Annotated in this window: 54 protein-coding genes (1 of these 54 cut by a window edge); 26 read left to right on the forward strand and 28 right to left on the reverse strand. The window is 72.2% G+C overall.

Annotated features, from left to right (window positions below; genetic code table 11):
- A partial coding sequence (locus KME79_RS37110) for a helicase-associated domain-containing protein (RefSeq protein ID WP_219550097.1) occupies positions 1-1,829 on the reverse strand: 1,829 nt, incomplete at its 3' end.
- Between the two features lie 45 nt (positions 1,830-1,874).
- Here KME79_RS37110 and KME79_RS37115 point away from each other — a divergent pair.
- Positions 1,875-2,687 (forward strand): hypothetical protein, encoded by an 813-nt coding sequence (locus KME79_RS37115; protein WP_219550099.1) that lies wholly within the window; start codon positions 1,875-1,877, stop codon positions 2,685-2,687.
- Here KME79_RS37115 and KME79_RS37120 read toward each other — a convergent pair.
- Positions 2,678-3,349 carry a TetR/AcrR family transcriptional regulator gene (locus KME79_RS37120; RefSeq protein WP_148035118.1) on the reverse strand — a complete coding sequence of 224 codons (672 nt, stop codon included), beginning with the start codon at positions 3,347-3,349 and terminating at the stop codon, positions 2,678-2,680. The genes KME79_RS37115 and KME79_RS37120 overlap by 10 nt on opposite strands.
- Positions 3,350-3,490: 141 nt before the next feature.
- On the opposite strand from KME79_RS37120, the gene KME79_RS37125 reads away from it, so the two are divergent.
- Together KME79_RS37125 and KME79_RS37130 are read left to right on the forward strand one after the other, a co-directional pair.
- A complete protein-coding gene (locus KME79_RS37125) occupies positions 3,491-4,111 on the forward strand; it encodes an HAD family hydrolase (protein WP_219550101.1) in 621 nt (206 codons plus the stop codon).
- A 91-nt stretch (positions 4,112-4,202) separates the two neighbouring features.
- A complete protein-coding gene (locus KME79_RS37130) occupies positions 4,203-4,598 on the forward strand; it encodes a cold-shock protein (protein WP_148035117.1) in 396 nt (131 codons plus the stop codon).
- A 2-nt stretch (positions 4,599-4,600) separates the two neighbouring features.
- On the opposite strand, the gene KME79_RS37135 is transcribed toward KME79_RS37130, so the two are convergent.
- Entirely contained in the window at positions 4,601-6,121 is a 1,521-nt protein-coding gene (locus KME79_RS37135) for an MFS transporter (RefSeq protein ID WP_246641065.1), read from the reverse strand.
- Positions 6,122-6,333: 212 nt separating this feature from the next.
- Between KME79_RS37135 and KME79_RS37140 the strand changes: the two genes are divergently transcribed.
- Together KME79_RS37140 and KME79_RS37145 are read left to right on the forward strand one after the other, a co-directional pair.
- Positions 6,334-7,134, forward strand: coding sequence for a DUF3027 domain-containing protein (locus KME79_RS37140; RefSeq protein WP_219550103.1), 801 nt, complete (start codon positions 6,334-6,336; stop codon positions 7,132-7,134).
- 58 nt (positions 7,135-7,192) lie between these two features.
- Positions 7,193-10,222, forward strand: a complete 3,030-nt coding sequence (locus KME79_RS37145) for a sacsin N-terminal ATP-binding-like domain-containing protein (protein WP_219550105.1) — start codon at positions 7,193-7,195, stop codon at positions 10,220-10,222.
- Between the two features lie 253 nt (positions 10,223-10,475).
- Here the strand turns inward: KME79_RS37145 and KME79_RS37150 are convergent, their stop codons facing one another.
- Positions 10,476-11,942 carry an alpha/beta hydrolase gene (locus tag KME79_RS37150; protein ID WP_219550107.1) on the reverse strand — a complete coding sequence of 489 codons (1,467 nt, stop codon included), beginning with the start codon at positions 11,940-11,942 and terminating at the stop codon, positions 10,476-10,478.
- A 93-nt stretch (positions 11,943-12,035) separates the two neighbouring features.
- Positions 12,036-12,245 (reverse strand): DUF2530 domain-containing protein, encoded by a 210-nt coding sequence (locus KME79_RS45755; RefSeq protein WP_308249189.1) that lies wholly within the window; start codon positions 12,243-12,245, stop codon positions 12,036-12,038.
- Between the two features lie 82 nt (positions 12,246-12,327).
- Here KME79_RS45755 and KME79_RS37160 point away from each other — a divergent pair, with 82 nt between their 5' ends.
- The 4 genes from KME79_RS37160 to thpR all read left to right on the forward strand — a co-directional run bounded on the left by KME79_RS37160 (position 12,328) and on the right by thpR (position 16,168).
- On the forward strand, positions 12,328-13,770 hold the full coding sequence (locus KME79_RS37160) for an NCS2 family permease (protein ID WP_261808916.1): 1,443 nt from the start codon (positions 12,328-12,330) through the stop codon (positions 13,768-13,770).
- A 142-nt stretch (positions 13,771-13,912) separates the two neighbouring features.
- A complete protein-coding gene (locus tag KME79_RS37165) occupies positions 13,913-14,341 on the forward strand; it encodes a MarR family winged helix-turn-helix transcriptional regulator (RefSeq protein WP_246641068.1) in 429 nt (142 codons plus the stop codon).
- A 23-nt stretch (positions 14,342-14,364) separates the two neighbouring features.
- Positions 14,365-15,594: an MFS transporter gene (locus KME79_RS37170; RefSeq protein WP_148035110.1), complete on the forward strand. Its 1,230-nt coding sequence runs from the start codon at positions 14,365-14,367 to the stop codon at positions 15,592-15,594.
- A 19-nt stretch (positions 15,595-15,613) separates the two neighbouring features.
- Positions 15,614-16,168, forward strand: coding sequence for an RNA 2',3'-cyclic phosphodiesterase (gene thpR / locus KME79_RS37175; RefSeq protein WP_219550113.1), 555 nt, complete (start codon positions 15,614-15,616; stop codon positions 16,166-16,168).
- A 98-nt stretch (positions 16,169-16,266) separates the two neighbouring features.
- Here the strand turns inward: thpR and KME79_RS37180 are convergent, their stop codons facing one another.
- Positions 16,267-17,235: an aldo/keto reductase gene (locus KME79_RS37180; RefSeq protein WP_148035108.1), complete on the reverse strand. Its 969-nt coding sequence runs from the start codon at positions 17,233-17,235 to the stop codon at positions 16,267-16,269.
- A gap of 51 nt (positions 17,236-17,286) precedes the next feature.
- Between KME79_RS37180 and KME79_RS47265 the strand changes: the two genes are divergently transcribed.
- Both KME79_RS47265 and KME79_RS37190 read left to right on the forward strand, forming a co-directional pair.
- Positions 17,287-18,597 carry an MATE family efflux transporter gene (locus KME79_RS47265; RefSeq protein ID WP_219550115.1) on the forward strand — a complete coding sequence of 437 codons (1,311 nt, stop codon included), beginning with the start codon at positions 17,287-17,289 and terminating at the stop codon, positions 18,595-18,597.
- Between the two features lie 66 nt (positions 18,598-18,663).
- A complete protein-coding gene (locus KME79_RS37190; RefSeq protein ID WP_219550117.1) occupies positions 18,664-19,659 on the forward strand; it encodes a hypothetical protein in 996 nt (331 codons plus the stop codon).
- A 40-nt stretch (positions 19,660-19,699) separates the two neighbouring features.
- On the opposite strand, the gene KME79_RS37195 is transcribed toward KME79_RS37190, so the two are convergent.
- A complete protein-coding gene (locus KME79_RS37195; RefSeq protein WP_148035103.1) occupies positions 19,700-20,068 on the reverse strand; it encodes a hypothetical protein in 369 nt (122 codons plus the stop codon).
- Positions 20,069-20,141: 73 nt separating this feature from the next.
- Between KME79_RS37195 and lhgD the strand changes: the two genes are divergently transcribed.
- The 7 genes from lhgD to KME79_RS37230 all read left to right on the forward strand — a co-directional run bounded on the left by lhgD (position 20,142) and on the right by KME79_RS37230 (position 29,013).
- Entirely contained in the window at positions 20,142-21,332 is a 1,191-nt protein-coding gene (gene lhgD / locus KME79_RS37200; protein WP_308249190.1) for an L-2-hydroxyglutarate dehydrogenase, read from the forward strand.
- An 11-nt stretch (positions 21,333-21,343) separates the two neighbouring features.
- On the forward strand, positions 21,344-22,042 hold the full coding sequence (locus KME79_RS37205; RefSeq protein ID WP_246641076.1) for a response regulator transcription factor: 699 nt from the start codon (positions 21,344-21,346) through the stop codon (positions 22,040-22,042).
- Entirely contained in the window at positions 22,042-23,472 is a 1,431-nt protein-coding gene (locus tag KME79_RS37210) for a sensor histidine kinase (RefSeq protein WP_219550123.1), read from the forward strand. The genes KME79_RS37205 and KME79_RS37210 overlap by 1 nt, the downstream gene beginning before the upstream one ends.
- 65 nt (positions 23,473-23,537) lie before the next feature.
- Entirely contained in the window at positions 23,538-24,194 is a 657-nt protein-coding gene (locus tag KME79_RS37215; RefSeq protein ID WP_148037095.1) for a response regulator transcription factor, read from the forward strand.
- Between the two features lie 9 nt (positions 24,195-24,203).
- Positions 24,204-26,141 carry a GTPase family protein gene (locus tag KME79_RS46680; RefSeq protein ID WP_281429611.1) on the forward strand — a complete coding sequence of 646 codons (1,938 nt, stop codon included), beginning with the start codon at positions 24,204-24,206 and terminating at the stop codon, positions 26,139-26,141.
- The gene (locus KME79_RS45770) at positions 26,138-27,967 is read left to right on the forward strand and encodes a GTPase (protein WP_308249191.1); all 1,830 of its coding nucleotides are present in this window, start codon (positions 26,138-26,140) and stop codon (positions 27,965-27,967) included. Before KME79_RS46680 ends, KME79_RS45770 begins: the two co-directional genes overlap by 4 nt.
- Before the next feature lie 56 nt (positions 27,968-28,023).
- On the forward strand, positions 28,024-29,013 hold the full coding sequence (locus KME79_RS37230) for an NAD(P)-binding protein (RefSeq protein WP_219550125.1): 990 nt from the start codon (positions 28,024-28,026) through the stop codon (positions 29,011-29,013).
- On the opposite strand, the gene KME79_RS37235 is transcribed toward KME79_RS37230, so the two are convergent.
- The 3 genes from KME79_RS37235 to tdh are packed head-to-tail and all read right to left on the reverse strand — an operon-like array spanning position 29,002 to position 32,163.
- Complete coding sequence (locus KME79_RS37235; protein WP_219550127.1) at positions 29,002-29,916, reverse strand: LysR family transcriptional regulator; 915 nt, start codon at positions 29,914-29,916, stop codon at positions 29,002-29,004. The genes KME79_RS37230 and KME79_RS37235 overlap by 12 nt on opposite strands.
- A gap of 49 nt (positions 29,917-29,965) precedes the next feature.
- Positions 29,966-31,135 (reverse strand): glycine C-acetyltransferase, encoded by a 1,170-nt coding sequence (locus tag KME79_RS37240; protein ID WP_219550129.1) that lies wholly within the window; start codon positions 31,133-31,135, stop codon positions 29,966-29,968.
- On the reverse strand, positions 31,135-32,163 hold the full coding sequence (gene tdh, locus KME79_RS37245; protein ID WP_148035094.1) for an L-threonine 3-dehydrogenase: 1,029 nt from the start codon (positions 32,161-32,163) through the stop codon (positions 31,135-31,137). The genes KME79_RS37240 and tdh overlap by 1 nt, the downstream gene beginning before the upstream one ends.
- A gap of 186 nt (positions 32,164-32,349) precedes the next feature.
- On the opposite strand from tdh, the gene KME79_RS37250 reads away from it, so the two are divergent.
- Both KME79_RS37250 and KME79_RS37255 read left to right on the forward strand, forming a co-directional pair.
- Positions 32,350-33,483: an ROK family protein gene (locus KME79_RS37250; RefSeq protein ID WP_219550131.1), complete on the forward strand. Its 1,134-nt coding sequence runs from the start codon at positions 32,350-32,352 to the stop codon at positions 33,481-33,483.
- Between the two features lie 53 nt (positions 33,484-33,536).
- Entirely contained in the window at positions 33,537-34,706 is a 1,170-nt protein-coding gene (locus KME79_RS37255; protein WP_219550133.1) for a Gfo/Idh/MocA family protein, read from the forward strand.
- A gap of 39 nt (positions 34,707-34,745) precedes the next feature.
- On the opposite strand, the gene KME79_RS37260 is transcribed toward KME79_RS37255, so the two are convergent.
- From KME79_RS37260 to KME79_RS37290, 7 genes are all read right to left on the reverse strand, one after another.
- Positions 34,746-35,819: an SPFH domain-containing protein gene (locus KME79_RS37260; RefSeq protein WP_148035091.1), complete on the reverse strand. Its 1,074-nt coding sequence runs from the start codon at positions 35,817-35,819 to the stop codon at positions 34,746-34,748.
- Between the two features lie 3 nt (positions 35,820-35,822).
- Complete coding sequence (locus KME79_RS37265) at positions 35,823-36,257, reverse strand: NfeD family protein (RefSeq protein ID WP_148035090.1); 435 nt, start codon at positions 36,255-36,257, stop codon at positions 35,823-35,825.
- Between the two features lie 77 nt (positions 36,258-36,334).
- The gene (locus tag KME79_RS37270) at positions 36,335-37,480 is read right to left on the reverse strand and encodes a L,D-transpeptidase (RefSeq protein WP_246641069.1); all 1,146 of its coding nucleotides are present in this window, start codon (positions 37,478-37,480) and stop codon (positions 36,335-36,337) included.
- Between the two features lie 72 nt (positions 37,481-37,552).
- Entirely contained in the window at positions 37,553-38,656 is a 1,104-nt protein-coding gene (gene fahA / locus KME79_RS37275; RefSeq protein WP_148035089.1) for a fumarylacetoacetase, read from the reverse strand.
- Positions 38,653-39,426, reverse strand: a complete 774-nt coding sequence (locus KME79_RS37280; protein WP_219550135.1) for a hypothetical protein — start codon at positions 39,424-39,426, stop codon at positions 38,653-38,655. Before KME79_RS37280 ends, fahA begins: the two co-directional genes overlap by 4 nt.
- Positions 39,423-40,592: a homogentisate 1,2-dioxygenase gene (locus tag KME79_RS37285; protein ID WP_219550137.1), complete on the reverse strand. Its 1,170-nt coding sequence runs from the start codon at positions 40,590-40,592 to the stop codon at positions 39,423-39,425. The genes KME79_RS37280 and KME79_RS37285 overlap by 4 nt, the downstream gene beginning before the upstream one ends.
- 86 nt (positions 40,593-40,678) lie before the next feature.
- The gene (locus KME79_RS37290) at positions 40,679-41,308 is read right to left on the reverse strand and encodes a helix-turn-helix domain-containing protein (protein ID WP_219550139.1); all 630 of its coding nucleotides are present in this window, start codon (positions 41,306-41,308) and stop codon (positions 40,679-40,681) included.
- A gap of 158 nt (positions 41,309-41,466) precedes the next feature.
- Between KME79_RS37290 and KME79_RS37295 the strand changes: the two genes are divergently transcribed.
- Together KME79_RS37295 and KME79_RS37300 are read left to right on the forward strand one after the other, a co-directional pair.
- Positions 41,467-42,027, forward strand: a complete 561-nt coding sequence (locus tag KME79_RS37295) for a hypothetical protein (protein ID WP_148035085.1) — start codon at positions 41,467-41,469, stop codon at positions 42,025-42,027.
- 40 nt (positions 42,028-42,067) lie between these two features.
- Positions 42,068-43,180, forward strand: a complete 1,113-nt coding sequence (locus tag KME79_RS37300) for an NAD(P)/FAD-dependent oxidoreductase (RefSeq protein ID WP_219550141.1) — start codon at positions 42,068-42,070, stop codon at positions 43,178-43,180.
- On the opposite strand, the gene KME79_RS37305 is transcribed toward KME79_RS37300, so the two are convergent.
- On the reverse strand, positions 43,172-44,419 hold the full coding sequence (locus KME79_RS37305; protein ID WP_219550165.1) for an MFS transporter: 1,248 nt from the start codon (positions 44,417-44,419) through the stop codon (positions 43,172-43,174). The two genes, KME79_RS37300 and KME79_RS37305, sit on opposite strands and share 9 nt — an antisense overlap.
- A gap of 134 nt (positions 44,420-44,553) precedes the next feature.
- Between KME79_RS37305 and KME79_RS37310 the strand changes: the two genes are divergently transcribed.
- Positions 44,554-45,831, forward strand: a complete 1,278-nt coding sequence (locus KME79_RS37310; RefSeq protein WP_219550143.1) for a hypothetical protein — start codon at positions 44,554-44,556, stop codon at positions 45,829-45,831.
- Between the two features lie 535 nt (positions 45,832-46,366).
- Here KME79_RS37310 and KME79_RS37315 read toward each other — a convergent pair.
- The gene (locus KME79_RS37315; protein ID WP_308249192.1) at positions 46,367-46,567 is read right to left on the reverse strand and encodes an EF-hand domain-containing protein; all 201 of its coding nucleotides are present in this window, start codon (positions 46,565-46,567) and stop codon (positions 46,367-46,369) included.
- A gap of 185 nt (positions 46,568-46,752) precedes the next feature.
- Between KME79_RS37315 and KME79_RS37320 the strand changes: the two genes are divergently transcribed.
- Positions 46,753-48,411: an alpha-amylase family protein gene (locus KME79_RS37320; protein ID WP_219550145.1), complete on the forward strand. Its 1,659-nt coding sequence runs from the start codon at positions 46,753-46,755 to the stop codon at positions 48,409-48,411.
- A 23-nt stretch (positions 48,412-48,434) separates the two neighbouring features.
- Here KME79_RS37320 and KME79_RS37325 read toward each other — a convergent pair whose 3' ends face one another.
- On the reverse strand, positions 48,435-49,037 hold the full coding sequence (locus tag KME79_RS37325) for a TetR/AcrR family transcriptional regulator (RefSeq protein ID WP_219550147.1): 603 nt from the start codon (positions 49,035-49,037) through the stop codon (positions 48,435-48,437).
- 69 nt (positions 49,038-49,106) lie between these two features.
- Between KME79_RS37325 and KME79_RS37330 the strand changes: the two genes are divergently transcribed.
- Positions 49,107-49,838, forward strand: a complete 732-nt coding sequence (locus KME79_RS37330) for an SDR family NAD(P)-dependent oxidoreductase (RefSeq protein WP_219550149.1) — start codon at positions 49,107-49,109, stop codon at positions 49,836-49,838.
- Position 49,839: 1 nt separating this feature from the next.
- On the opposite strand, the gene KME79_RS37335 is transcribed toward KME79_RS37330, so the two are convergent.
- The 4 genes from KME79_RS37335 to KME79_RS37350 all read right to left on the reverse strand — a co-directional run bounded on the left by KME79_RS37335 (position 49,840) and on the right by KME79_RS37350 (position 53,727).
- Positions 49,840-50,580 (reverse strand): cytochrome d ubiquinol oxidase subunit II, encoded by a 741-nt coding sequence (locus KME79_RS37335; RefSeq protein ID WP_219550151.1) that lies wholly within the window; start codon positions 50,578-50,580, stop codon positions 49,840-49,842.
- Between the two features lie 9 nt (positions 50,581-50,589).
- A complete protein-coding gene (locus KME79_RS37340) occupies positions 50,590-51,840 on the reverse strand; it encodes a cytochrome ubiquinol oxidase subunit I (RefSeq protein ID WP_219550153.1) in 1,251 nt (416 codons plus the stop codon).
- A gap of 97 nt (positions 51,841-51,937) precedes the next feature.
- Positions 51,938-52,606: a response regulator gene (locus tag KME79_RS37345; protein ID WP_148035073.1), complete on the reverse strand. Its 669-nt coding sequence runs from the start codon at positions 52,604-52,606 to the stop codon at positions 51,938-51,940.
- Positions 52,603-53,727 (reverse strand): sensor histidine kinase, encoded by a 1,125-nt coding sequence (locus KME79_RS37350; protein ID WP_246641071.1) that lies wholly within the window; start codon positions 53,725-53,727, stop codon positions 52,603-52,605. The genes KME79_RS37345 and KME79_RS37350 overlap by 4 nt, the downstream gene beginning before the upstream one ends.
- A gap of 82 nt (positions 53,728-53,809) precedes the next feature.
- Here KME79_RS37350 and KME79_RS37355 point away from each other — a divergent pair, with 82 nt between their 5' ends.
- Complete coding sequence (locus tag KME79_RS37355) at positions 53,810-54,016, forward strand: hypothetical protein (RefSeq protein ID WP_148035071.1); 207 nt, start codon at positions 53,810-53,812, stop codon at positions 54,014-54,016.
- 21 nt (positions 54,017-54,037) lie between these two features.
- Here KME79_RS37355 and KME79_RS37360 read toward each other — a convergent pair whose 3' ends face one another.
- The 4 genes from KME79_RS37360 to KME79_RS37375 form a co-directional block, all read right to left on the reverse strand.
- Positions 54,038-55,051, reverse strand: coding sequence for a fatty acid desaturase family protein (locus tag KME79_RS37360; protein ID WP_308249193.1), 1,014 nt, complete (start codon positions 55,049-55,051; stop codon positions 54,038-54,040).
- Between the two features lie 118 nt (positions 55,052-55,169).
- The gene (locus KME79_RS37365; RefSeq protein WP_219550157.1) at positions 55,170-55,898 is read right to left on the reverse strand and encodes a hypothetical protein; all 729 of its coding nucleotides are present in this window, start codon (positions 55,896-55,898) and stop codon (positions 55,170-55,172) included.
- Positions 55,899-55,978: 80 nt separating this feature from the next.
- On the reverse strand, positions 55,979-56,191 hold the full coding sequence (locus tag KME79_RS37370; protein ID WP_219550159.1) for a hypothetical protein: 213 nt from the start codon (positions 56,189-56,191) through the stop codon (positions 55,979-55,981).
- A gap of 96 nt (positions 56,192-56,287) precedes the next feature.
- Positions 56,288-56,572: the 3' portion of a response regulator gene (locus KME79_RS37375; protein WP_372452518.1), read on the reverse strand. The gene runs 351 nt beyond the window's last position; the window shows 285 of its 636 coding nt (coding positions 352-636); its start codon lies off the right edge, out of view; the stop codon is at positions 56,288-56,290.

Raw genomic sequence — 56,572 nt, forward strand, 5'->3', positions numbered from 1 at the left:
CGCAGGCGCAGCGCCGCCGACCGCCGGTCGGCGGTGATCTGGTCGAGCAGCGCCGGGTCGTCGCAGCGGACGTAGGCGCTGGCGGTGCCGACGCGGATCCGGCCGTGCCGCCGCGCCACGTCGGAGACGAGGTACGACAGCGCCTGCGGGACCGGCGTGGCGGAGTGGCGCTCCAGCATGACCAGCAGCTCCTCGGCGGCCTGGCCCGCGTCGAGCGCGCGTCGCACCGAGCTCTCGCTGAACCGGTAGACGGTCGCGCCCCCTTTGGACTCCACGTCGGCGGCGAGCGTCATCCAGCGGTTGAGCTCGCTGGTCAGCGGGCCGGGCGCGACCGCCGTCAGGTCGGCCTGCAGCAGCACGTGGTCGACCGGCTCGGGCAGCAGCGGGGCCAGCACCGGCGCGGCCTCCGCACCGGTGATCAGGGCCCGCCCGTGGCCCGACAGCACGCCGAGCCCGGTCAGGCCGAGCTGCTCGGCCTCGCGCAGCGCGAACTCGGTCAACTGCTCGCGCAGCGGCCCCCGGCGGCGCGGCTGCTCCCAGGCGAGCCGTTCCAGCACCGAGTCGTGCGCCGGGGCGAGCCCCGGCGCGGAGGCCAGCACGCCCATCGTGGCCTTGCGCACCCCGGCGGCCGACGAGCGGCGCAGATCGGGGTGGAGAGCGTTGAGCGGCTTGTCGCGATCGTCACGCTCGCCGACCAGTCCGGGCACCCGGTCCATCGCCAGCCAGGCCGCGGCCAGCGCCACCCACCGGTCGGCGGTCGACCTGACCCGCCACAGGTCGTAGCCGCTGGTCGGCAGCCACTCGCCGTCGACGCTGCCGCCCGCCGCGATCAGCCCCGACGCGTACGCGACCTCCACCACCAGCGCGGCCACCCAGTCGGGCAGGTCGAGCTCGCCCGCCGTGCGCTTCATGTCGCGCACGCCCAGGCCCCCGGTGCGCAGCACGCCCGGCGGCTCGATGCTCCAGCGCTCGCACAGCTCCTCGACGGCCCGTACGAACGCGAACGCCTGCCCGGCGGCCGTGCGGTCGGCCAGATCCTGGCCCCGGGCCGTGCCTTCGAGCGAGGGCGGCAGCGCCAGCAGGTCGCGGTGCACCCGCCCGCCCCGCAGATACAGGCCCACCTCGCGGGGCAGCGTCACGCTCTCCTCACCCGCCGCCGCCAGCAGGCCGCGGGCCAGCAGCTGCTCGATCGGCGAGCGGGCGGAGGCGACGCGCACCTCGCGCCTGGCGTTCGGCACCCGGCCGGTGGGCGGGCCCCACGCGAGCTGCTCCAGCGCGGCCCGCGACTCCGGCGGCACCTCCTCGATCAGCTTGCCCGGCTCGGCCAGCGCCGCCGCCAGGCGCTCCCGGCCGGACCCGGTGGTGCCCGGCGCGACGTCGTCGGCCATCTCGTCGAGCTGCTCCGGCGCATGGTGGCGGAACGCCACGTCGGCGGGCGGGCCCAGGCCGGCCGGGTCGTCCAGCACCTTGCGCACGCCCGGGGCCAGGTCGAGCGCGCTGTCGGGCCCGTACACGAGCCCCAGGTCGCGCAGCCGGTCGAGCGCGGACGTCAGCGCCGGCTCCGGCTTGCCCGCCGCCAGCGCCGCCGCGACCGTCTCGCGCAGCGCGGTCTTCCTGACCGGGCCGTCCCGGACGGCGAGCGTCTCGACCACGGCGAGCGTGAAGCGGTCGAGCCGGTCGAGCACCCGGGCGATCGCCGACGGGCTGCTCGCCCGGGCGGCCAGGCCCTCCAGATGCGCCGGCACCGGAGTGATCAGCTCGGGGCGCGCGGTCACCAGCGCCCGCAGCTGCTCGTCGGTGCGCCCCCTGATCCACTCCGTGAACTCCATCGTTGCCATGGTATGTCCCTGCTGATTGGGGCAGCATTGCTAGGCGTGATAGAGCGAGCCGACCAGCTGATTCTCAACTACGTCAGCAAGGCCGCCGACGCGGCCCACGGCGTGCTGAGACCCGAGCAGCGGCTCGACTTCACCAGGCGGCTGCGTACCAGGATCGAGGCCGAGCGGCGCGGCAGCCAGAGCGCCAAGGACGTGACCAGGCTGCTCGCCCGCTTCGGCGACCCGGTGCTGCTGGTGGAGCGCGAGGCCCGCCGCCTCGCGGAGACCGCTCCCCTCGAAGCCGCCGCGGTCGCTCCCGTGGGGGAGGAGGCCACCGCCGCGTTCCCGAAGATCCGCGACGACGTGCCGCCGGGCGTGGCGCGGAGCAGGCGGGAGGCCGAGCGGCGGCTGGCCAGGGAGGCGCGCGGGCTGCCGTTCGCGGGGTTCCGCAGGGCCGCGATGTCGGTGGCGAACCCCATGGTCACCGAGGGCAGGGACGCCAGGACCGTGGTCAAGGAGCACCCCCGGGAGGTCGCCGCGCTGCTGGTGCTCGTGGTGGCCGCGCTCCTGGTGCCGTTCGACCTGGCGCCCGTGGCGATCTTCCAGGTGCCGGTGATCGCGTGGGCGGCCGGCTCGGCGATGGTGATGTTCAGCGACACGTGGGCGCTGCGCGACCGGCTGATCGGCATCGGCTCCCCGTTGCTCGGCTACACCGCGGGCGGGCTGATCGTGGGGGGTCTGCGGGTCGGCGGCGAGCCGGGGCTGGAGGCGTTCGTGGTCGAGTTCTTCAACGCCAGCGGCGTCATGTTCATGGTCGGCACCGGCGTGAGCGTGGTCTGGCTGGCCTACCGGCTGGTCGATCAGGAGTGAACGGCCGCGGGCGACGGCAGCAGCCCGACGGCCAGCCGGACCCACGCCGCCACGAACTGGTCCTTCTCCGTGTGCCCGGGCGTCTCGCCCACCGTCTCCTGGAACAGCCGGTACTGCACGACGGCGCCGCCGAGCACGGCCGAGATGCCCTGCCAGTCGACGTCGGCCGACCGGTATTCGGGCTGGGCGTGGAACCAGGTCACGATGGCGTCGAACATCGGCTGCAGCAGCCCTTGCCGCACCACCGCCACCAGCTCGGGGAACTGGCTCAGGTCGCGGAAGAAGATGCGGGTCAGCTCCGACTCCTCGCGCACCTTGGCCAGCCCGGCCCTGCACAGGTGCGACAGCCGCTCCTCCAGGTCCTTCGAGGTCTCCATGGCGCTCAGCTCGGCGAGGCTGCCGGCGACCTGGCCACGGGTCCTGGCGGCGTGCTCGTTGATCGCCGCCGACAGGACCTCGTACTTGGACTTGAAGTGCCGGTAGAGCCCGCCGGCGCCCGGTGAGAGGCCAGAGGCGGCCTCGATCTCGGCCACGGACGTGGCGGCGTAGCCGCGTTCGGCGAAGAGCCGCAGAGCCTCGTCGATGATCCGCTCGCGCGTGCTGGTGGCGGCGGCCTTCGCGGGCGTGCTCCCGGTGGCTCCCGTGCTCGGCGATCTGCTCATGTCGTTTCTGATACCTCCGCAGTGGAGGGTAGTCGCCGGCCCGCGGGGACCTTGACAGCCGGGCAGGAACCCTTCCGATGACTACGGTCCCACGACCCGAGCCGTTACGCGTATCGGGAGGTTCTTTGGCATCCTTCAGGTGTGGCGACTTCGGTGGGATTCGACCTGGACATGACACTTGCCGACACTCGGAACGGTATTGCTGCCGTCTATGACGAGTTGTCGGCCCGGCTCGGCGTGCCCATCGACAGCCGGAAGATCGTGACCAGGCTCGGCCCGCCGCTGGAGACGGAGCTGGCCAACTGGCTGCCCGCCGGGGAGATCGCGGCGGCGGCCGACCTCTACAGGGAGATCTATCCCGAGGTGGGGGTGCCCGTGCACGTCGCGATGGAAGGCGCGCACGAGGCCGTCGCGTGCGTCAAGTCGCGCGGCGGGCGGGTCATCGTGGTGACGGGCAAGAACCTGCGCGACGCGAGAAGCACGGTGCGGCGGCTCGGGCTCGACGTGGACGACGTGGTGGGCTCCGTTTTCGGCGCGGACAAAGGAACCGCGCTCACCGCTTTCGGCGCCGCCGCATATGTCGGCGACCATGTCGCGGACATCGAAGCGGCGCGGGCCGGAGGCGCGGTCAGCGTCACGGTCGCCACCGGGCCCTACACCACGGCCGAGCTGCGCGACCACGGGGCCGACGTGGCACTGGGCGATCTGACGGAATTTGCCGATTGGTTCGCCGGTTGGCAACGGAGTCGTGAACTCGTGTAATTCACCGGCATTTACCCGGTCGCTCTGCCGCGCTACGGGGCATAACCTACATCCATTCACCTAATCCACGACGTTCGAACGAGGTCCTCCTGTGCCGAGTGGCAAGGTCAAGTGGTACGACGCCGACAAGGGGTTCGGTTTCCTCACCCGCGACGACGGCGGTGAGGTCTTCGTGCATTCCTCCGCCTTGCCGGCCAACGCCGGGCCTCTCAAGCCCGGGCAGAAGGTCGAGTTCGGCGTGGCCGAGGGCAGGCGCGGCCAGCAGGCGCTCTCCGTGCGGATCCTGGAGCAGCCGCCGACGCTGGCCAAGACCAAGCCCAAGGCCAAGCGGAAGAAGCCGGACGAGATGGTGGTGATCGTCGAGGACCTGATCAAGCTGCTCGACGGGTTGTCCACGTCCTACCAGCGGGGCAAGCACCCTGAGGCCGCGCACGCGAAGAAGGTCGCGGTGGTGCTCAGGGCCGTCGCCGACGACCTCGACGTCTAGCTTCAGGGCGGGTTCGTCAGCGGTTTGGTCCGGTCGAGAGGCTCCGGCGGGGCGTACGGGGCCGTCTCGGCCTCCGCGGCGGCCTCCCGCGTCCGCTCCTTGGCCGCCCTGACGCGGGCGCGGCGTCGTACGACGAGCCAGCCCAGCGTGACGGTGAGCACGCACGCGAGCGTGACCAGCCCGGCCGCGCTGCTCTCGGTGAGCGACAGCCCGAGCCCGATCAGGCCGCCGAACACCCAGGCGAGCTGGAGGAACGCCTCGACCACGCCGAACGTCGACGAGCGCACCTCCTCGCCGATCTCGCGCTGCACGATCGCGTCCAGCGCGAGCTTGCCCAGCTCCTGGGCGAACGCGGTGACCAGCGAGATGGCCACCGCGGCCCAGAGTCCGAAGAGGATCGCGGTCACGGTGGCGGTCACCGCCGTCGTGGCGAGCGTCAGCAGGACGAGCAGGCCGGGCGCGTGGTTGCGGGTCCAGTTGGCGATCACCGCGCCGGCCAGGCCGCCCAGCCCGGCCGCGAGCGTCAGGACCGCGAGGGTCTTGGTCATGTCGAAGAACGGGTCGGGCGCGGGCGGCGCCAGCCACGGCACGACCTTGTCCTGCACCAGGAAGAGCAGGAAGAACAGCAGGAATCCGGAGAACAGCCGGATGGCGACGTTGGCCCAGACCGCCTCGGCCACCGCCGGGCCCACCTGGAGCAGCGTCCGCCAGCGCGGCGCCCTGCCCTCCTCGGAGGTCTCCTCCTCCAGGTCGGGCGAGTCGACGTGGCGCGGCAGCCGCACCGCGAACACCCCGGCGGCCAGGAACACCACCATGGCGACGCGCAGCATCGTGGCGCTGCCCAGCCAGAGCGTCAGCCCCGCCCCGACCGGCACCATCACGCCCGCCGTCACCAGAGAGAACAGCGCGACCCGCGCGTTCGCCGAGACCAGCGTGATGTCGGCGGGCAGCACGCTCGGCATGATCGCGGCACGCGACACGTTGTAGGCCTTCGACAGCACCAGCACGCCCAGCGCGCCCCCGAACAGCGTCAGCAGGTCCTGCGGGCCGACGGCCGCCGCCATCGCGAAACAGAGCAGGCCGCGGCCGAACAGCGTGCCGGCCATCACATAGCGCCGGCCCGACCTGAACCGGTCGAGGATCGGCCCCACGAACGGCGCGAGCAGCGCGAACGGCAGCATCGTGATGACCAGATAGAGCGCCACCGGGCCGCGGGCCTCGCCGACGGGCACCCCGAAGAAGACGGTGCTGGCCAGCGCGACCGTGACGAGCGTGTCGCCGGCGCTGTGGCCGGCGGTCAGCTCGATCAGCCGGCCGAGGCCGGTGCGGTCGGCGCCGTTGGCGTGGGTGAGGCGGCGGGTGGCCCGGCCGACAGACCGCGCCGCGCCCGCGGTGGCCTTCCCGGCCCGCGCGGTGCCGCCGGCGGTCGCCTTGCCGGCACGCGCGGTAGCCCGGCCCGCGTCGGCGACGCCGCGCCCCACGCGCCGGGAGAGGTCGCGCGCTCGCTCCCAGCCTCCCTCCACGCTTACCAGTCTTACCCGATCGCCCCTCCAACCCTCACCCCCGCTTTCGCACCACTTGCGGTCATCTGTCGCGTCAGGACGCAAATCTTGTGGCGGAATCCGGTGTTTCGGGGAAGCGGCAGGCGGGAATGCGGGCTAGTCGGCCCCGGCACGGTCAGCCATGGGAGAGAATGAAGTGTGAGCGAACAGCACCTTTCGGCGGAGGCAGGCCGATGAGCCGTGCCAGGACCCGCTCCGCCGCGCCCGACCAGGCCTGTGTCGCCGCCGTTGACCTGGCACGCGACGCGGCCCAGGAGCTGGCGCGGCCGGGTGAGCCCGGCGAGCACCTGGGCTACGAGAGCGAGGGAGACCGGGTCGTCACCCACTACTTCGCCTGCCAGGACCGCGCCTATCGCGGCTGGCGGTGGGCCGTCACCGTCACCCGGGCGTCGCGGGCGAAGAAGGTGACGGTCAGCGAGGCCGTCCTGCTGCCGGGTTCCGGCGCGCTGCGCGCTCCCGAGTGGCTGCCGTGGAGCGAGCGCCTGCGCCCCGGCGACCTGGGCGTCGGCGACCTGCTGCCCACGCCGGAGGACGACGACCGGCTGGTGCCGGGTTTCGCCGAACTCGACGACGAGGCGGAGCAGCAGACGATTTTCGAGTACGGCCTGGGCCGGGCCCGTGTGCTCTCGGCCATCGGCAGAGACCGGACCGCCAGGCGCTGGCATTCCGGCGAGCACGGGCCGCACACACCGATCGCACACGCCGCTCCCGCGCAGTGCTCCACCTGCGGCTTCTACTGGCTGCTCGCGGGTGGGCTCCGGCAGCTGTTCGGGGTCTGCACTAACGAGTACGCGCCCGACGACGGCAAGGTGGTCGCCGCCGACCACGGCTGCGGCGCCCACTCGGAGGCGGCGGTGCTGCCGCCGCCCGTCGAGCAGGCCGTGCCCATCCTCGACGACCTGGGCTTCGACCTGATGGAGGAGGAGGCGGGCTCGGTCGGCGAATCCGACTCCGAAGAGCTCGGCCACTCCTGACGGTGCGGGCCGCTAGCCTACGGTGGCCCCGTACCGTTCGACCCCAGGATCGTGACCGATGACCGACACCTTTGGCACCGACCGGATGCGAGCCGCCGTGCTCGCCGCGTGGACGGCCTCGCCCGCCCGGTTCCGCGAGGACGCCAACGCCGAGGAGGACTTCGCGCTCGGCGGCTACCGCGACCGCCTGATCGTCGAGCTGGCGCAGAACGCCGCGGACGCGGCGCTGCGCGCGGGCGTGCCGGGGGTGCTCAGGCTGACGCTGCGCGGCGGTGTGCTGACGGCCGCCAACACCGGCGCGCCGCTCGACGCGACCGGCGTGGAGAGCCTGGCCACGCTCCGCGTGTCCGGCAAGCGTGACGAGGCGGGCGCCGCCGGGCGGTTCGGCGTCGGGTTCGCGGCCGTGGTGACGGTCTGCGACGAGCCGGTGATCGGCTCCCGCGGCTCCGGCTCGGTGCGCTGGTCGCGCGCGGAGACGGCCGAGCTGGTCGCCTCGGTGCCGGAGCTCGCGGGCGAGCTGGCCGCCCGTTCCGGCCACGTGCCGCTGCTGCGCCTGCCGTTCGAGGACGGCCCGCTCGACGTGCCCGACGGGTTCGACACCCTGGTACGCCTCCCGCTGAAGGACGACGCGTCGGCCCTGGCCGTCCGGCGCATGCTGGAGGAGGCGAGCCCGGCGCTCCCGCTGGGCATGCCCGCGCTGTCCGTGATCGAGATCGACCTCGACGGCGAGGTCCGCAGGGTCACCGCCGACGGCTGGCACGTCGTCTCCGAGTCCGGCGAGTTCGCGCCTGAGCAGGTGGCGGAGCTGTTCGCCGACCGGCCCACCGAGGAGCGGGCGCGCCCGTTCTGGTCGGTCCGCTGGGCGGTCCCGCTGACCGGCATCGGCGAGCCGGGGCCGCTGCCCGCCGCGGTGCCGCCGGTCGTGCACGCGCCGACGCCCAGCGACGAGCCGATCGACCTGCCCGCGCTGCTCATCGCGTCGTTCCCGATGGCCACCGACCGCCGCCACGTGGCCAAGGGGCCGCTGGCCGACTTCCTGGTCGAGAAGGCCGCCGACGCCTACGTCCGGCTGCTGGAGGAGCTGCCGCGCACTCCCAAGCTGCTCGACCTGGTGCCCTCGTACATGGGCAAGGGCGAGCTCGACGCGCGCGTCCGCCGCGCCGTGCTCCAGCGCCTGCCCGACACCCCGCTGCTGCCCGCGCTGTCGGCACCCGCGCCCGCCGTGCGGACGCCCTCGTTCGCCGACGCGGAGGTCTACGAGCCCGACGCCGAATGGCTGGTCGAGCACCCGTCGCGGGAGCCGGGGGAGGACGGCTGGGTCGTCTCGGGCCGCGAGGCCGCCGTGGTGGCCGGGTCGGGCGAGCTGCTCGACGCCGTCGCCGCGTTCGTCCCCGGGCTGCTGCCCGCCGGCTGGCCCGCCCGGCATCCCGCGATGACCTCGCTGGGCGTGCGCAGGGTCGAGCTGTCCGACGTGGTCGACCTGCTTTCCGGCGAGGCGGTGGAGGGACGCGAGCCCTCGTGGTGGCGCTCGCTCTACGAGGTGCTGCCGGCCGACGACCCCGAGTCGCTCGGCGCGCTGCCGGTGCCGCTGGCCGACGGGCGGCTGGTGCGCGGCCCGCGCGGCACGCTGATCCTGACCGACGGCGGGTCCGCGCTCGACCTGACGCCGCTGGGGCTGCGCATCGTGCATCCGGAGGCCGCTCACCCCGCGCTGCTGCGGCTGGGCGCCGCCGAGGCCACCCCGCGCACCATCCTGGACGACCCGATCACCAAGGCCGCCGTCGCCCAGTCGCTCGACAACCCCGACGCGGGGCCGGTCGCGCACGCCGTGCTGTCCCTGGTCCAGGCGGCGGGGCTGGCGCCGGGCGAGGCGCCGTGGCTGGCCGAGCTGGCGCTGCCCGGCGCCGACGGCGAGCTCTACCCGGCGGGTGAGCTGATGCTGGCCGAAGGGGCGCTCGCCGGGCTGCTGGAGCCCGACACGCACCTCGGCGTGGCCGCCCGCGAGCTGGAGGAGACCTACGGGCCGCGGGTGCTGGAGGCGGCGGGCGTGCTCGACGGGTTCGCCGTGGTGCACGACTCCGACGTGCTGCTCGACCGCGACGAGTGCGACCACGACCTCGACGGCGAGGACGAGTGGCTCGACCACGTGCTCGACCTGCTGCCGGAGCTGGACGTGCCGCCGGTGGTGCCGGAGTTCGCCGCCGTGCGCGATCTGGAACTGGTCGCCGACTGGCCGGCGGCGCTGCGGCTGCTGACCCGCCCGCCGCTGCGCGCCGCCCTCCACCCGCTGCGGATCGAGGGCGTCGAGGTGCCCTCCTACACCGCCTGGTGGCTGGCCGGCCATCCGGTGCTGGGCGGGCGCAGGCCGCGCGAGCTGCGGCTGCCCGGCGCCGACCCACTGCTGCAGGGCCTGTACGCGGACGCGCCGGAAGGGCTGGACGAGGGGGCGCTGGCCATGCTCGGCGTGCGCGGCACGCTCGCCGACCTGCTCGACTCCCACGGCGGCCCCGAGGAGCTGCTCGACCTCATGGCCGACGAGTCGATCGAGGTCGACCGGGCGCAGCTGCGTTCCCTGTGGGTGGCGCTGGCGGCGGTCGAGCCCGATCGGGTGGCGCCGCCGTCCCGGGTGCGGGCCGTGCTCGGCGGCGACATCGTGGTGGCCGCCGCCGAGGACGTCGTCGTGGTGGAGGCGCCCGACCTGCTGCAGCTGGTCACCGACCGGCCGCTGGTGCTCGCTCCCTACGACCTGGCGGAGTCCCTGTCGGAGCTGCTCGACCTGCCGCTCGCCGGCGAGGTGGCGGCCGGCGAGGTCACCACCGCCGGCGAGACCCGGCAGGTGCCGCCCCAGGTGCGCTCCCTGCTCCCGACGGCCCCCGAGACCTACGTCGAGCACGAGAAGTTGCTGGTGGACGGCGTGCCGTGCGCGTGGCGGTTCTTCGAGGGCGCCGTCCACTGCACCGGCCTCGACGGCCTGGCCCGCGGCCTGGCCTGGGCCACCGGCCAGTGGAACGACCGCCTAGCGGTGGCCGCCATGCTCCGCGACCCGTCCGCGGTCCCCCTGCTCCTGGCGGAGGCGGACCTGTCCTGAGCTCCTGGAGGAAGCGGAACCGGTCCTGAACTCCTGACGGAGGCGACCTGTCCTGGCGTCCTGGAAAGAGGCGGGCGTGTGGCGATCCGACCCACGCCCGCTCCGGCCCGCTCTCCGGACCTACGGTGGGCCGGGCAGGCCGAAGGCTTGCTGACGGCGCCCAGCCCGAGGGGGTTCCCGAGAAGCTTTTGACTTTGGCAGGAAGCTCCGGCGTTTCTGGCCGGAAGCTCCGCACCGACCTCCGCGATTCGGATCATGCGGCGGGACAGGCGGCACCGGACTCGGGCATCGTGCCCTTCAACAGGTACGCGTCCACCGTGCGGACGACGCACGTGCTGCCGCTCAGGTAGGCGCCGTGCCCCTCGCCCTCGTAGGTGACCAGGACGCCGGTCTTGAGCCGGTCCGTCAGCGACACCGCCCATTCGTACGGTGTGGCGGGGTCGCCCTTGCCGCCGATGACGACGATCGGGGCCGAGCCGGTGGCGTCGATGTGCTTGGCCTCGTCGCTGCCCTCGGTGGGCCAGTGGGCGCAGGCGCCTGAGGTGCTCTCGACCGACATGATGGGGAAGATCTTCTCGACCTGCTCGTTGAGCGCGGCCATGTCGGCGGCTGTCGGCCGCTGGGAGGTGTCGGCGCAGCTGATGGCCTGGAGGCTGGTCATCATGGTCGAGTAGGTGCCGTCGGGCCTGCGGCCGGTGTAGCTGTCGGCCAGCGCCAGCAGGGTGGTGCCGTCGCCCTTGAGCGCCGCGGCGACGCTCTGCTCCAGCATCGGCCAGGTGGCCTTGGCGTACAGCGGGGTGATGACGGCGAACTGGGCCAGGCCGTAGGTGAGCTGCCGGTCGCCGACCTTGAGCGGCTTCTCCTTCAGGTCGTCCATCAGCGCTTCGACGGTCTGGCGCGCTTCGGCGGGGGACTTGCCGAGGTCGCAGCCCTGTGCGACGCAGTCCTTCGCGAACGCCTCGAAGGCCTGGGCGAAGCCCTTCATCTGGGTGAGCGCCCGCTGCTCGAAGGTGACGTTCGGGTCGTAGGCGGCGTCGAGCACAAACCGGCCGACCTTCTCGGGGAACTTGGTCGCGTACACCGAGCCGAGGTGGGTGCCGTACGAGAGGCCGAAGTAGTTGAGCTTGTCGTCGCCGAGCGCGTCGCGGATGCGGTCGAGGTCCTGGGCGGCGTTGACGGTGCCGACGTGCGGGAGCACCTTGCCCGAGTCGGCCTCGCAGGCAGCGGCGAACTCGCGGGCGGCCTTGTCGGGGTTCTTCCCGGCGGCCGGCGACATCAGCTCCTCCACCTTGCCGCCGCACTTGACGCCCGCGCTCCTGTCGACGCCGCGCGGGTCGAAGCTGACCAGGTCGTAGGCGCTGCCGGGGCCGGCGAAGGCCTGCCTGGCGAGCGCCAGCGTGTCGACGCCGGAGCCGCCGGGGCCGCCGAAGTTGAAGACGAGCGAACCGAGGCGGTCACCGGTGGCCTTGATCCGGATGAGGGCGAGGTCGATGGTGTCGCCGTCGGGCCGGCTGTAGTCGAGCGGCACGGCGAGTGTGCCGCATTCGAGGGCCGGTTCTGGGGTCATGGTCTTGCCGTCGGGCCCCATGAGGTCGGTGCACGCCTGCCACGCCACCGCCCCGGTGTCGCGCGCGGCCGGCTCGGCGGCGGGCTTCTCGGCGGCGGCGCAGCCGGTCGCCGCCAGGGCGAGCACGAGGGAGGTGAACAAGGTCCTTTTCATGCCATCAAGCATGGAAGGGGAGGCGTTTGCTCAGGTAGTGCAAGGAAACAGCAGTTCGGGGTGACTCCCGTAAGCGGCGCGGGATGACAGATGTCAGCGGCGGAGCCGGTGGACGAACCACATGCCGAAGAAGCCGAAGCCCACGCCGGTGACACACGTCCAGATCCACCAGGAGTTCTCCGGGGCGGGCGGGAAGATCAGTAAGGCGACCAGGGCGATCGCCCAGAGGCCGGTGCCCACGGCGATGGTGGCGGTGTCGTTGGTCTCGATCGGCTCGGGGTCGGGGTGCCACTGCTGCGTCACAGCATCCAGCCTAGCTTCCAATCGCATCTCGATACGGTTACCAGCACTTTTGGCGAATCGTCCCAAGTGTCACAGTTCGCCCGTGAGTGACTCCCGTACCGCTATAGACCGGTATTTCTCCATCACCGAACGCGGCTCCACCGTCTCCCGTGAGGTGCGCGGTGGCCTGGCCACGTTCTTCACCATGGCGTACATCGTGGTGCTGAACCCGATCATCATCGCCAACGGCAAGGACATCCAGGGTGAGGTGATCGGCGACGGCACCACGCCCAACGTGGCGCTGGTGGCCGCGGGCACCGCCTTCGTGGCCGGTGTCCTGACCATCCTGATGGGTGTGATCGCCCGGGTGCCGTTCGCCCTGGCCGCCGGGCTCGGCCTGAACGCCTTCGTGACGTTCAACATCGCCCCGCTGATGACCTGGGAAGAGGCCATGGGCCTGATCTTCCTGGAAGGCATCGTGATCGGCATCCTGGTGCTGACCGGGCTCAGGGTCGCGGTGTTCCGTGCCATCCCGTCCCAGCTCAAGACCGCGATCAGCGTCGGCATCGGCCTGTTCATCGCGCTGATCGGGTTCGTCGACGCGGGCTTCGTGCGCCGGGTGGCCGCCGGGCCGCCGCTGGAGATGGGCATCGGCGGCAACCTGTCTTCCTGGCCGATCCTCGTCTTCGTCATCGGCCTGCTCGCCACCGCGGCGATGGTGGCGCGCAAGGTCAAGGGCGCGATCCTGCTCGGCATCGCCGGCACCACCCTCATCGCGATCGTCGTCGAGGCGCTGACCGGCTCGGGCGCGTCCTCGCCGGAGAACCCGGACGGCTGGCAGCTGAACGTCCCCGCCTGGCCCAGCGAGGTCTTCGGCTTCAACAACCCGCTCGTGCTGTTCGCCGAGTTCGACCCGTTCGGCGCGTTCAGCTCGGCCGGGCTGCTGCTCGCCGTGCTGTTCGTGTTCACCCTGCTCATCACCGACTTCTTCGACACCATGGGCACGATCGTGGGCGTCGGCCGCCAGGCGGACCTGGTCAAGGAGGACGGGACGCTGCCGCGTACCCGTGAGATCCTGCTCGTCGACTCGCTCGGCGCCGTCGTCGGCGGCGCCGGCTCGGTGTCGTCCAACACCACCTACGTCGAGTCGGCAGCGGGCGTCGGGGAGGGCGCGCGGACCGGCCTGGCGAGCGTGGTGACCGGCGCGCTGTTCCTGGTGGCGATCTTCTTCGCGCCGCTCGTCCAGATCGTGCCGTACGAGGCCGCGGCGCCCGCCCTGGTGGTGGTCGGCTTCCTGATGATGACCGCGATCCGCGACATCGACTGGACCGACTACGAGATCGCCATCCCGGCGTTCCTCACCATCGTGCTCATGCCGTTCACGTACTCGATCTCCAACGGCATCGGCGCCGGCTTCGTCTCGTACGTCCTCATCAAGGTCGTCCGCGGCAAGGCGCGCGAGATCCACCCGCTGATGTGGGCCGTCGCGGCGTTGTTCGTGCTGTACTTCGCGCTCGGCCCGATCAGGGTCATGCTCGGGCTCTGACCAGGAAGTACGGGCCGCCGTCCGCGAGGACGGCGGCCCGTTGGGTATCAATGGGTGAGACGGAATGTGGCTTGGGAAATTTCTTGACCGCGGCTATAGTTAGCAAAGGTAATGACGCATGCTAACAAGACCTCAGTCCCGGATGGACCTGCGAAGCGACGCCGGTCTGGCTTCCGCGTTGCGCGTTTCCCTGGCCAGGCTCAACAGGCGGCTGCGCAGGCAGGCCGCGGCGCACCCGCTGACTCCCACCCAGTTCGCGACTCTGGCCGCCGTCGAGCGGCACGACGGGATAACCCCTGGCGAGCTGGCCGAGCTCGAAAAGGTGCAACCGCCCTCGATGACCCGCGTGATCGCCGGGCTGGAGGAGCGCGGCCTGGTGTCGCGCAGCCCGCACCCGAGCGACCGGCGCCAAGTGACCGTGACCGTGACCGACACCGCCAGGAAGCTCCTGAAGGAGGAGCGGGCGCGCAAGGAAGCATGGCTGACACGGCAACTGAAGGAGCTGTCGCCGGAGGAGCGGGCGATTCTCCGTCAGGCGGCTCCGATCCTGGAGAAACTCAGCAGGATCTAGAGCCTGAAGAACCCAGGACCGGGATGTTCCGGTCGCTCAGGATTCGCAACTACCGCATGTTCGCCATCGGCGGCGCGGTCTCCAACGTCGGCACCTGGTTGCAGCGCACCGCCCAGGACTGGTTGATCCTCGACCTGACCAACGGCAGCGCCGCGGCCCTCGGCACCGCCACGGCTCTGCAGTTCCTGCCCATGCTGCTGTTCGGCATGTTCGGCGGCGTGCTGGCCGACCGCTACCCGAAGCGGCCCCTGCTCATCACCGCGCAGACGCTGATGGCCACGCTGGCCCTGGCGATCGGCGTGCTCACGATGACCGGCGCCGCCCAGGAGTGGCACGTCTACGTGATGGCCTTCACGCTCGGCATGATCTCCTGCGTCGAGGTGCCGACCCGGCAGGCGTTCGTGGTCGAGATGGTCGGCAGGGACGACCTGCCCAACGCCATCGCGCTCAACAGCTCCAGCTTCAACCTGGCCCGCGTCGTCGGCCCGGCCGTCGCCGGCATGCTCATCTACATGCTGGGCGGCACCGGCCCGCTGTTCCTGATGAACGCGCTCACGTTCGCCGCGGTCATCTCCAGCCTGGTCTTCATGCGGAAGGCCGAGCTGCGCCCGTCGGACCCGGTGCCCAGGGCCAAGGGGCAGCTGCGCGAGGGGCTCAGGTACGTGCTGCGCCACGAGAAGCTGCTGATGCCGATCCTGCTGATCGCCTTCGTGTCGATGTTCTCGCAGGCGTTCTCGATGTCGATCGCGCTCATGGCCCGCGAGGAGTTCAAGGCGGGGGCCAACTCGTTCGGCCTGGCCTCCAGCATGTTCGCCGTCGGCGCGCTCGCCGGGGCGCTGCTGGCCGCCCGCAGGGTCACGATCTCGCGCAGGATGCTGTTCGGTGGGGCGATCGGCTTCGGCGTGTTCCAGATCGCTGCCGGGCTGGCTCCGTCCTACCTGTTCTACCTGGTCCTGCTGGTGCCCGCCGGCGTCGCGCTGATCACGGTCAACACCGCCGCGAACGCCGCCGTCCAGCTCGCCACCTCGGCCGAGATGCGCGGCCGCGTCATGGGCATCTACATGCTGGTCTTCGTCGGCGGCTCGCCCATCGGGGCGTCCCTGGTCGGCTGGCTGTCGGAGCTCGGCGGACCGAGGGCCGGCGCCGTCCTGGCCGGCGGGTTCGTGCTGGCCGGCACCGCGATGGCCGTCCTGGTCACCAGGATGATCACCGGGCGGGTGGCGCGGCGGCGGGCGGTGCCTGCCACCACCTGAGGCGGGACACACTGGGGGTATGAGGCTCTTCGCGGCCGTGCTGCCGCCCGACGAGGTGCTGGACGAGCTCGAACGCGCGATCGCGCCGCACGTCGGGCAGGTGCCGGAGCTGCGCTGGCCGGACCGCGCCACCTGGCACGTCACGCTGGCCTTCTTCGGCGAGGTGCCCGAGCGGGCGCTGCCCGACCTGCGTGCCCGCCTGGCCCGCGCCGCCGGCCGCCACCCCGTGCCGGCCCTGGCCTTCACCGGGTTCGGCGCGTTCTCGTCCGTACGGCGCGCGCGGGTGTTCTGGGCGGGCCTGTCGGGCGACTCGATGGTCCGGCTGGTCGACTCCGTCAGGGCCGCCGGCCGCCGGGCCGGCGCCGCGAACGACGAAAAGCGCTTCCACCCGCACCTGACGCTGGCCAGGGCCAAGGCCGAGACCGACCTCCGCCCGCTCGTCGACTCGCTGGCCGGATTCACCGGCTCGACGTGGCGGGCGGAGACGATCCGGCTGTTCATGAGCGAGCCGGGGCCGCGGGTGAGGTACGAGTCACTGGACGAGTGGGCGCTCGCACCCGCGTCGCCCGGCTAGGCTCCTGGGCGTGGACCGTCCTCGTTCCTGGCTGCTGCCCCTGGTGCTCGGCCTCCTCATGCTCATCGTGATCGTCGGCGCGCTGGTGACCTGACGCCCTACCAGGCGTAGTCCTCCGGCGCGGTGCGGTGGCCAGGGAAGATCTCGTCCAGCTTGGCCAGCGCCTCGTCGTCGAGCTCGATCTCGAGCGTGCGCATGGTGCCGTCGAGCTGCTCCAGGGTGCGCGGGCCGATGATCGGCGCGGTCACCGCGGGCTGCTTCAGCAGCCAGGCCAGCCCGACGTGCGCGGGGTCCTCGCCCAGCTCGTCGCAGAGCTTCTCGTACCGCTCGATCTTGTCGCGGTGCTTCTCCAGCTCCGTGAGCATGCGGTCGGCGGCCGAGCGGCCCTTGTCGATCTTGCGCAGGACGCCGCCGAGCAGGCCGCCGGCCAGCGGGCTCCACGGGATGACGCCCAGGCCGTAGTCCTCGCACGCGGGCAGCACCTCCAGCTCGACCGCCCTGGTCAGCAGGTTGTAGTGGCTCTGCTCGCTGACCAGGCCGAAGAAGCCGCGCCGGGCCGCCGTCTCCTGCGCCTTGGCGATGTGCCAGCCGGCGAAGTTGGACGAGCCGACGTACAGGATCTTGCCCTGCTGGCGCAGCACCTCCATCGCCTCCCAGAACTCGTCGAACGGCGTGCGCCGGTCGACGTGGTGGGCCTGGTAGATGTCGATGTAGTCGGTCTGCATGCGCTTGAGCGAGGCGTCGCAGGCCCGGCGGATGTTGAGCGCCGACAGCCTGCTCTCGTTGGGCCAGTCGCCCATGTCGCCATAGAGCTTGGTGGCGATCACCGTTCTCTCACGGCGGCCGTCTCCCTGGGCGAACCACCGGCCCAGGATGTTCTCGGTGATGCCCTCGCCCTTCTTCCAGCCGTAGACGTTGGCCGTGTCGAAGAAGTTGAGGCCCAGCTCGTGAGCCCTGTCCATGATCGCGAACGAGTCTTCTTCGGAGGTGTGCGGGCCGAAGTTCATGGTGCCGAGGCAGAGCGGGCTGACCCGGAGGCCGCTGCGCCCGAGGTTCACGTAGTCCATGCTTTCCACACTAGGTACCTGGAGTGCGCTCCAGGCCATAGGGTTGGGGCCGTGTTCTCGGGGCTGGTGCGCGCTTCGGTGCCGCTGTTCCTCTCGATGGTCACCAACCTGCTCGGCGCGGTCGTGGTCACCGCCGTGCTCGGCCGCCACGCCACCGTCACGCTCGCCGCCTTCGCCGTCATGACCGCCGTGCTCACTCCCGCGTCCACGGCCGTCGCGGGCGCGTTACGCGGGCTCGCGCCGTTCGTCGCCCCGCACCGCGACGACCCCGACGCGGTGCTGCCGGTGCTGCGCGACGCCCGGTGGCTGAGCCTGTTCGTGGGGATGGCGGGAGCGCTGGCGGTGCTGGGCGTGCCCGCGCTGGCCGGGGCCGCCGGGGTGCCCGCCGAGGTGGTGGCCGAGCTGGGGGTGCTGCCCTGGCTGCTCGCCCTCTACCTGGTGATCTACGCCGCGGGCGGCGGCGCCACCGCCGTGCTGGTGGCCATCGGGCGCAGCCGGGGCGTGCTGTGGGCGAGCCTGGCGAGCACGGCGGTGATGATCGCGCTGGCCGTCGCGCTGGTGCCGCCGCTCGGGCTGACCGGTGTCGGGGTGGCCTGGACGCTGTCGGGGCTGACCCTGGTCGGCGTCGGCGACCTGGCGCTGCGCCGGGCCCTGGGCCGTCCGGTCGGCCGGGGCAGGCCGCGACCGCGGGAGATCGCCCGGCTGGCCGCGGTGAGCCTGCCGCTGGCGGCGACGGTGCTGATCAAGTTCGGCGCGCTGGGCGTGATCACGTTCGCGGCCGGCATCACCGGCGCCCGCGACGCCGCCGCGCACGCGGTGCTGGCCACGCTCACCGGGTTCGTCGTGCTCGCCGCCATGGCGGTCGGGCAGGCGTCGGTGCCCGAGGTGTCGCGGGCCGCCACCGTCGCCTCGGCGCGCCGCGCCAACCGCGCCGCGGCCCTGCTCGCCGTCGGCGGCACCACGCTCGCCGCGCTGACGCTGCTGGTGCTGGGCGGCCCGGTGCTGGGGCTGTTCACCGGCGATCCCGCCGTGCGCGGCGTGGCGCTGGGGCTCCTGCCGCTCATGCTGCTGTCCTCGATGGCCGACTCGGTCCAGGCTGTGCAGGGCTTCGGCCTGACGGGGCTCAAGCGGACGGGGGCCAGCCTGGCGTACTTCGCCGCCGGGTACGGGCTGCTCGCTCTGGCCGCCGTGCCCGTGGCCGCGACCTGGGGGGTCACCGGGCTGTGGGTCGCCATGCTCGTGGGCAACCTGCTGCTGGCCGTCCTCCAGGCCACCGGGTTCCACCGGCACAGCGCGCGGGTGGGCGGTGCCGGCCGCGCCGATGCAGGGCGGTTGGGCGGTCGCTGCCGGACGAATGGCTGATGTACGTGCGGCGGGTTCCTGGGCTCGGCGGCCGGGGACGCGTGGCGGTTGGGGCATGATGGCGGCGTGGGGGGACTGCTGATCAGGATGCTCGGGGTGGCGCTGGCCGCCCTGGCCGTGCTGCCTCCGGCGGCGGCCGCGGCCGACGACGGGGAGCGGTTGTTCACCTTCCGCGACCCGCGCATCACCGAGTCCAGCGGGCTGGCCGTCTCGCCCACCCACGACGACGTCTACTACACCCACAACGACAGCTCGGCGCAGCCGGAGTTCTACGCGGTCGGGGCCGACGGCAGGACCAAGGCCACCTTCCGGCTGCGGGGGGCCGAGGCGCGCGACTGGGAGGCCATGGCGGCGGTCAAGGACCCCGCGACCGGGCGCGGGGTGCTGTGGTTCGCCGACATCGGCGACAACCTCGACGGGGCGTGGCCCGACGTCTCCATCTACAAGGTGATGGAGCCGCGCACGCTCGCCGACGCCACCCTGCCCGCCGTCCGCTACCGGTTCCGCTACGCCGACGGGGCCAGGAACGCCGAGGGCATCATGGTGAACCCCAGGACCGGGCGGCTCCACGTCGTGACCAAGGAGTTCGCCGGCGGGGTCTACGTCGCCCCCAAGAAGCTGCGTACTGACAGGACCAACACGCTGCGCAGGATCGGGAGCGCGCCGATCATGGCCACCGACGCCGCGTACGCGCCCGACGGCTCGTCGTACGTGATCCGCACGTACTTCTCCGCGACCCAGTACGAGCCGTCCGGCAAGATGATCGCCAAGGTGCCGATGCCGGAGCTCAGGCAGGCCGAGTCCATCGCGTACACCCGGGACGGCACGGCCCTGCTGACCGGGTCGGAGGGGGTGCGCAGCCCCGTCCACAGGGTGCCGTTGCCGGCCGCCGCGACGCCCACGCCCTCGCCCACGCCGTCCGAGCGGCCCCGCGCGCAGGGCACCACCGCGGCGGCGGAGCAGGCGGGCGGCGGGCTGACGGGGCTGAACGTGCTGATCTGGCTGGGGGCGGCGGCGCTGGCGATCGGCGCCATCACGTTCCTGGCGCGCATCACGCGCTGAGGCGTCGCCGGGGAGAGCCCGCGCCGCGCGGTGAGGGCCGCTACGGACGCATGCCGGCGGTGAACATGTCGCCGCGCAGGGCCCGCTCGACGGCCTCGATCGAGCGGGCCAGGCGCACCAGGCGGGGGCCCTCCTGGCGGTAGGTGTCGAGGACCGCCTCGATGGCGTGCGGCGGCAGGTGGCCCTTGAGGTCGACCGCCGCCCCCCGGTAGCCCGCGCGGGCCGCCTCGACCGCGGAGCCGACGTGGTGGCGGGCCATCCGGGCGAGCGCGACCGGATGCCGCCTCAGCACCTCGTAGGCCCGGTAGTCGGGCGGCACGGCGTCGAGGAGCCAGGCGACGGCCGACCGCTCCCAGTCGGGCACGCTGGGCGGTCGCACCTCGGCGGGCCATTCGGGCGGGACATACATGCCTTCATCGTACTCACGTTCGATTCGCCTCCCTAGGGCGAGGTGGACGCCCCGTTTTGGATACATTCACCACGTGACGGAGAAGATCGGAGTCGTGGGGGCCGGGATCGTCGGCCTGGCGGTCGCTCGCGAACTGGCCGCCACCAGGGGCGCCGAGGTGACCGTGCTGGAGAAGGAGGGCCGCGTCGGGGCCCACCAGACCGGCCACAACAGCGGGGTCGTGCACGCGGGCATCTACTACCCGCCCGGCTCGCTGAAGGCCAGGCTCTGCCGCGAGGGCGTGGCGCTGCTGAAGGAGTACTGCGCGCGGCACGCGCTCCCGTACGAGGAGGTCGGCAAGCTCGTGGTGGCCGCCACCCGGGCGGAGCGGCCGCGGCTGGCCGCGCTGGCGGAGCGGGCCAGGGCCAACGGCGTGCCCGGCATCACCGAGCTGGACGCGCTCGGGCTGCGCGAGGTGGAGCCGCACGCGGTCGGCGTGGCGGCGATCCACTCGCCGCACACCGCGATCGCCGACTTCCCCGCGGTCGCGCGCCGGCTCGCGCTCGACGTGGCGGAGCTGGGCGGCTCGGTACGGCTGCGGCATCCGGTCAGGGGCATCAGGGAGACCTCCAGGGGCGTGGAGGTGGTGGCGGGGACGGGCAGGTTCGTCTTCGACCGGCTGGTGGTCTGCGCCGGGCTCGGCACGGACGCGGTGGCCGCGATGGCGGGCCGGCCGGGCTCGGTGCGCATCGTGCCGTTCCGCGGCGAGTACTACGCGCTCCGGGGGGCGGCGAGGGACCTGGTGCGCGGGCTCATCTACCCGGTGCCCGACCCGCGCTACCCGTTCCTCGGGGTGCACCTCACCCGGCACGTCGGCGGGGAGGTGCTGGTGGGGCCGAACGCGGTGCTGGCGGGCGCGTACGAAGGGTACACATGGCGAAATTTTCGTAATTTTCCTCAGATTCTCGCCTGGCCCGGCACGCTCCGCATGGCCCGCCGCCACTGGCGCACCGGCGTCAAGGAGGTCTACGGCTCACTGGTCAAGAGCGCCTTCGCCGAGGCCGCGCGCCGCTACGTCCCCGAGCTCACCGCCGATGACCTGCGGCGCGCCGCGGGCGGCGTGCGCGCGCAGGCGGTGGCGCGCGACGGCTCGCTGGTGGACGACTTCGCGGTGGACGTGCACGGGAACGTCGTCCTCGTACGGAACGCGCCTTCCCCCGCCGCCACGTCGAGCCTGGCCATCGCCCAGCACATCGCCGGAATTGTTCCGGCACCCTCCCGATGAGTGCATCCTTGATGGTGATGGAAGCGCGCCTGTTGATCGTCGAAGACGACCCGAACATCCTCGAACTCCTCGCCGCGAGCCTGCGGTTCGCGGGCTTCGACGTGTCCACCGCCAAGAGCGGCGCCGACACGGTCGCCGCGGTCCAACGGCAACGCCCGGACCTCGTGGTGCTCGACGTCATGCTGCCCGACCTGGACGGCTTCGAGATCGTGCGGCGGCTGCGGAGCGGCGGCATGTACACGCCCGTGGTGTTCCTGACGGCCAAGGACGAGACCGAGGACAAGATCCGCGGGCTGACGATCGGCGGCGACGACTACGTGACCAAGCCGTTCAGCCTGGAAGAGGTCGTGGCCAGGATCCACGCCGTGCTCCGCCGTACCAGCGGCGACGCGCAGCCGCCACCGCCCAGGCTGACGTTCGCCGACATAGAGCTGGACGAGGAGAGCCACGAGGTGTGGCGCGGCGGCCACGCCGTCGCGCTGTCGCCGACCGAGTTCAAGCTGCTGCGCTACTTCATGACGAACGCCGGACGGGTGCTGTCCAAGCCGCAGATCCTCGACCACGTGTGGGACTACGACTTCCGCGGCGAGGTCGGCATCGTCGAGTCCTACGTCTCGGTGCTCCGCCGTAAGATCGACAATCGCAGTCCGCGGCTCATCCACACCCTGCGCGGCGTCGGATACGTCCTGCGGTTGCCGCCGAGCGGCTGATGGCCAGGTCGGGCCGGCTGCCGCTCCGGATCAAGCTCATGGCCTCGATGCTGGCGCTGCTCGGCATCGGCATGTCGTTCATCGGCGTGGTGAGCGTCTCGGTCCTGCACGGCTACCTGATGGACCGCGTCGACGGCCAGGTCAACCTGATCTCGGTACGGGTCCAGAAACGGCTGATCATCGACGCCGAGCGGCGCGAGCAGGGCAGGCAGACGTCCGAGAAGCCGCTGCTCATCGAGTCGGACACGATCGTGCTGCTGCGCGACCCGTACGGCGGGCTGACCCCCGCCCAGGGCGACAGGGACGTCGACCAGAAGCCCAAGCCGCAGCTGGAGGAGTCGCCGGGACCCGGCGTCTACACCGCGCCCGCCGTGAGCGGCCCCGGCGAGTGGCGGGTGCGCGAGACCGCCACCCCGTACGGCACGTTCGTGGTCGCCACCGACCTGACCGAGGTCAACGAGATCACCCGGCGGCTCGTCTTCATCGAGCTGCTGGGCGGCGGCGGCATCGTGCTCATCCTGGCCGTGGTGGGCGTCACCATCGTGCGGCGCAGCATGCGGCCGCTGGTCGAGATCGAGCGCACCGCCGGCACCATCGCCGCGGGTGAGCTGGGCCGCCGGGTGCCCGACGGCGACTCGCGCACCGAGGTCGGGCGGCTGGCCACGGCGCTCAACGGGATGCTCGCGCAGATCGAGAGCGCGTTCGCGGCGCGCTCGGCCTCGGAGGAGGCCGCGAGGCGTTCCGAGGACCGGATGCGGCAGTTCGTCACCGACGCCTCGCACGAGCTGCGCACCCCGCTCACCTCGATCCGCGGCTTCGCCGAGTACGCCCGCCAGAACCCCGGCGCCGACCCGGCCGAGCTGATGCAGCGGGTGGAGAACGCGGCCGGCCGGATGACCCTGCTCGTGGACGACCTGCTGCTGCTCGCCCAGGTGGACCAGCACCGCCCGCTCAAGATGCGCCCGGTGGACATGCTGGCGCTGGCCGCCGACGCGGTGCAGGAGGCGCGCATCCTCGCCCCCGACCGGCAGATCGACCTGGACGTCGTCGGCGGCGCCGCGCTCATCGTCTCCGGCGACGAGGTGCGGCTGCGCCAGGTGGTCGGCAACCTGACCTCCAACGCGCTCATCCACACCGAGGAGGGCACCCCGATCACCGTGCGGGTCGGCGCCGGCGACGGGACGGTCTTCCTGGAAGTGGCCGACAAGGGGCCCGGACTCAGCCCCGACCAGGTGGACCGGGTCTTCGAGCGCTTCTACCGGGCCGACTCGGCCAGGTCCAGGCGGCGTTCCGGCGAGGACCGGGGCAGTGGGCTCGGCCTGGCCATCGTGCAGGCGCTCGTGCAGGCGCACGGCGGCACGGTCGTGGCGCGGAGCGCGCCCGGCGAGGGCGCCACCTTCCGGGTCGAACTCCCACTCGCCTTGGAGTGAGCCTTCAGCGTTTCCTCAGGTCACTGGGCCACCCTGAGAGGGTGAGCAAACCCGAGGCGCTGATCATGGTGGTGGACGACGAGCCCAGCATCAGGGACCTGCTCTCGGCGAGCCTGCGTTTCTCCGGGTTCGAGGTGGTCACCGCCGCCGACGGCAACGAGGCCGTCGAGGTCGCCAAGCGGACCGGCCCCGACCTGGTGGTGCTCGACGTCATGCTGCCGGACCTCGACGGGTTCGAGGTGGCCAGGCGGATCGACGCGCCGGTGCTGTTCCTGACCGCCCGCGACGCCACCGAAGACAAGATCGCCGGGCTGCGGGTGGGCGACGACTACGTGACCAAGCCGTTCAGCCTGGAGGAGGTCCAGGCGCGCATCCGCGCGGTGCTGCGCCGCACCCGGGGCGAGGGCGCGCCCGCGAGCCGGCTCAAGGTGGCCGACCTGGAGCTGGACGAGGAGGCGCGCGAGGTGTGGCGGGCCGGCCGCCAGGTGCGGCTGTCGCCGACCGAGTTCAAGCTGCTGCACTACTTCATGGCCAACGCCGGGCGGGTGGTGTCGAAGGCGCAGATCCTCGACCACGTGTGGAACTACGACTTCGGCGGCGACGCCGGGGTGGTCGAATCGTACGTGTCCTATCTCCGGCGCAAGGTCGACGACGTGGAGCCGCGGCTCATCCACACGCTGCGCAGCGTCGGATACGTGTTAAGGGAGCCGCCCTCGGGCTAGCTTGACGGTATGGACCTGTTGAGCGCGCTCCAGCGACTGCGCGGGACGCTGGACCGGGAGCTGTTCCCGCTGGCGATCGGCGAGGCGGCGGGCGACCGGCGCGCGCTCAAGGAGCTGACCGGCCAGCTCGACGACTACCTGCTGCCGCGGCTGCGGGCGATCGACGCCCCGCTGCTCGCCGTGGTCGGCGGCTCCACCGGGGCGGGCAAGTCCACGCTGGTCAACTCGCTGGTCGGGGCCGACGTGGCCGAGCCGGGGGTGCTGCGGCCGACCACGCTGGTGCCGACCCTGGTCGCCAACCCGGCCGACCGCGACTGGTTCATGGGCCAGAACGTGCTGCCCGGCATGTCCCGCGCCACCGGCTCCGGCCCCGGCGCGCTCCGGGTGGTGACGTCCGACGCGCTCGGCGCCGGGCTGGCGCTGCTGGACGCGCCCGACATCGACTCCGTGGTGACCGCCAACCGCGAGCTGGCCGCGCAGCTCCTGGCCGCCGCGGACCTGTGGCTGTTCGTCACCACCGCCGCCCGCTACGCCGACGAGGTGCCGTGGAGCTTCCTGCGCACCGCCCGCGAGCGCAGCACCGCGCTCGCCGTCGTGCTCGACCGGGTGCCTGCCGAGGCCGCGGGGCCGGTCGCCCGCGACCTGGAGCGCCTGCTGACCGAGAACGGGCTCGACGGCACCCGCCTGTTCACCGTGCCCGAGGCGCCGCTGCCCTCGGAGAAGGCCCGCCTGCCCGCCGACGCCGTCGCCCCGATCGCCGCCTGGCTCTCCGGGCTCGCCGCCGACGCCGCCGAACGCGCCCGCGTCGTACGGCAGACGCTGTCGGGCGCGCTCGACAGCCTCGCCGTCCGCGTCCCCGCGCTGGCCGGCGCGGTCGAGCGGCAGGAGGCCGGCTTCGGCACGCTGCGTGACGTGGTCGAGGGCGCCTACGCGGGCGGGATGGCGGACTTCGACGAGGGCATGCGCGACGGGTCGCTGCTCCGCGGCGAGGTGCTGGCCCGCTGGCAGGACTTCATCGGCACCGGCGACTTCATGCGCTCCCTGGAGAGCCGGGTGGGGTGGCTGCGCGACCGGATCGTCGGCTTCTTCACCGGCCAGGTGCCCGAGAACCGGCTCAGGGACGCGCTGGAGAGCGGCGTCGAGGCGCTCATCAGGGGATCCGCCGACGCCGCCGCCGAGCGGGCGCTCGAAGGCTGGTCGGCCGCGCCCGGCGGCGCGGGGCTGCTCGACCGGCTCGGCGCGATCGAGTCGGCCCGGCTCGGCCGTGCCGCCCCCGACCTGGGCAAGCGGACCGAGCTGGCGGTGCGCGGCTGGCAGGAGTTCGTGCTCGACCTCGTACGGGAGGAAGGCGCGGAGAGGCGGACCACGGCGCGCGCGGCGTCGTTCGGCGTGAACGGGGCGGGGCTGCTGCTGATGCTGGCCGTGTTCGCCTCGACGGGCGGGCTGACCGGGATCGAGGTGGGGATCGCGGGCGGCACCACCGTGCTGTCGCAGAAGCTGCTGGAGGCGATCTTCGGCGACCAGGCGGTGCGCACGCTCACCATCCGCGCCCGGGAGGACCTGCGGGAGCGGGTGCGGGGGCTGATGGACGAGGAGGCGGCCCGCTTCCTGTCCGTCCTGGAGCCGCTGGAGCCGTCGCGCGGCACGGCCACCGCCCTGCTGGACGCGGCCCGCACGATCCGCGACCACCGGACGGAGCTCCCATCTGGTCGGCGGGACCGTGACCTGGAGGGCCCGCCCTCCGAGAGGGCCCGCCCCGCGGCCGACCCGTCCGGGACGGGACTCCCTCCCGAGGGTGGCCCCGGCCTGTCCGGGACGGGACCCCGGGAGTCTCCCGGTGGTGGTTCTGAGGCGGGCGGCGCGGGACTCCGGGAGTCTCCCGGGGGTGGTTCTGATCCTGGCGGGTCGCCGCGGGCGCGGACGTCCGAGGGAGGGGACGCGCGGTGAAGCTGCTGCGCCGCAAGGAGCGGCCTTCGCTGGACTCACGGCTGGCCGCGCTGCTGGAGGCGGCCGAACTGGGCGAGGGGCGGCTGCCGGCGGAGGCCGTCACGGCGGCGCGCGCGGTGGCCGAGCGGGCGGGGGCACGGCGCCGGCTGTCCGTCGAGCACACGGTGGCCGCGCTCGCCGGGGCGACCGGCAGCGGCAAGTCGTCGCTGTTCAACGCCATGACCGGCACGGACCTGGCCGCCGTCGGCGTCACCCGGCCCACCACGTCGACCGCCCAGGCGGCGCTGTGGGACGGCGCGGGAGCCGGGGCGCTGCTCGACTGGCTCGACGTCCCGCACCGCCACTCCGCGTCCGCCGTCGATAACCTGTCCGGCCTGGTCCTGCTCGACCTGCCCGACCACGACTCGATCCGGCTGTCCCACCGGCTGGAGGTGGACCGGCTGGTGGAGCTGGTCGACCTGCTGGTGTGGGTGCTGGATCCGCAGAAGTACGCCGACGCCGCCATCCACGAGCGCTACCTGCGACCGCTGGCGGGGCACCGGGACGTCATGGTGGTCGTGCTCAACCAGATCGACCGCCTCCCGCCGGGCGCGGCGGACCGCTGCCTCAAGGACCTGCGCCGCCTCCTCGACGCCGACGGTCTCACCGGCGTCCCGGTCCTCGGCGTGTCGGCCCGGACGGGCGCCGGCCTGGCCGAACTGCGCACCCTCCTGTCCACCCGGGTCGCGGACCGCGCCTCCTGGTCCGCCCGCCTCGCCGCCGACGTCACCACCGCCGCCACCCACCTGACCACCGCCTCGTCGGCCCTTCCCCGTACAAGCGGTCACACTTCCGGCGGCCCGCGCGGACGGACCGAAGGGTCTGCCGGAGAAGGGACGCTCGCCCTTGACACGGGACCGGCCCACGGCGCCGTACCCCCGGACGCACCGCACCATCAGGACGAGACCGGCTCCTGGGCCGGGATCGAGGCCCGAGGCGGTGGCGGGCCGCTGAGAAGCGCGCCGGACGGGCAGGCGGCGTTGCCGGCGGTGTCCGGAGACATAACAGGGCTGGAAGGGCGGCTGGTGGCCGCGCTGTCGCGGGCCGCCGGGGTGCCGGTCGTGGTGGAGGCCGTGGCGAAGGGGCACCGGCACCGGGCCGTGGTCGCCACCGGCTGGCCCGTCACCCGGTGGGTGCGTCGGTTCCGGCCCGACCCGTTGCGGCGGCTGCGGATCGGGGTGGCCGCGCCCGCGTCCTCCCCGGACCGCGAGTTGGTGGGCCGCACCTCCGTACCCGAGGCGTCCGCCGTGCAGCGGGCGCAGGTCGAGACCGCGATCAGGGACGTCGGCGAGTCGGCCGCCGCCGGGCTGCCGGGCGCGTGGGCGGCGTCGGTGCGGCAGGCGGCGCGCTCGCGTTCGGCGGAGCTGGCCGACGCCGTGGACAAGGCCGTCGGCCGCACCTCCCTGGGAGCGACCCGGCGGCCCCGCTGGTGGCGGGCGGTGAACGCGCTGCAGTGGCTCGTGTTCGCGGCTCTGCTGGCCGGGGCGCTCTGGCTGGGCGGGCTGTTCGCGCTGGGCTACCTGCGCCTGCCCGAGCCGCCCCTGCCGACCGCGGGCGAGGTGCCCTGGCCGACCGTGCTGCTGCTCGGCGGCGCGCTGGCCGGGGTGCTCATCGCCCTGCTGTCCAGGGTGGCCGCCTGGCTCGGCGGCCGTCGCCGCGCCCGCAAGGCTTCCAAGGCGCTGCGCGAGGCCATCGGCAGGGTGGGGCAGGAGTACGTGCTCCAGCCCGTCGAAGAGGAACGCGACCGCTACACCCGCTTCGCCGACGCCGTCACCCGGGCGGGCTGAGGATGTCACATCTGCGGTGCCTTTTCCTTCTCATGATGTGAGGAAAGGGGAGGAATGTGACGAAGAAGATCGTGGTGGTCGGCGGCGGGCTGGCCGGGCTGGTGGCGGCCGTCGTCTGCGCGGAGGCGGGGGCGGAGGTGACGCTGCACGAGGCGCACAGGACGCTCGGCGGGCGGAGGCGGGCGATCGCCGGGCCGTACCTGGTTCATGAGGGCGCTCACGTCTTCTACGCCGACGGGCCGCACTGGGCGTGGTTGCGGGAGCGGGGTCTGGTCGCCGGGCTGGGCAGACCGGCGGTGCGTGATTACCGGATGGGGTTCGTACGGGACGGCCGGATGCGGCTGCTGCCCCCGGTGGGGTTCCTGCGGATGATGGCGACGGGGCCCAGGACGGCACCGGTCGAGATGGACTTCCACACCTGGGCGTCCAGGTCGTACGGCGAGCGCACGGCCCGGGTGGCCGCCAACGCGATCAGCGTGGTGACGTACGACGCCGACACGGGGCGGTTGTCGGCGGCGTTCGTGTGGGATCTGCTGCGCCGGGTGTTCGCCCCGCGCCCGCCGGCGGTCCGGCACGCCGAGGTCGCCTGTATCCTCGGCCGCTCTCCCGCCGCCGTCCGCCAGCTCGTCCACCGGGCCCGCGAACACGTCGAGGCCCGCCGTCCGCGGTTCCCCGAGGAGCGGGCCGCCGCCCAGGCCGTCGCGGAGCGCTTCCTCGACGCCGCGCTGGGCGGGAGCATCGCCGGCCTGATGGAGGTGCTGGCTCCGGACGTGACGCTGCGCACGGACGGCGGCGGACGCGTCAAGGCCGCCCTGCGTCCGGTCACCGGCAGCGACCGGGTGAGCAGGCTGCTGGCGGCGGTGGCGCCGGTCGGCCTGGAGACGACGGTGTACTGGTCCGCCCAGGACGGCCCGCCCACCGCGGCGCTCTTCTCCGACGGTCTGCCGTACGCGGTGCTGGTCGTCGTCATGGCCGAGGACCGGCACCGGATCAGCGAGGTGTACGGCATCCTGAACCCCGACAAACTGGCCCGGCTAGCCCTGTGAGCGGTCGTTCCCGTCAGGGGTGAACGAGGTCGTGAGATCGCGGAGGGTGGCGAGCAGCGGCCGGAGCAGGGGATGGGACTCGGCGCCGCGGCGGACGGCGGCGAAGACGCGGCGTTCCGGGCCCGGCACGTGGCGGATCGCGACGCCCGGCTGGGCCATGTCCCGCAGGGCCAGCCGGGGCACCAGGGCGACCCCGGCACCGGCGGCCACCAGGGCGACCACGGCGCGGAAGTCGTCCGAGCAGTGGGCGAATCGGGGGGTGAAACCGGCCTGCTCACAGGCGAAGGCGATCACGTCGTGCACCGGGTTCCCCGGGTACGGGCCGATCCAGGTCTCATCGGCGAGCGCGGCCAGCGAAGTGCCGGTCGGCGGGTGCGTCTCGGGCAGGACGAGGTCGAAGGGCTCGGCGTACAGCGGGACCCGGGACAGGCGCCGGTCGTCGGGGGCGCCCCGGTACTCGACCGCGATCGCCACGTCGGCCTCGCTGTCGAGGAGCATCGTCAGGGACTGGTCGCCCTCCGCGTCGCGTACCCGTACCTGGAGGCCGGGCGCGGAGGCGCGCAGGGCCGTGATCGCGGGGGCGAGCACGGCGCTGATCGCGGTGGCGAAGCAGGCCACGGTCACCTCGCCCGCGGCGCCCGCGGTGTAGTCGGCGACCTCGGCGCGGGCGCGTTCGAGCTGGGCCAGGACCTCGTCGGCGTGTCCCAGCATGATCTTGCCGACGGCGGTGAGGTGGACGCCGCGGCCGTCGCGGATGAACAGCCGGTGGCCGACCTCGTGCTCCAGCGCGGCGAGCTGCTGCGACACGGCGGACGGGGTGAGGTGCAGGGCGGCGGCAGCGGCGGTGACCGTGCCGTGGTCGGCCACCGCCTGGAGCGTGCGCAACCGCCGCGTGTCTATCACGCCGCGAGGATACGCCTCCACCGCGGGCGGCCGGGGGTGCGTAACCGCCTCAGCCTCGGGCGCGGATGAACGCGTCCACCGCGCGGTCCACGTCCGCCTCCGAGTGGGCGGCCGAGAGCTGGACGCGGATGCGGGCCAGGCCGTGCGGCACCACCGGGTAGGAGAAGCCGATCACGTAGACGCCCAGCTCCAGCAGGCGCTCGGCCATCGCCCCGGCCTCGGCGGCGTCGCCGATCATCACCGGGACGATCGGGTGGTCGCCGGGCAGGATGTCGAACCCGGCCTCGGTCATCCGCCCCCGGAACCGCTCGGTGTTGGCCCGCAGCCGCTCGCGCGCCTCGCTGGTGGTCTCCAGCAGGTCGAGGATGCGCAGCGAGGTGGCGGCGATGGCCGGGGCGAGCGAGTTGGAGAACAGGTACGGGCGGGAGCGCTGGCGCAGCAGCTCGCAGATCTCCCGGCGGCCGGACACGTAGCCGCCGGACGCGCCGCCGAGCGCCTTGCCGAGCGTGCCGGTGATGATGTCGATCCGGTCGGTCACCCCGTGCAGCTCGGGGGTGCCGCGCCCGGTGGGGCCGACGAAGCCGACGGCGTGGGAGTCGTCGACCATGACCATGGCGTCGTAGCGTTCGGCGAGGTCGCAGATGTCGGCCAGCGGCGCGAGGTAGCCGTCCATGGAGAACACGCCGTCGGTGACGATCAGCCGCCTGCGGGCGTCCGACGACTCCTTCAGCCTGGCCTCCAGCTCGGCCATGTCACGGTTGGCGTAGCGGTGGCGGCGGGCCTTGGACAGGCGGATGCCGTCGATGATGCTCGCGTGGTTGAGCGCGTCGGAGATGACCGCGTCCCGCTCGTCGAGCAGGGTCTCGAACACGCCGCCGTTGGCGTCGAAGCACGAGCTGTAGAGGACGGTGTCCTCCATGCCGAGGAAGTCCGACAGCCGGGCTTCGAGCTCCTTGTGCACCTCCTGGGTGCCGCAGATGAACCGCACCGAGGCCATGCCGAACCCCCACCGGTCCAGCGCCCGCTTGGCGGCCTCGATCACCTCGGGGTGGTCGGCCAGGCCGAGGTAGTTGTTGGCGCAGAAGTTCAGCACCTCCTGGCCCGCCACGCTCACCTGGGAGCTCTGCGGGGTGCTGATGACGCGCTCGGGCTTGTGCAGCCCGGCCTCGGCGATCTCGTCGAGCGTCGCACGCAGCTGGTCGCGTACGTTCGTGAACATCAAGCGCTCCAATCCAGAATGACCTTGCCCGTGCGGCCGCTCGCGGCCGTCTCGAAGGCGGTCTCGAACTCGTGGTACGGGAAGCGGTCGGTGATCACGGGGGAGAGGTCGAGGCCCTTCTCGATCAGGACCGACATGTTGTACCAGGTCTCGAACATCTCCCGGCCGTACACGCCCTTGATGGTCAGCATCGAGATGACCACGGTCGACCAGTCGACGGCGAACTCCTCGGCGGGCAGCCCGAGCATGGCGATCTTGCCGCCGTGGGTCATGCTGGCGATCATCTCGCGCAGCGCCGCCGGGCTGCCGGACATCTCCAGGCCCACGTCGAAGCCCTCTTTCATGCCGAGCTGGCGCATGCCGTCGGCCAGGGAGGCGCGGGAGACGTTCACCGCCAGCGAGACCCCGAGCTTGCCGGCCAGGTCGAGCCGCTCGTCGCTGACGTCGGTGATGACCACGTTGCGGGCGCCGACGTGGGTGGCGACGGCCGCGGCCATCAGGCCGATCGGGCCCGCGCCGGTGATCAGCACGTCCTCGCCGACCAGCGGGAACGACAGGGCGGTGTGCACGGCGTTGCCGAACGGGTCGAAGATGGCGGCCACGTCGGGATGGACGGGCACCCGGTGCACCCACACGTTCGTGGCGGGCAGCGTCACGTACTCGGCGAACGCGCCGTCGCGGTTGACGCCCAGGCCGACGGTGTTGCGGCACAGGTGGCGGCGGCCGGCCATGCAGTTGCGGCACTTGCCGCAGACGATGTGGCCCTCGCCGCTGACCAGGTCGCCGACGGCGATGTCCTCGACGCCCGGCGCGATCTCGACGACGTGACCGGAGAACTCGTGTCCCACGATGAGCGGAAGCTCCAGCGTGTGCCGCGCCCAATCATCGAATTTCTGTATGTGCAGGTCGGTGCCGCAGATGCCGGTTCTCAGCACCCTGATCTTCACCTCACCCGGCCCCACCTCGGGCTCGGGTACCTCGACCAGCGACAGGCCCGGCTCGGCCTTCTCCTTGACCAGTGCTTTCATGGCGAACATCCCCCCAGTCGAACGTTACGCACTGTGCCCGCTCTCCGCCGGACGTGTCCATCGAGGAGTTCTTAAGTGCCCCCACAGCTCCGCTTCACGCCGCAGGTCAGCGGCGATCACTATTACGCAAGAGGGTTGGTTAAGTAGGATGTCGGCTCCCCGGCCGACTCATGTGGAGGAACTCCGGTGCGACAGCAGAGCGGCGACGCCTCCGTCCTCCGCAGGCTCAATTCCGCCGCCATCCTGCGCCAGTTGCGTGCGGCGCGGGTGGCGACGCTGCAGGAGCTGGCCAGGGGCGCCCGGGTGTCCAGGCCGACGGCCGAGGTCATCGTCGAGGACCTGATCGCCGCGGGCTGGGCGGAGGAGTGCGGCGAGGAGTCCGGTGAGCGCCAGCGGGGCCGCCCGGCCAGGCGGTTCAGGTTCCGGGCCGCGTCCGGCCACGTGGCGGGCGTGGGCATCGGCGCGTCGCTGCTGCGCGCCATGGTGTCCGATCTGGGCGGGTCCGTCGTGGCGTCGCGCCGGGTGCCCAACCACGTGGCGATGTCCGCCCGCGAGCGGCTCGACGCCGTCGCGGAGCTGGTCCACGCCGTCTGCGCCGGGGCGGGGCTGCCCGTGGCTGAGCTGGCCGCGGTGGGCGTCGGCACGACCGGCGTGGTCGACGCCGCCGGGCGGGTGACCAAGAGCGTGGTGCTGCCCGGCTGGAGCGACGTCGACCTGCAGGGCGAGCTGGGCCGCCGGCTGCCCGCGCCGGTGCTGGTGGAGAACGACATGCGGCTGGCGGTGCTCGCCGAGCACTGGCGCGGGGAGGCGCGGGGCCGTAGCGACGTGGTCTACCTGTTCGCCGGCGACCGGCTCGGCCTGGGGCTGCTGATCGGGGGCCGGACGCACCGGGGCGCGCACGCCGCCTCCGGCGAGATCGGGCGTCAGTCGGGCGACCACTGGCGGGCGTTCCGGCATCTGGCCGACTACGCGATGGCCGTCGAGCCGGGCGAGCTGCGCACCCACCGGCAGGCCGCCGAGTTCGCCGTGGCCAGGGCGGAGGAGGGCGACGAGCGCGCGAGAGCCGCCGTCAGGGCCTTCGCCGTCCACCTGGCGGAGGGCCTGCTCACGCTCGTCAACCCGCTCGACCCGGAGCTGGTGGTGATCGGCGGCAGCCTGGCGAGGGCCGGCGCGCTGCTGGTCGAGCCGATCCAGGACTACTTCGACGACCGGTGCCTCTACCCGCCCGAGGTGGCCGCCTCCGGCCTGGGCGGCGAGTGCGTGACGCTGGGCGCCGTCAGGATGGCGCTCGACCACGCGGACCAGGTGCTCTTTTCGTAAAAAGGTTGGATAATCCTTCCCGGCCGGCTCGTCGTCCCAGAGGAAGGGCACCCGTGAAGGACCTGCGTTTCGGAGTCGTCGGCCTCGGCCTGCGCGTCAACCTGGCGGAGGCCGCCCACCGGCCGGGCCGGGGTTCGGTGGTGGCCGCGGTCTGCGACACGGACCCGGAGACCCTCAAGAGGGAGGCCGCCCGCTTCGGCGACCCGGTGACCAGTCCCGACCACCGGGACCTGCTCGGCCGCGACGACCTCGACGCGATCATCGTGCTGACCCCCGACGACACCCACGAGAGCATCGCCGTCGAGTGTCTCCAGGCGGGCAAGCCGCTCTACCTGGAGAAGCCGCTGGCCATCACCGTCGAGGGCTGCGACGCCGTCCTGCGCGCCGCCCGCGACACCGGCACCCGGCTGTACGTCGGCCACAACATGCGCCACATGGGCGTCGTCAGGCTGATGCGCGACATCATCCGCCGGGGCGACATCGGCGAGCCGAAGACGGTGTGGGTGCGCCACTTCGTCGGCTACGGCGGCGACTACTACTTCAAGGACTGGCACGCCGACCGCACCCGCACCACCGGGCTCCTGCTGCAGAAGGCCGCCCACGACCTGGACGTCGTCCACTGGCTCGCGGGCGGCTACACGACCCGGGTCAACGCCTTCGGCGACCTCATGGTGTACGGCGGGCTGCCGCGCAGGGAGCCCGGCACGCCCCGCCCCGACGGCTGGCCGCGTGACCACACCTGGCCGCCCACCGCCCACCGGGACCTCCACCACGTGGTGGACGTCGAGGACGTCTCGGTCATGAACATGGTGCTCGACAACGGCGTCATCGCCGCCTACCAGCAGTGTCACTTCACGCCCGACTACGTGCGCAACTACACGGTCATCGGCACAGAGGGCCGCCTGGAGAACTTCGGCGACGGGCCGGGCGCCACCGTCAAGGTCTGGAACACCGGCCCCACCGGCTACCGGCCCGACGCCGACATCACGTACCGGGTGCCCGACGCCACCGGCTCCCACGGCGGCGCCGACACGCGCATCATCGAGGAGTTCGCCCGCTTCGCCAGGGAGGGCGGGCCGGTCGACACCTCTCCGGTGGCGGCCCGCATGAGCGTCGCGGCCGGCTACATGGCCACCCGGTCGCTCCGCGACGGGGGCGCCCCCTACGACGTCCCGCCCCTGGATCCGTCACTCGTGGCGTACTTCGCCGACGACCGGCGCTGACCGCCCGCCGCGGGCGCGGCGGGCGGTCAGCCGGAAGGGTCAGCGCTCGGCTTCGTCGCGCTGCTTGTCGAGGTCGGGGAACGGGGACGGCTGCCGGGCGCCCTCCATGAGCTGCCGGGGGCCGGTCGGCCGCTCGGCGCTCCGGGCGTCGGCGACCGCCTCCGCCGCGGCCTTCTCGGCGTTGGCGATCTCGGCGTCCATCTCCGACGGCTTCGGGACCTCGCGGGTGGCCGCCGAGGGCGGGAGCGACTCGGTGAAGGCCTTGGAGACGCCCTGCAGGGCCGAGGTGACCTCGCTGGGGATCACCCAGAACGTGTTGCCCTCGCCCTGGGCGAGCTGCGGCAGCACCTGGAGGTACTGGTAGGCGAGCAGCTTCGGGTCGGGGTCGTTGCGGTGGACCGCCTGGAACACCTGGTCGATGGCCCTCGACTGACCCTCGGCCTCCAGGATGGCGGCGGAGCGGGTGCCCTCGGCGCGCAGGATGCGGCTCTGCTTCTCGCCTTCGGCGGTGAGGATCTGCGACTGGCGCTGGCCCTCGGCGGTGAGGATCGCCGCGCGCTTGTCACGCTCGGCCCGCATCTGCTTCTCCATCGCGTCCTTGATGGTCTTGGGCGGGTCGATCGCCTTGATCTCCACCCGGTTGACCCTGATGCCCCACTTGCCGGTGGCCTCGTCGAGGACGCCGCGCAGCTGGCTGTTGATGGTGTCACGGGAGGTGAGCGTGCTCTCCAGGTCCATCGAGCCGACGACGTTACGCAAGGTGGTCACCGTGAGCTGCTCGACCGCCTGGATGTAGTTGGCGATCTCGTAAGCGGCCGCGCGCGGGTCGGTGACCTGGAAGTAGAGCACGGTGTCGATCTCGACGACCAGGTTGTCCTCGGTGATGACCGGCTGCGGGCGGAACGAGACGACCTGCTCACGCAGGTCGATCACCGGGTAGACGCGGTCGATGTACGGGATGACGAAGTTGAGGCCCGGCTTGAGCGTACGGCTGTAGCGGCCGAGCCGCTCGACGTTGCGCGCTCTGGCCTGGGGCACGATGCGCACCGCTTTCAGCACGGTGAACACCGCGAACAGGATGACGAACAGCCCTACCAGCAGCAGCGGATCCATATCTCACTCCCGGGGATATACGAGGGCGGTGGCGCCGTCGATTTCGATGACGTCGACAGTGGCACCGGTCGGGATCACGAGTGTCTCGTCATACGCCCGCGCTGACCACTCCTCACCGGCCAGGCGGATCCGGCCGTCGTGACCCGTCACCTCCGCGAGAACGTACGCGGGCTTGCCGACGAGCGCCTCCACGCCGAACCTGGTCAGCTGCGGCTGGCGGATGTTGTGACGCTTGACGAGGGGCCGGATCACGACCAGCCCGGCCGTCGACGTCAGGGCGAAGACGAGGAACTGCAGCGGAACCGGCAGGCCGACGGCCGCGGCTCCGGCGGTCAACAGGGAGGCGACACCGAGGAGGCCGAGCGCGGCGGTGAGCGTGAAGATCTCGGCAAGACCGAGGACGACTGCGAGAATTACCCAGATGATCCATTCATCCATACTCCGGCCCTCCTATAGGAATAACGGGACCGTCGGCGCCATCGTTCCCTCTCACCACCGTAATCCGGGATTTCCGCTTACGGCAGAGGCCCGGGTGCGAGAAGAGCGCTGCCGGCGCGCCATTTCTCCCAGGAGAGCTGCCAGAACCCCCATCCGTTGTCCCATTCGAGCTCGCGGTCGGTGCCCGTGATCACGACGGGGTCGCCGCGCAGGGAGTGGGAGTAGAACCAGGCTGCCTGGTCGGGGCGGGCGTTGACGCAGCCGTGGCTGACGTTGCGGCGGCCCTGGGCCCACACGTTGTCCTTGGCGTGCACGTACTCGCCGCTGTCGGAGATGCGGACGGCGTGGTCGATCATCACGTCGTAGTAGCCGGGGTCGCCCTCGTCGCGGCCGGGGGAGATCATGCGGACCGGGTGGCCCTTGTCCATGGTCAGGTGGACGCCGCTGGTCGTGGTGTATTCGCGGGTGGTGGCCATGCCGGCGCTGATCGCCATGTGGCGCACGGCGCGGCCGTCGCGGCGGACGACCATGCGGTGGGTCCGGGCGTCGATCTCGGTGGCCTGGTGGCGGCCCACGGTGAAGGCGAACGTCCGGTCGGCGGTGCCGTGGAGGCCGGGGGCTGCCCGGACGCCGGCCAGGTGGGCGGTGACCGTGACGGTCTGCCCGGCAGACCAGAACCGCCGGGTGCGGTAGACCGCCCGGGTGTCGCCGATCCACCGCCAGGCGCCCTCGACCGGCCGGCCGGCCGTGACCTCCAGAGCCCGCTCCACCGCGGCCTTGTCGCGTACGGGGGAGCCGAAGTCGAGGATGACCGGCATGCCGACGCCCACGGTCTCGCCGGGGAGCGGCGCGGTGGCGGTCAGCTGGAGAGCGCGTCCGGCGGGGCGGGTGCGGAAGCGGCCGGCGGCGACGGTGCGGCCCGCCGCCGTCACGATGACCGAGTATTCGGCGCCGGGCTTCAGCGTCCAGCGGGAGCGCCAGGTGGTGCCCGCCGCGTCGAGGTCGCCGCGTACCGGGACACCGCCGGAGTGGGCGACGACCCGCTGGAGCGGGCCGCCCTGGGCGCGCACCACGAGCCCCTGGTCGGGACGGGCGCGCGCGGCGCCGAGCGGCGGGGAGACCTGCACCACGGTCGGGGGCGGAGGCTCCGCCCGCACGGCTCCGCAGCCCCCCGCGAGGACGAGGAAGGCGGCCAGGCGGATCGTCGCGGCACGCCGCAGCATGTCACTCCTGATGTTCCTGGGGAAGGGTTCCCAAGATTAGCGAGGAGTCACGAAACAAGCACGCCGAGTCACTTAACCGACTTTTCCGTAGACCTCCCCGAGGCTGACGTCACCCGCCGTCGCGCGGATCGTCACCGCGTCCCCGTCCTGCAGGAACGTCCTGGTCTCGCCGCTGCGCAGCTTGACGGGGTCGGTCCCGTTCCAGGTGAGCTCGATGAGCGAGCCGCGCTCCTCGCGCGCCTCCCCGGAGACGGTGCCGCTCGCGAACAGATCGCCGGTGCGCAGCGAGGCGCCGTTCACGGTGAGGTGGGCGAGCATCTGGTCCGGCGTCCAGTACATGTCCCGGTACGGCGGACGGGAGATCACCTCACCGTTGAGCTCGACCTCCAGCGTGATGTCGAGCCCCCAGTCGTCCTTCCTGCGCAGGTAGTCGATCGGCTCCGGGTCCTGCGTCCGCCCCGGCACCCTGGGCAGCGCCTCCAGCGGCGTCACCCAGGGCGAGATCGAGGTCGCGAACGACTTGCCCAGGAACGGCCCGAGCGGCACGTACTCGAACGCCTGGATGTCGCGCGCACTCCAGTCGTTGACCAGCGTCACCCCGAACACATGGTCCTCGAAGGCCCCGGCCGGTGAGCCCAGCTCGGACGGCACGCCCACCACGAACCCCAGCTCGGCCTCGACGTCGAGCTTGGCCGTCGGCCCGTACACCCCCGCCCGGAGCTGCCCGTGGGGGCGCCGGACCGGCGTGCCGGACGGCACGACCGTGCCGGCCCTGCCGTGGTAGCCGACCGGCAGGTGGCGCCAGTTCGGCTTGAGCGGCTCGGCGTCGGGCCGGAAGATCCGCCCGACGTTGCTCGCGTGCTCCAGCGAGCAGTAGAAGTCGACGTAGTCGGCCACCTCAAACGGCATGTGCAGCCGCACCTGCTCCAGCGGGACCAGGTGCGGCTCGGTCACCGCGAGGTCGCCGGACAGCTTGTTCCTGATCAGGCGGCGCGTGTCGTGCCAGGCCGAGCGGCCGCGCGCCATGAACGGGTTGAGCGAGGGGGCGGCGAACACCTCGTCGTGCAGCGCCGCTGCCAGGTCGAGCACCCGGTCGCCGTAACGGACGCCGACCCGGGGCGCCTCCCCCTGCCGGGAGAAGACCCCGTAGGGCAGGTTGTCCAGTCCCCAGCTCACTCGTCCTCCTCGATCAGGCCCAGCGCCTTCAGGTCGTCCATCGGCGTGGTCGTGCTGCAGGAGCCGTAGCTGACCAGGAGCTGCCTGGCCCGCTTCGCCGTCTCCTCAGAGATGGCCCGCGCGATGCGCGTGAGCTGGCCCACGTCGGTGATGCGCAGGGTGGGTGCCGGGTCGCGGCCCTCGACGGCCTCGCACACGGCCACCAGCAGGTTGAGGAAGCCGTGCCGGTCGACGCTCAGCGTCGGGTCGAAGTGGCGCACGGCGTGGTGCAGCCCGGCCGTGGCCTTGAACGGGATGTCGGCGGCCACGCAGAACCTGATGAAGGAGGCGAGGTGCTCCACCGGCGGGAACGCCTCGGCCCGGGCGCCGCCGCAGCGGACCTTCAGGCCCACGCCCTCGGGCACGTCGGGGACGAACTTCCCCGGCGGCACCTCGACGAACAGCCGCACCCCGCCGGGGAGCGCGCGGAGCAGCTCGCGGGCCAGCTCCTCCACCCCACGCTCGGGCGGCAGCTCGGCCTCCGCGATGTCGACGGGCAGGCCGGTCAGGTCCGGCAGCTCCGGGGTGTCGAGGATCAGCCCGACCCACCGCGGCCGGAACTGCTCGGCGCGCAGCCGGCCGAGCCTGCTGGCCGGGCAGAGGAAGCGGTGGGTCAGCACCCGGCTGCCCCGCTCCTGGTTGCGCCGGTGGCGGTCCAGCGCGTCGGACATGTGCAGTGACGTCGGCGGGAACAGTCCCGCGTCGTCGATCAGAGCGGTGTAGAGCGTCATCGTGACCAAGTCCAGGCGTATCCGGGGTCCTCGCAGGCGAGCGCGCCCTGTCCGAGGTCGAGCGGGCGGAAGGTGTCGACCATCACCGCCTTCTCACTGGTGGTGGTGACGCCCTTGGCGACGGCGTCGATCACCGCCTCGACCGCGCCGGGCTGCGGCCCGTGCGTGAAGCCGGCCGGGTGCAGCGAGATCGAGCCCACGTCGATGCCCGACCCCTTCCGCGCCGAGTAGTCGCCGCCTACGTAGAACATGAACTCGTCGGAGTCGACGTTGTGGTGGTTGTACGGGATCGGCACCGACTCCGGGTGGAAGTCGAGCGGCCGCGGGCAGAACGAGCAGATCACGAAGCCTGGCCCCTCGAACGTCTGGTGGACGGGCGGGGGCGCGTGCGTCCTCTTCACGATCGGCTCGAAGTCGTCGATGTTGAACGCGTACGGATAGAGGTAGCCGTCCCAGCCGACCACGTCGAACGGGTGGTGGCGGTAGACCAGCCGGGTCAGCCCGCCCCTGGTGCGCACCAGCACCGGCACCTCCTCGCCCTCGGCGAGCAGCGGCTCGGCGGGCGCCCGCAGGTCGCGCTCGCAGTAGGGGGCGTGCTCCAGGAACTGCCCGTACTGCGACAGGTAGCGCTTGGGCGGCCTGATGTGCCCGGACGCCTCGACGGCCAGCACGCTGACCCGCCCCGCCGGCACCCAGCGGTGGATGGTGCCCGTCGGGATGACCACGTAGTCGCCGGTGCCGGCCTCGATCACGCCGTACGTGGACTCGAAGCGGGCCGTGCCCTCCTGGACGTACACGCACTCGTCGCCCATCGAGTTGCGGTAGAGCTCGCTGGGCCGGTCGCTGGTGGCGTACGACAACCGGACGTCGCCGTTGCCCGCCAGCAGGATCCGCCCGGACACCAGGTCGCCCGCGCTGGAGAGCTGCGTGGTGCGGAAGTGGCGCGGCGACAGCGGCAGGTTGGGCTCCAGGCGCGTGTCGGCCGTGGGGGCGACGGCCTCGGCCTTGACGATCGCGGTCGGCAGGTGGCGGTGGTACAGCAGCGACGAGTCGGACGAGAACCCCTCCTCGCCCATCAGCTCCTCGGCGTACAGACCGCCGTCGGGCCGCCTGAACTGCACATGGCGCTTGCGGGGCACCTCGCCCACGGCGCGGTAGTACGGCATCCGCCCCTCCCGTGTCGTCCGATTATCGGACGTATGTGTCCTCTATGCGTGATAACCGTCCGTCATCCCCGGACGGATGTCAACCGTCACCCCAGGGCGGCGGCAAGCTCGGCGGCGGCCTCGACGACGCGAGGTCCGGTGGACTCCGCGAGCGGCCCGAACGTGACCACCCCGACCGAGGCCTCCAACCAGGGCAGCCCCAGAACGGGCGCCGCCACCCCCCGGGCTCCCTCCTCCAACTGCCCCTCGGTCACCAGATATGCGGACCCGCCCTCGCGACCTGCCAGGATCGCCCGCCCGGCCGCGCCTTTCGCCAGCGGATGGCGGGCGCCCTCCCGGTAGGCCACGTGCATGTCCGTCCACGACGGCTCGACCACCGCCACGGCCAGCGCGTCGTCGCCCTCGGCCACGGTGAGGTGCGCGGTCGCGCCCACCTGCTCGGCCAGCCGCCGCAGCGTCGGCAGGGCCGCCGCGCGCAGCAGCGGCTGCACGGCCCGCGCCAGCGCGAGCAGCTCGAACCCCAGATGCACCCGGCCCTCGTCGTCGCGGCGCACGAACCCCTCGTTGAGCAGGGTCGTCAGCAGCCGGTACACCACCGGGCGGCTGAGCGACAGCTCCGCGCTCAGTTCGGTCGGGGTCCGCCCGCCCTTCCCGTCGGAAAGCAGCCTGAGCAGGCGGAGCCCGCGTTCGAGCGTCTGAGCGGATTCAGCGGCCATGAAGCGATTATCCAGCCACGGTCATGGGGGAGCGGTGACTGTATGCGGTGAAAAGGGTACGTAGGGGAACAGAACACCGGGGGGTAAGGATGCGGCAAACGTGGATACTCCTGGTTGCCGGGCTGGCCATGTGCGCTTTCCTCCCCGCGCTTCCTTCCGTGGGATCACGGGCGCTCTACGCCACCAGGGCCGCGCCCGCGGCGACCCCGTTCGACCGGCTGGTGGAGGACACCTTCTACCTGACCGTGGGCATCGAGGTCGAGCAGCGCCTGATGCCCGTGGAGAAGGGGGCGCGCATCCGTCCGGGCCCGCGCCTCGCGCCGGGGATCGGGGTGGACGCGACCGGCCGCGTGTACGGCAGGCCCGAGCGGGCCGGCACGTACGCGGCCCAGGTCCAGATCTGCCGCGATCAGGCGTGCGACGAGGAGCGGGTCACGTTCGTCGTGCTGCGCAACGTGCCGTGGGCGCCGGGCGCTCTCACCTTCCCCGGCAGGGCCGGGCAGCGACTGGACGGGAACATCCAGATCAGGGGCGGGCCCACGGGGGTGCCGCCGACGTTCACCGTGACCCGCCAGGGCGCGCTGCCCCCGGGCGTCACCATCGGCCCGGACGGGCACGTCGGCGGCGTGCCCGTGGAGTCCGGGGTGTCCAGGGTGCCGGTGCGCATCTGCCTGGCGGGCAACTGCGCGGGCGTGGTGGTGACGTTGATCGTCATCTGACCCCTTGATCCCGAGGAGGTCTCCGGGTCACCGTGGTCCCATGAAATCGGTCATCGTGGTCGGATCGGGTATTTGGGGTTCATCGCTGGCGTTGCGGCTCGCCGAAACCGGATGGCGGGTGACGCTGGTCGAGCAGCACCAGGCGGGACATGTACGACAGGCCAGCGCGGGCGAGACCCGGCTGATGCGCTGCTCGCACGGCGGCGAGGAGTGGTACGCGCGCATGGCGTGGCGGGCGCGCGACGGCTGGCGGCGGCTCGGCGAGCGCGCCGGGGAGGAGTTGTACGCGGAAGCAGGCATGCTCTGGTTCGCCCGGACGCCGGACGGGTGGGAGCACACCAGCGCCCAGGTCCTGAAAAATCTAGGTATACCGTGCGAGGTCCTCGACCCGGCCGACGGCGCCCGCTTCTTCCCCGACTACAGCCCCGCCGGCCTCAGCCACCTGCTGTGGGAGCCGCACGCCGGCGTCATCAGGGCACGCCGCGCCACCCAGGTGACCGCCAGGCTGGCCGAGTCCGCCGGCGCCCGGATCGTCCGGGCCCGCGCGACCCCGGCGCCCGGCGCCGCCGTCGGGGCCGGGGGCGAGGTGCTGACCGCCGACCGGGTGGTGTGGGCGTGCGGCGCCTGGCTGCCCGAGTTGTTCGAGGTGCCCGTGACCGTGACCAAGCAGGACACGCTGCACTTCGCGGTCCCCGCCGCGTGGACCACGCCCGGCACGCCCGCCTGGGTGGACCACGCAGCCGCCGCTTACGGCCACGGTGACGTGGACGGCGTGGGCATGAAGGCCACCTCCGACGTCGAAGGCCGCCCGTACGAGCCCGAGCACGGCGAGCGCGCCGTGGACGAGGCCAGCGTCGCGCGCGCCCGGTCCTACCTGGCGCGGCGGTTCCCGTCGCTGGCCTCGGCGCCGGTGCTGTTCAGCCAGGTCTGCCAGTACGCGCTCACTCCCGACGCCGAGTGGATCATCGCGGAGACCGAGCCCGGCGTGTGGCTGCTCGGCGGCGACTCCGGCCACGGCTTCAAACACGCCCCGGCGCTGGCCGAGTACGTGGCGGGGATCCTCGACGGCGAGTACGGGCCGGAGCCGAGGTTCGGGCTGCACGAGCGGGCCCCGGCACGCGGGCTGCGGACCAGCGGGCGGGCCTCAGCTTGAGACGGCCTCCAGGCGGGCCGGGGCGCGGAGGTTGCGCACGCCGGGGGAGAGCAGCGCCGCGCAGGTGGACAGCACCACCAGGCCGCCGCACGCCAGCAGCGCGTTCTGCACGCCCATCAGCGCCGCCGCCGGCGCCGCCAGCATGAGCCCGATCGGGCCGAACATCAGCGAGCCGAGCGCGTCGTACGAGCTCACCCGCGACAGCGACTCCGGCGGGACCTCCCGCTGCATGGTCGTCATCCACAGCACGCCGAACACGTCGAAACAGACGCCCAGCACGAACGCGCCCAATACCGTCACCCACAGCGGCGAACCCGTCCCCAGCAGGAAGTACGGCAGCGCCGCCGGCAGGCAGAGCAGCGCGCCGACCAGGATCGGCCGGCGCGGCCGCACCCGCAGCGACACCACCACGCCCGCGATCGTGCCGATCGCCTCGCCGGCCAGGAACGCCGACCACGCCGCCGGGCCGCCCAGGCTCTCCTTGGCCAGCAGCGGCCCGAGCACCCCGTGACCGGCCTGGATCGCCATCACCAGGATCGAGAACTGGGCGACCACCACCCAGATCCACTGCCGGGAGCTGAACTCGCGCCAGCCCTCGCGCAGGTCCTTCAGCACCGAATGCCGCTCCCTGCGCTCGCGCACCAGAGGAGTGGGCCGCACCAGCGAGATCAGCACCCCCGCGGTGGCGAACAGGGCGCCGCTGACCGCCAGCGCCCACCCGCCCCCGACGAGCACCACCGTGGCGCCGCCGAGCACCGCGCCGCCCATCCTGGCGACGTTCGCGCCCAGGCCGAGCAGCGCGTTGCCGGCCTGCAGCCGCTCGGCCGGCACCACCTCGGGGATGATCCCGGTCAGCGCGGGATAGAGCGCGGCGACGGCTATCCCGCTGAAGGCGGCCGCGGCGACCAGGCCGACCAGGGGGGTCCAGCCGGACAGCAGCATCGCGCCCAGGGTGAAGAAGGCCAAGGCGTTCGCCCACTCGCCGAACTGCATCACCCGCTGCCGCGGGAACCGGTCGGCCAGCACCCCGGCGAACAGCATGAACAGCACCATCGGCAGCGCCTCCGCGGTCAGCACCACCGACAGCGTCGTGGCGGTGGCGCCGGGCAGGTCGAGGATGCCGAAAGCGAGGGCCACCGGGGCGAACGCGGCGCCGAGCATCGAGATGGTACGGGCCGCGAAGAGCAGGGCGAAGCGCCTGTCCCGGAAGAGCCCGAGATCGCCGAGGATTTCACGCACGCTCAAGTGTGACGGGTACGAAGTGATGCTGTCGTCCCATTTTCCACACGCCCGGACACAGGCGGTAGAGATCGACCGTTGATACCGATATCGTGCGAGATGCCAGCCGATCACTCCCCGGAAGTCAAGGTGCCATGCGACTGCGGCAGCTCTTCGTCATCGGTCTCGCGCTCTCCCTCCTCGGCATCGGCGTCCCGGCGTGGTCGCAGGACGATCCGCGCAGCTGCAACGACCTCATGGCGGAGGACACCCCCGCGTACGTCGTCTGCCGCTGGATGGCCACCCCCGAGGAAGCCGCCGAGATCGCCCGCTTCTGGCTTGACAACGACGGTCAGAACATGCGCGACACCGGCCCGATGGACCCGATCGTCATCGACTGCACCGAGAGCGACTGCCCCACCGACTCGGAAGGCGACGGTCAGTCGCACGACGTCGGCAGCCCCGACGTCGAGGGCGCCGAGGACGGCGGGCAGCCCGAGTGCCCGACCGCCGAGCCCTGCTTCGTCGACCCCGACGAGGTCACCGGCGCCGCCGTGAAGAAGGCCGCCGAGACCCCCGCCGGCCAGGCCGTCAAGACCTCCGCCACGAGCGGCATGCGCGTCTGGATCGACGCCGAGCTGGCCGACGACCACCAGGCCGGCAACCTCGCCGAGGCCGCCAAGAAGATCGCCGCCCTGGCCGCCCAGCCCGGCGTCGCGGGCATCCGCTTCAGCTCCGGCCTCGGCTACGACCGGACGTTCGCCACCGCCGACGAGCTGGACACGTTCGTCGCCTCGGCCTCCGCCGCGCTCCGCAAGCTCGCCCCCGGCAAGAAGCTCGCCGTCCACACCGCGGTGCCCGTCTTCGGCTGCGGCGCCGTCGCCGAGTGCGCCGAGGCCCTCGCCAAGAAGCACCCGCTGCTCGACCCCGACCGCATCGGCGCCTGGCTCGCCAAGGGCCTCGTCGACCAGCTCTCCCTCGACGGCGGCCACCTCGCCACCGAGTACGCCACGTGGCGGATCGACGCCGCCACCGCCCAGCGCAACCAGTGGATCCAGGTCCGCGCCCGAGCCTGGGACGCCTACGCGCACATCGCCGCCGAGGACACCGGCTTCGCCGCCCCCGGCGGCTCCCGGCTGACCACCGAGCAGGCCACCCAGACCATCACCGACCGCATCGCCGCCCCGCTCCAGGACGCCGCCGCCGGCACCATCACCCTCTGGACCCGCTGGCAGGACGCCCAGGGCCAGGTCAGCCGCGTGTACGGAGAGAAGTGGGCCGCCAACCCCACCTGGGACCAGCTCAAGAAGCTCACCTCCATCCGCCCCCGCCTCGCCACCCTGTACGACCCGGCGACCCCGGAGGTGGACGTGGCCACAGACCTCCGCAACCTGTCCGAAGTCTTCGGCCAGCTCTACATCCGCACCGCCTGAACAGCGCGGGCTTCCCCCGCCAGGGCGCTCCGCGCCCGAGAGCTCAGGGGCCGGCCCCCTCGCCGGGGGTGTGGGGCCCCCGGGGGTTGGCCGTCTGGACTCTGTGAAGGCACCTGGAATCGATCAAGACCACAGGCGGACCCTTCGCGTCACTGGCTGACATCAAGCCAAGATCCGGGTGGCCTTCTCCAGCCTTTCTTTCGACTTCTGGCTGTACCTGCACTACGGGATGTACGACGTGCCGCAGAGCGGGTGCAACGATCACGTACACCGGTTACTCGCGCAGCGCCCGGCTTTCGCCGGCTTCGGCGGGAAGGACAAGAGGATCACCCGGTCGCGGGCAGAGGACCTGCTGCCCCGCGTGGAAAAGGCTTATGCCAACGCGCGGAATCTGGGCATGCGCTGCGCATCCGGCGCGTGCGCTCATCCGGGCGGGCCGAACCCGGCTGTGATCTCCTCGATCAGGACCCGTCCAGCGGCATGTGGCGGCTTCTCGACAGTCTGGGAGTCTCGGCCCGTTTCGCCCGCGACGAGCCTACGGCTTCAGGAAGGCGCCGAACTCGTCCAGGTCGATGAGGCCGTCGCCGTCCTGGTCCAGGCGTCGCACGCCTGCCTGGGCGGCTTCCAGGGTCACCGGCTGGCCGAGGATCTCCATCAGGCGGACGAGCTCCTCGGCCGAGATGCGGCCGTCCTTGTCCGTGTCGATGAGGTCGAAGGTGATCGCGTGGTCGCTCATGATGGGCATCCTCCGGGAGATCCGTTTCGGGTCAGACTTTAGTGGCGGTTTGTCGTAGTGCGTGGATGAATGCCGCTAACCGGCAGTCGACGTCTGCGGATGCCCGGCAGAGGCGCGGTCATGCCTGCCGATCCCCGATCTCCCAGACTCGTTCTTTGCCGGGATTTGGGGGTAGCCCGACCCGCATGCGTATGACGTACACGAGCGACCTCTGGTGGAAGAACGCCGTCGTCTACTGCCTCGACGTGGAGACCTTCAAGGACGGGGACGGCGACGGGGTCGGCGACTTCCGCGGGCTCACCCAGGAGATCGATTATCTGGCCGACCTCGGGGTCACCTGCCTGTGGCTGATGCCGTTCTACCCCACGGCCAACCGGGACGACGGGTACGACGTCACCGACTTCTACAGTGTCGACCCGAGGCTCGGCACGCTCGGCGACTTCGTGGAGTTCATGCGCACCGCGCACGACCGGGGCATGCGGGTCATCGCCGACCTGGTCGTGAACCACACCTCCGACCGGCACCCGTGGTTCCTGGAGGCGCGCAAGGGCAAGGACGCGCCGATGCGCGACTGGTTCGTCTGGAAGGACGAGCCGGGACCGGAGCCGGAGCAGGTGGTCTTCCCCGACCAGGAGAACAGCGTCTGGGAGCGCGACGACCGCTCCGGCCAGTACTACCTGCACAGCTTCTACAAGCACCAGCCGGATCTGAACATGGGCAACCCGGAGGTGCGTGACGAGATCTCCCGCATCCTCGGGTTCTGGATGGAGCTGGGGCTGGCCGGGTTCCGGGTGGACGCGGTGCCGTTCCTGATCGAGAACGTCTCGCCGCGGCTGGGGGAGCCGCACGAGGTCCTGTCCGGCCTGCGCGCGTTCATGACCCGCCGCAAGGGCAACTCGGTGCTGCTCGGCGAGGTGAACCTGCCGTACAAGGAACTGGTCAGCTACTTCGGCGACGGGCTGGGCGACGAGCTCACCATGTGCTTCGACTTCACCGTCATGCAGCGGGCCTGGCTGTCGCTGGCCCGCCAGGAGGCGGCGCCGCTCATCGCCGCGCTGCGCGAACGGCCGGACGCGCCGAAGGACGCCCAGTGGGCGACGTTCCTGCGCAACCACGACGAGCTGACGCTGGACCAGCTCAGCGACGAGGAGCGGCAGGAGGTGTTCCGGGCGTTCGGGCCCGAGGAGCGCATGCAGATCTTCGGCCGCGGCCTGCGCCGGCGGATGCCGGGCATGTTCGACGGCGACCTGCGCCGGATGAAGCTGGCCTACAGCCTGATGTTCTCGCTGCCCGGCACGCCGGTGATCTTCTACGGGGAGGAGATCGGGCTGGGCGAGAACCTGGACGTCGAGGGCCGGATGGCGGTGCGCACCCCCATGCAGTGGTCGAAGGACGGCGGCTTCAGCCCGGCCGAGCCGGTGCGGCCGATGCCCGGCGGGCGGTTCGGGCCCGAGCACGTCAACGTCGAGGACCAGAAGCGCGACACCGATTCGCTGCTGCGCTGGTTCCAGCTGCTCATCGAACGCTACCGGGAGTGCCCGGAGCTGGCCTGGGGCGAGTACGAACTGCTGGACGCGGGCCATCCCGCCGTCCACGCGCACCGCAGCGACGCCGGCGGCGCCACGGTCGTGGCCGTCCACAACCTGGGCGACGAGGCGGTGGAGGCCGAGGTGGAGCTCGACGGGCTGGCCGGCTCCCTGCTGACCGACCTGCTGGTGGACGGCACCGTCGAGGTTCCGGAGTCGGGCCCGGTGCGGCTGCCGCTCGATCCGTACGGGACGCGCTGGCTGCGTGTGTCGGCCCGCGAGAGGCCCGTCGAGGACGTCTCCGTCAAGGCCCGCTGACTTGAAACCGGGCGATCCGATCATCAGGGGTGCGGTGGGGTGGTGGCGGGCCAGGAGCGCATCGCCAGGGCGGCGGTGCGCTCCAGTTCGTCACGGCTCGCGCCGTCGCGGGCCTGGGTGGACATCCCCTGGATGACCGCCGCGTAGTAGGCGGCCAGCGCCGCCGCGTCGGCGGACGGGGGAAGCAGGCCGGCCGTCACGTCGCGCTCGATGCGCTCCCTGATCGCGGCCTTGGCCGCCTCCCGCTTGAGCCTCAGCCCCTCCTCGACCTCCGACGACTCCGGCCCGCAGTTCACCGCGGCCGAGATGATCATGCAGCCGTGCGGGTGGCCGGGGTCGGTGTACTCGTCCGCGGCCTCGTACAGGATGCGCTCGATGGCCTTGCGGGCCGTGGGCTCCTCGGCGAGCGCACGGGCGGTGAAGGCGCCGTAGCTCTCCTGGTAGCGCCGGAGCGCCTCCTCGAACAGCCGCCGCTTGTCGCCGAAGGCCGCGTACAGGCTGGGCGGCCGGATGTCCATCACCGCGGTCAGCTCGGCGATGGAGGTCGCCTCGTAGCCGTGGCGCCAGAACGCGCGCAGCGCCCGGTCGAGTGCTTCGTCGCGGTCGAAGGCTCGCTGTCTCGCCATGGGACCCATTCTATAGCGATTGCTATGTTATTTTTCCTGTAGCGATCACTAAAGAAAGGGAAGTTCATCATGAGGACCGCTCTGGTGACAGGCGCGAGCAGGGGGATCGGCCGCGCGGCGGCGCTGCGGCTGGCCCGCGACGGGTTCCGTGTCGGGGTGCACTACGGGGTGAACGAGGCCGCGGCCGAGGACGTCGTCCGGCTGATCGAGACAGGCGGCGGCAGCGCGTTCGCGCTCCGGGCCGACCTGGGCGACACGGCCGAGGTGGAGTCCCTGGCCGCCCAGCTCCGGCAAGAGACCGACCGGCTGGACGTGCTGGTGAACAACGCGGCCATCGGTACGTCCGTACCGATGGAGCAGGAGACGGTGGAGGCGTTCGACCGGATCTTCGCGGTGAACGTGCGAGGGCTGTTCTTCCTCACCAAGCGCCTGCTGCCGCTCATCCCGGACGGCGGCCGGATCGTCAACGTCACCTCGGGCGTGACGCGCATCGCCTTCCCTCAGGCGATCGCGTACGCCATGACCAAGGGCGCGGTGCAGACGTTCACGCTCGCGCTGGCCAAGGAGGTCGGCCCGCGTGGGATCACGGTCAACAACGTCGCCCCCGGCATCATCGACACCGACGTGAACGCGGGCTGGTTGCATACCCCCGAAGGAGAGGCTTATGCGACGAGCGTGCACGCGGTCAACCGGATCGGCCACGTCGACGAGATCGCCGACGTGATCGCCTTCGCCGCCTCCCCCGGGGCGAGCTTCATGACCGGCAGTACCCTCGACGCCACCGGCGGCGGCAACCTGTAGGTCAAAGGTAGGAGGGGCCGGTGACGCGGTGCCGGAACGTCCACCACACCCAGGCCTGGGCCGCCACCATCAGCGGCATCATGGCCAGGACGGCCGGCCCGAGCACCGCCCCCGACGTGCCGGGCTCCAGCGGCAGCCGGAGCCCGGCCAGCACCCCCACCACCATCAGGGCCGCCGCCGTCAGCGCGTAGGTGCGGCCCTCGCCGGCGCCGCCCGACAGCACCCCCGCGCGCCGCCGCAGCTCGCCGCGGAGCCGGAGCGCGGCGAACGCCAGCCCGTGCGTGCCGAACAGCGCGGCCAGCGCCGCCACCGGCAGCAGCGCGAGCGGCCCGGTCATGCCGAGCAGCACGTGGCCGAGCAGCCCGCCCAGGCTCAGCGCCAGCCCCCAGCTGCCGGCCACGATCGCGCCGTCCCACCAGCCCTGCCAGAGCCGGCCGTCGAGCCGCCCGCGCAGCCACAGCCCGGTGTCCCTGACCACCCAGGACAGCAGCAGCGCCACGATCAGCGGATAGTTGCCGCTCAGCAGCTCGCCCTCCAGCTCGGGGAAGAGCCCGGCCAGCACGCCGGCGGTGACGACCAGCCACACCTCGTTGCCGAGGAAGAACGGGGCGATGGCGGCGATCGCCTCGCGCCGCTCGCCGGGCGTGCGGCCCAGGTACGGCAGCGCCATGCCGACGCCGATGTCGGCCCCGGCCAGCACCAGGTAGCCGAGCGCGAAGAACGCCAGAATGAAGATCTCCATATTCGCTCCTCAGAACGCCGGGACGGGCTCGGGCTTCTCGGCGGGCCGCGCGCCGAGGCCGACGGCGGCGGGCCCGCGCCGCGCGGTCCTGGCCAGCAGCCAGGAGTTGATCACGGTCAGCGCGGCGAACACCGCGGTGAACGCGATCAGGGAGAAGCGCATCACCCCGTCGCCCACCGGCGACATCGCGTCCTCCGTGGTCAGCAGCCCGTAGACCGCCCACGGCTGCCGCCCCACCTCCCGGAAGACCCAACCGCCGATCATGGCCCCGAACGGCAGCGGGATCGCCGCGATCAGCACCACGTGCCAGGCGCGGAAGCCGTGCACCACCGGCCGGATCAGCATGAGCACGAAGTTCAGCCCCGAAAGGAAGAACATGATCCCGAACAGGATCAGCATGGTCAGCGCCCCGGCCTGCACCCACTCCACGGGCGGCAGGTAGTCGCCGGGCCCGTGCAGCGCCGTCATCTCCGCCTGGACCGCGGCGGCGCGGTCGGCGTCGCCCGTCCAGGCGGCGATCTTGCCCGGCTGCAGCGTGGCGAACCCGACCCCGCCGAACGCGGCCGTGACCATCGTGGCGGGCAGCGCCACGCCCGCTCCGATCCGCAGCGACTTGCGGAAGAAATCCTGCTCAGGGGTACGCCTGAGCAGGTGGTAGGCGCTCACCCCGGCCATGAAGAAGCCGCCGACCATCATCGCCCCGCCCAGGACGTGCCCGAGCGCCACCATCGCCGCCGGGTTGGCCACCATCGCGCCGAAGTCGGTGATGTGCAGCGTGTGGCCGTCTGACCGGTAGCCGACCGGGTTCTGCAGGAAGCCGTTGGCCACCAGGATCCAGAACGCGGACGCGTACGCGGTGAGCGCGACGATCCAGATCAGCGCCAGGTGCGCCCACCGGTTCAGCTTGTCCCAGCCGAAGATCCACAGGCCGAGGAACGTCGACTCGATGAAGAAGGCGACCATCGTCTCCAGCGCCAGGGCGGAGCCGAACACGTTCCCCGCGAACTCCGCCAGCCCGCTCCACGCCATGCCGAGCTGGAACTCCATGACGAGCCCGGTGACGATGCCCATCGCGTAGTTGATGATGTAGAGCTGGCCCCAGAACCTGGTCATGCCCACGTGGACCGGGCTGCGGCTGATCGTGGCCCGGGTCTGGATGACGGCCACCAGCGTGACCAGGCCGAGCGTCAGCGCGACGAAGAGGAAGTGCGCGCCCGCGGTGAGGGCGAACTGCAGGCGCGCGAGGTCGACGGTGTCCATAGAGGTCAGGCTCGGGCGACGATCACCTCTCGCGCGTCAGCCCGCGGCGTGCACTCACCGTACTCCCGGGGTGTCATCCGCCCCGGGGGCGTACTCCTCAGGAGGTAAGCCAGCCCGGCGTGATGACACCGGCCTCGTAGGCGAGCACCACGAGCTGGGCGCGGTCGCGCACCCTGAGCTTGGTCATGATGCGGCTGACGTGGGTCTTCGCGGTGGCCGGGCTGAGCACCAGCTTGGCCGCGATCTCGTCGTTGGACAGCCCGCCGGCGACCAGCGCCAGCACCTCGCGCTCCCGCTCGGTGAGGGCGTTGAGCTCGGGGCCGGGCTCGGGCCGCTTGACCCGGCCGGCGAACTCGGAGATCAGCCGCCGGGTGACGGACGGCGCGATGAGCGCGTCGCCTCTGGCCACCACGCGGACGGCGTGGATCAGCTCGGCCGGCTCGGTGTCCTTGACCAGGAACCCGCCGGCGCCCGCGCGCAGCGCGCCGTAGACGTAGTCGTCGAGGTCGAACGTGGTCAGAATGATCACCTTGACCGTGTCGAGCCGCGGGTCGCCGGCGATCCGGCGGGTGGCCTCCAGGCCGTCGAGCTCGGGCATCCGGATGTCCATCAGCACCACGTCCGGCCGCAGCTCGCGGGCCAGGGTCACGGCCTCGGCGCCGTTGCCCGCCTCCGCCACCACCTCCAGGTCGTCCTCGTCGCTGAGGATGGACCGGAACCCGGCTCGTACCAGGTTCTGGTCGTCGGCCAGCAGCACGCGGATCATGGGGCTCCGTCCAGCGGTAGTGAGGCGAGGACGCGGAAACCGCCCTCCGGTCGTGGCCCGGCCTCCAGGCTGCCGCCGAGCGCGGCGGCGCGCTCGCGCATGCCGCGCAGACCGAAGCCGCTGCCCTCGGTGAACGTGACTCCCGGGCCGTCATCGTCCACGCGGATCAGGATATGCCGGTCATCTGAGGAGACGGTGAGCGTGGCCTCGCCGGCGCCGGAATGGCGGGAGACGTTGGTCAGCGCCTCGCGGATGATCCGGACGGCGGCCAGGTCGACCTCGACGGGCACCCGGTCGAGCGGCCCGGACAGCTCGGTGCGGACCTTCAGCCCGGACGCCCCGACCAGCTCGTCCAGCCGGGACAGGCTGTCGGCGGGCGCGGTCGGCGCGTCCTCGTCGACCTGGCGCAGCACGCCCAGCGTGGTGCGCAGCTCGCGCAGCGTCTCCTTGCTCGTCTCCTTGATCGTGCGCAGCGCCAGCTCGGCGTCTTCAGGCCGCTTCCTCATGCCGTGGAGCGCCGCCGACGCCTGCACGTTGATCAGGGAGATGTTGTGACCGAGCACGTCGTGCAGCTCCCTGGCGATGCGCAGGCGCTCCTCGCCGGCCCGCCGCCTGGCCTCCTCCTCCTTGCCGCGCTCGGCCTCGTGCGCCCGCTGCTCGGCCTCCCGCAGGTAGGCGCGGCGGTTGCGGGCCACGCTGCCGCCCGCGATGGCCGCCACCACCCAGCCGGCGATCATGACGAACGTGCTGTCGTCCACGTGGCGGACCTCGCCGCTCTCGCCCAGCCCCATGGCCAGCAGCGCGACCGAGCCGGTGGCGATGGCGGCGATGAGATGGCCGCGATCGGCCGCGGTGTAGAGCACCAGGAACGGCAGGAAGATGATCGGCGCGTCCAGCGAGGTGAAGGGATAGTAGGCCACGGTCGCCCCCATCACGGCGACCAGGGCCCCCACCGGGCAGCGTTCGCGGAACAGCACGCCGGCCATGGCGACGACGGGCAGCACCACGTCGAGCACGCCGGGATGCCGGTCGGCGCGGACCACCCAGGTGACGGCGAGCGCCACCACGGCCACCGCCACGACGGCGAGTGACATGACCGTGCTTCCCTGCAGCCTGCGCATGACCCCCATTCTCCCGGTCCGCGCAGCGTACGGGCCATACACCGGAAGTCGTAAGCGGGCCGCTCGCGGGTACAGCCCCGGGATGAGCAACGAAGAGGAACTGCGCCGGCTCGACGAGGACATTGCGCGGCTGAAGCAGGAGAACCGCGAGCAGCGCGAGCAGATCAGGGACATGGGGGCGACCGACCAGACGGAGATCGCCTCCCTGATCACCCAGGCCGACGAGCAGGCGGGACTCATCTCCGAGTTGGAGGAACGCCGAGAGAGCCTGCGTCGCCGGCAGGGCTGAGGACAAGGCGGACGGGACGGGTCAGCGCAGCGCGGCCCCCACGTCGTGCAGGTGCCGCAGGGCCTGACCGTACGAGCGGAACAACCCGGTCTCCAGGTAGCTGACGCCGATCTCCTCGCAGTAGCGCCGCACGATCGGCTGGGCCTTGCGGAGGTTGGGCGCCGGCATGTTCGGGAACAGGTGATGCTCGATCTGGTAGTTGAGCTGGCCGAGGGCGATGTCGGTGACGACGCCGCCCCTGACGTTGCGCGAGGTGAGCACCTGCTTGCGCAGGAAGTCCAGCTTGTCTTCGGCGGTGAGCACCGGCATGCCCTTGTGGTTGGGCGCGAACGAGCAGCCCAGGTACACGCCGAACACCCCTTGGTGCACGATCAGGAACAGCAGCGCCTTCCCGAACGGCAGCACGGCGAAGACCGCGCCGAAGTAGAGCACGAAGTGGGCCAGCAGCAGCGCGCCCTCGGTGCGGCGGCGCTTGGTCTCAGGCTGGAACACCGCCTTCACGCTGGCCACGTGCAGGTGCCAGGCCTCCAGCGTGAGCAGCGGGAAGAACCAGAGCGCCTGCCGCTTGGCGATGAACCGGGGCAGGCCGCGGCTCCTGGACACCTGGTCCTCCGACCAGACGATCACCGCAGGGGAGACGTCCGGGTCGTGGTCCTCGTGGTTGGGGTTGGCGTGGTGCTTGTTGTGCTTGGTGTTCCACCAGCCCCAGCCGAGGCCGATGCCGAGGTTGCCGACCAGCATGCCGACGAGGTCGCTGGTGCGGCGGGTCCTGAAGACCTGACGGTGGCCGAGGTCGTGGGCGATGAAGCCGACCTGGGTGAAGACCACGGCGAGCACGACGGCCACGAGCAGCTGCAGCCACGAGTCGCCCACCCAGACGAACAGCGCCCAGCCGCCCACGAAGGAAGCCGCGACGATGGCGCCTCGGACGGCGTAATAAACGGGACGCCGGTCGAGCAGACCGGCCTCATTGATCTTGGTGGCGAGTCTGGCGAAGTCACTGCCTCTGGTCGCCAGGCTGGCGGGTTCGGCCACAGGTCTCCCTCGGTGTCGCGATGGACGGATGCCCCCAGACTGACGCATCCGCTGCCCTCGTGAAAGATCCGGAAGCGCGGGTCGGTCCGCGAACCCCTTACCTGCCGGTCAAACTTGCTCAAAATTGGGCAAGCTTCCCCTGCAGTGCCTCGAACGGGAGCTGCGGCACAGTCGCCTCGCTGAACTCCGGCAGCCCCACCACCAACTCCTCGCCCACCACCCGCAACCCCCGCGCCGCCGCGCGGGCGTCCATGCCGCGCCGCTCCATGGCGTAGAAGGAGCCGCGGCCGTAGTCGATGCGGATGCTCTCCAGCCCCGGCCGCTCCCGCGCCAGGCAGGCGCCCATGGGCTTGCCCAGCGCGTCCGGCGTGACGCCGGTGTGGGCGCTGCCCGCGACCACCAGCGTGGGGGCGGCCACCGTGTCCAGCACCCGCCGGGCCATGGCGGAGTCCCTGTCCGGCCGGTCGGCGCCGTCGAACAGCGTGAGCGTGATCGGGGACAGCCGCCGCAGCACCGCGAGGTGCCCCGCGGTCACCCGGCCGTCGCCCACCCACCACTGCGCGCTCTCCAGCGGCGTGCCGTGTCTCAGGTACGTGTAGAGCTCCATGGTCAGGCCGCCGTGCCAGTCGAGCGCCAGGCTGCCGAGCCCGAACGCGTCCATCAGCCGCAGGATGACCAGCGGGTTCTCCCGTACTCCTGGCATCTCGCCGAGCAGCAGCAGGCCGGTCTCCATGAGCGACCGGCGCGCTCTCGCCAGGGCGGCCTCCTCCATCGGCAGCTCGAACCCGCTCGTGTCGAAGTCGGCCACGGCCCGCGTCAGGCCGTCGATGGTGTCAACGCCCGGCATGCCCTCAGGGTGATCGGGAACGTGGAGCGGTGCAACGGCCGTGTCGCCCAACGGTCGTGCGCGCTCGCCCAGCGGTCAGGTCACCCCGCGGACAGCCGGTCGAACAGGGCCAGCGCCGCCTCCCGCACTTCCTCGGGCGAGAGCCCGTCCAGCGTCCGCCTGGCCTGCGCGATGTCGCGGGTCGTCGCCAGCGTGATGGCCACGGACGACGCCGCGGCCCGGTCGACGGATCCGGCGGGCGCGGCGTCGGCCAGCTCCTGGGCGTTGGCGGCGAGGTCGAGGTTGTCGTTCAACGGGGCTCCTCAGTTGGTTGATCGGGCCATTGCATCATTCTGCGGCGTATTGTTTCCATCACTCGTCGAATGACGACTTGAGCGGGTCGTGGGCCGTCACGCGCCCGGGACCGCCAGCCCCGACTCGTAGGCGGCGATCACGGCCTGGACCCTGTCGCGCAGGCCCAGCTTGGCCAGCAGGTTGCTGACGTGCGTCTTCACCGTGTGCTCGCTGACCACCATGGCCTCGGCGATCTCCGCGTTGGACAGCCCGCGGGCGATCAGCTGCAGCGTCTCCCGCTCCCTGGCCGTCAGCACGTCCAGCGCCCCGGGCCTCGGCCTGGCTGGCCGGGACGTGAACTCGCGGATCAGCCGCGTCGTCACCGACGGGGCCAGCAGCGA

Origin of the sequence: Nonomuraea harbinensis (genome assembly GCF_019396385.1) — a bacterium.
In the GTDB taxonomy this organism is placed as follows: domain Bacteria; phylum Actinomycetota; class Actinomycetes; order Streptosporangiales; family Streptosporangiaceae; genus Nonomuraea; species Nonomuraea ferruginea.

Bases quoted from the DNA above. Each gene is read 5' to 3' on its own strand.
- KME79_RS37350 (WP_246641071.1), bottom strand. From the start codon at position 53,727: ATGCGCAGGCTGCAGGGAAGCACGGTCATGTCACTCGCCGTCGTGGCG.
- KME79_RS37285 (WP_219550137.1), bottom strand. From the start codon at position 40,592: ATGCCGTACTACCGCGCCGTGGGCGAGGTGCCCCGCAAGCGCCATGTG.
- KME79_RS37315 (WP_308249192.1), bottom strand. From the start codon at position 46,567: ATGAGCGACCACGCGATCACCTTCGACCTCATCGACACGGACAAGGAC.
- KME79_RS37310 (WP_219550143.1), top strand. From the start codon at position 44,554: ATGCGACTGCGGCAGCTCTTCGTCATCGGTCTCGCGCTCTCCCTCCTC.
- KME79_RS37290 (WP_219550139.1), bottom strand. From the start codon at position 41,308: ATGGCCGCTGAATCCGCTCAGACGCTCGAACGCGGGCTCCGCCTGCTC.
- KME79_RS37240 (WP_219550129.1), bottom strand. From the start codon at position 31,135: ATGTTCACGAACGTACGCGACCAGCTGCGTGCGACGCTCGACGAGATC.
- KME79_RS37165 (WP_246641068.1), top strand. From the start codon at position 13,913: ATGGACCTGCGAAGCGACGCCGGTCTGGCTTCCGCGTTGCGCGTTTCC.
- tdh (WP_148035094.1), bottom strand. From the start codon at position 32,163: ATGAAAGCACTGGTCAAGGAGAAGGCCGAGCCGGGCCTGTCGCTGGTC.
- KME79_RS37180 (WP_148035108.1), bottom strand. From the start codon at position 17,235: ATGGACTACGTGAACCTCGGGCGCAGCGGCCTCCGGGTCAGCCCGCTC.
- KME79_RS37270 (WP_246641069.1), bottom strand. From the start codon at position 37,480: ATGCTGCGGCGTGCCGCGACGATCCGCCTGGCCGCCTTCCTCGTCCTC.
- KME79_RS37205 (WP_246641076.1), top strand. From the start codon at position 21,344: ATGGTGATGGAAGCGCGCCTGTTGATCGTCGAAGACGACCCGAACATC.
- thpR (WP_219550113.1), top strand. From the start codon at position 15,614: ATGAGGCTCTTCGCGGCCGTGCTGCCGCCCGACGAGGTGCTGGACGAG.
- KME79_RS37195 (WP_148035103.1), bottom strand. From the start codon at position 20,068: ATGTATGTCCCGCCCGAATGGCCCGCCGAGGTGCGACCGCCCAGCGTG.
- KME79_RS37300 (WP_219550141.1), top strand. From the start codon at position 42,068: ATGAAATCGGTCATCGTGGTCGGATCGGGTATTTGGGGTTCATCGCTG.
- KME79_RS37325 (WP_219550147.1), bottom strand. From the start codon at position 49,037: ATGGCGAGACAGCGAGCCTTCGACCGCGACGAAGCACTCGACCGGGCG.
- KME79_RS37345 (WP_148035073.1), bottom strand. From the start codon at position 52,606: ATGATCCGCGTGCTGCTGGCCGACGACCAGAACCTGGTACGAGCCGGG.
- KME79_RS37355 (WP_148035071.1), top strand. From the start codon at position 53,810: ATGAGCAACGAAGAGGAACTGCGCCGGCTCGACGAGGACATTGCGCGG.
- KME79_RS37330 (WP_219550149.1), top strand. From the start codon at position 49,107: ATGAGGACCGCTCTGGTGACAGGCGCGAGCAGGGGGATCGGCCGCGCG.
- KME79_RS37320 (WP_219550145.1), top strand. From the start codon at position 46,753: ATGCGTATGACGTACACGAGCGACCTCTGGTGGAAGAACGCCGTCGTC.
- KME79_RS37150 (WP_219550107.1), bottom strand. From the start codon at position 11,942: ATGAAAAGGACCTTGTTCACCTCCCTCGTGCTCGCCCTGGCGGCGACC.
- KME79_RS46680 (WP_281429611.1), top strand. From the start codon at position 24,204: ATGGACCTGTTGAGCGCGCTCCAGCGACTGCGCGGGACGCTGGACCGG.
- KME79_RS37340 (WP_219550153.1), bottom strand. From the start codon at position 51,840: ATGGACACCGTCGACCTCGCGCGCCTGCAGTTCGCCCTCACCGCGGGC.
- KME79_RS37280 (WP_219550135.1), bottom strand. From the start codon at position 39,426: ATGACGCTCTACACCGCTCTGATCGACGACGCGGGACTGTTCCCGCCG.
- KME79_RS37120 (WP_148035118.1), bottom strand. From the start codon at position 3,349: ATGAGCAGATCGCCGAGCACGGGAGCCACCGGGAGCACGCCCGCGAAG.
- KME79_RS37265 (WP_148035090.1), bottom strand. From the start codon at position 36,257: ATGGATGAATGGATCATCTGGGTAATTCTCGCAGTCGTCCTCGGTCTT.
- KME79_RS37170 (WP_148035110.1), top strand. From the start codon at position 14,365: ATGTTCCGGTCGCTCAGGATTCGCAACTACCGCATGTTCGCCATCGGC.
- KME79_RS37365 (WP_219550157.1), bottom strand. From the start codon at position 55,898: ATGCCGGGCGTTGACACCATCGACGGCCTGACGCGGGCCGTGGCCGAC.
- KME79_RS37145 (WP_219550105.1), top strand. From the start codon at position 7,193: ATGACCGACACCTTTGGCACCGACCGGATGCGAGCCGCCGTGCTCGCC.
- KME79_RS37210 (WP_219550123.1), top strand. From the start codon at position 22,042: ATGGCCAGGTCGGGCCGGCTGCCGCTCCGGATCAAGCTCATGGCCTCG.
- KME79_RS37215 (WP_148037095.1), top strand. From the start codon at position 23,538: ATGGTGGTGGACGACGAGCCCAGCATCAGGGACCTGCTCTCGGCGAGC.
- KME79_RS37260 (WP_148035091.1), bottom strand. From the start codon at position 35,819: ATGGATCCGCTGCTGCTGGTAGGGCTGTTCGTCATCCTGTTCGCGGTG.
- KME79_RS37335 (WP_219550151.1), bottom strand. From the start codon at position 50,580: ATGGAGATCTTCATTCTGGCGTTCTTCGCGCTCGGCTACCTGGTGCTG.
- KME79_RS37140 (WP_219550103.1), top strand. From the start codon at position 6,334: ATGAGCCGTGCCAGGACCCGCTCCGCCGCGCCCGACCAGGCCTGTGTC.